Below are 57,671 nucleotides of genomic sequence, written 5' to 3'. Positions count from 1 at the left end.
CAACCCTATAATCATTATCCACGATTGCATATTGATGAGACATTACCCGATGATCCGAATAGATAAACAGCTGCTCGACCAGGTTTCCGAAAAAGCAAAGAAAGCTCCCCGCCGGCGGATGAATCACAACTTTCACCAGAGTCCGGAAGATTTGCTGAACCGCATGCTTAATGCCATGGAACCAGATACCTATGTACGCCCGCATAAACACGAAAACCCAGATAAACGGGAAGCATTCATTCTGCTGAGAGGTTCTTTTCTGATTGTGGAGTTTGATGAGAAGGGTAACGTTACAGATCATGTGATATTAAGTAAGGAGAAAGGGGTATACGGCCTGGAAGTTCCTCCACGGACTTTTCATACCTTGATTTCCCTGGAACCTGGCTCCGTCATCTATGAGCTGAAAGACGGGCCCTATATTGTGCAAACCGATAAGATTTTTGCACCGTGGGCACCGGAAGAAGGTGCTGCTGATTGCCAGGCATATAATCAACGTTTACTACAGCAGCTACAGGTTAACGCATAATTTCCTTATTTCTCAGGAAGTTTTTGTATTTTTTTTTCAAAAAGGTATAACTTGCCTGCTGATTGATACCACCTGAAATTATGAAGCTACACGTAGGCGATCCGGCCCCGCTTTTTGAAGGAAAAGACCAGAATGGCAATACCGTAAAACTGTCGGACCTTAGAGGCAAAAAAGTAGTGCTGTATTTTTATCCCAAAGACGATACTTCAGGCTGTACCGCACAGGCCTGCGATCTGCGCGACAATAAAGAGGCCCTGCAAAAGGCTGGTTATGAAATAATCGGTGTCAGCACTGATGACGAAAAATCCCACCAGAAATTTATCAATAAGCACAACCTGAATTTTACCTTACTTGCTGATACCGATAAACAAATTGTAGAACAATACGATGTGTGGAAAGAAAAATCCATGTATGGCCGCAAGTATATGGGCACTGTCCGCACGACATTCCTGATTGATGAAAAAGGCATTATCACCGACATCATCAGTAAGGTAGATACTAAACAGCATGCAAGCCAGATATTAAAGTAATACCAATACCTATTATTTATACTATTCTTAACCTTAATCTTTAAACGCAAAACTTAAAATATGGCAGATATCGAAAAATTGAAAGGCATTGCTTCACAAGTCCGCCGGGATATTGTGCGTATGGTACACGGAGCAAAATCCGGGCATCCGGGTGCTTCCCTGGGCTGTACAGAATATTTTGTTGCCCTGTATTTTCATCTGATGAAGCACGATCCTAAATTCAATATGGATGGCAAGGGCGAAGATCTGTTCTTCTTGTCTAACGGGCATATTTCCCCGGTTTGGTACAGCACTTTGGCCAGGTCAGGATATTTCGAAGTAGGTGAGCTGCACACTTTCCGTAGGCTGGATTCACGCTTGCAGGGCCACCCGGCAACTGCCGAACATCTGCCAGGAATCAGAGTTGCTTCAGGTTCATTAGGACAAGGCTTGTCAGTAGCTATTGGAGCTGCTCAGGCAAAAAAACTCAATGGCGACGACCGTCTGGTGTTTGTACTGATGGGTGACGGAGAGCAGGAGGAAGGGCAAATCTGGGAAGCAGCCATGTATGCAGCCCATCATAAAGTAGACAATCTGATTGCTACAGTAGACCGCAATGGCCAGCAAATAGATGGCCCGGTCAAAGAAATTATGGATTTGATGGATCTTGGCGCAAAATATAAGGCTTTTGGCTGGCAGGTAATCGAACTGGAAAATGGTAATGATATGGAAGCCGTAGTAAAAGCGTTGGAACAGGCCAAAGGTATGACAGGCAAAGGTTCACCAATTATGATCAACATGCATACCGAGATGGGTTATGGCGTGAAGTTTATGATGGGTAGCCATAAATGGCATGGTGTGGCTCCAAACGATGATCAGTTACAAGAAGCCCTTAATCAACTTCCCTTAGGTGAACTGATAGATTACCTGAGTAAATAAACCGGTTCCCTGCTTAGTTTAACAGCGGTTGAAAGCACTATTGCACCAGAGTAAAATGTGTGTGATAGTGCTTTTTGATTATACATAACACAGTAAAATTTTATTGCTGAAGCTTAAACCTTACATAGGCTAACCAGGCTCTTGAATTTTTATACCACTTTATTTCTGTGAAAGTAATTGGCTTTCAATTCACGTATTTGTTTTGCAAAGATAGTGGCCGTACAACCACTTTACAGATAGTACCTATGTAAGAATTCTATAAATAGTAACGCAAAAAGGGAATGGCGAAGGCTTAATTTTATAAGTCCACAATCTATCCCAATCTGCTATGAAGGCTTGTATTTACCTGGTATTATTTATTATGTACGGCTGTTCCATTACCGAATTGCGTCCGGCTGATTTCAGAGATAAGTTTGTAGGTAGATACACCGCAGAAGAAGAAAGTTCTACGGTCTCTACTACCAGCAAGTTCACCATGCAGATAAGCAAATCACCTGAAAAAGACAGCGTGGTTTACATCAAAAATTTCTGGAATGCAGATCTGACCGTAAAAGCTAAAATCAGTGGCTCTAAACTTTCTATTCCTGAGCAGCAGGTTAATAACTTTCGCATAGTCGGGCTAGGTTCTATAAACGGGCAAGAACTAACCATGAGTTATTGGGTAAATGGCGTAAAAAATAATTTTTTTGATGATTGCCGGGTGAAATCTGTAAAAAATTAAGATTTTTAGAGATAATTTTTCCATCTTTGGAAGTGTAAATTTTGTGGCCTAGCTACACTTCGTGTTATTCTGATGATAATTTTATTAAATTCTTATAGATAATTCTGTTAAATCCTTTCTTTCACAAGAGAAAGGATTTTAATTTTACACGCATATACTGGATTTTCTTATAGGGATAGCCGTTTAAACTTGTGTATGTTATACCAATTTTACCTGCTAATCCGCTGACCTTAGACAAACAATTATTAACAGATGAAAAAATACACCTATACCGACAAGAAAGACACCCGTTCCGGCTTTGGTGCCGGTTTTTTAGAAGTAGGCCGTAAAAATCCGAATGTAGTGGGCCTTTGTGCTGACTTAATAGGCTCCCTGAAGATGGGCGATTTTCAGAAAGAATTTCCTGAGCGTTTTTTTCAGGTGGGTATAGCGGAGGCAAACATGATGGGCTTGGCAGCCGGGTTAACCATTGGCGGTAAAATACCCTATACCGGCACGTTTGCTAACTTTTCTACCGGGCGTGTATACGACCAGATTCGCCAGTCTATTGCCTACTCAAATAAAAATGTAAAAATATGCGCTTCTCATGCTGGCGTTACCCTGGGTGAAGACGGTGCAACTCACCAGATTCTGGAAGACCTGGGCATGATGAAAATGCTGCCTAACATGACTGTAATTAATCCCTGCGATTATAACCAAACCAAAGCGGCTACTATTGCTATTGCAGAGTATGTGGGCCCGGTTTATCTGCGGTTTGGCCGCCCGGTAGTGCCGATTTTTACACCGGCAGATCAGAAATTTGAAATTGGCAAAGCATGGATGGTGAACGAAGGAGCAGATGTGAGTATCTTTGCTACCGGCCACTTAGTATGGGAAGCAATTAAGGCTGGAGAAATACTGGCCGAGCAAGGGATAGATGCAGAAATTATCAACATCCACACGATTAAACCACTAGATACACAGGCCATTTTAAACTCTGTGAAAAAAACTGGTTGTGCTGTTTCTGCTGAAGAGCACCAGATGAACGGCGGTTTAGGAGATAGTGTAGCCCAGCTGCTTTGCCGGAATTATTTAGCTCCCCTGGAAATGGTTGGGGTAAATGATACATTCGGTGAAAGTGGTACGCCGGAAGAACTGATGATCAAATATGGCTTAAGCGCCAGTAATATTGTAGATGCTGTAAAGAAAGTAATCAGCCGCAAACAAGAAATATATAAATAAAAGAAATAAATCAGTTTATACATTCATTTGTTAACACCTCATAGATTTTGAAATCTATGAGGTGTTTTTATTTATAGATGGAAAAAATTATCTTCCATTAAACCCTTTCAATAGAAAACCATCTAATGGTAAATGGTGAGCACCACGCAGACACAGTTGGAAGACAAAGAGCTTCTCGACAGGTTCCGGCAGCCGGATACCCAACAGGCTGCTTTCAATGAACTGGTACGAAAATACCAGCAGAAAATCTATTGGCACATCCGCAAAATGGTTATTGATCATGAGGATGCGGATGATCTTACTCAGGAAACTTTTATAAAAGTCTGGAAAAATCTTCACAGTTTTAAGGGAGATTCGCAGCTATACACCTGGCTATACCGCATTGCTACCAACGAATGCCTGAGTTTTCTGGATAAGAAGAAACGCCGATTTTTCCTGCCGATTGTGGATGTAAAGGCGGAGCTGTTAGACAAACTGCAAAGCGGCAATCTGATTACCGGAGACGAAATTCAACTGAAGTTGCAAAAAGCCTTATTACAACTACCCACTAAACAACGGCTGGTATTTAATATGAAATATTTTGATGAGTTAACCTATGAAGAAATATCAGCCATTGTTGGTACATCGGTAGGGGCTTTAAAGTCATCGTACCACCTGGCCGTAAAAAAAATTGAAGATTTTTTGAATAAAAATTAAACGCTGGAAGAAAAAAACCATCTAACATATAAGCTACGGGAGATTAGTTATTATGCCGAAGAAAGAGAAAATATCAATTGATAGACTGGAAAAGAAGCAGGTATATATTGTGCCAGATGCTTATTTTGAAGATTTACCTGCCAACATCCGGCGCCGGTTGAATGGAGTTCAAAACGCTGATAAACCTGCTATCTCCTGGGTTAGGTACAGTGTTGGCTTGGCAAGCCTATTTCTGATACTTTTAGCCAGCTACTTCTGGGTTGCCGGTTCTCAAACGCAGAATACGCAGCAGCTTATTTCAGAAATAGCCTATACCGAAATTATTGATTATCTGGAAACACAGGAATTATCACAATACGATATTATAGAAGCAGCTTCGGATGCCGAGGTTACTTTCGACAGTCAGTTCTTTCAACAGACAGATATTAACCCTGAACTCTTGATGGAAGAAGCCGATACAGAATTATTGCAAGAGTACATGTAACGAAGACGAAACAAACGATTACCAACATGAAAAATATATTCTTCTTAATGGTTTTTGTATGCATAAGCCTGACAAGCCTTGCACAAAGGCCATCTTCCGGAGCCAGAGAACGGATCAGTACGGCAAAAATAGGATTGATTACAGACCGCCTGAATCTTTCTACCGAGCAAGCTCCCCAATTCTGGGCTGTATACAATGAATATACAGATAAAAAAAGAGACATCCGCAGACAGATACGTGGCATGAGAAACGAAACTTCTACCATTACCTCAACCGATGAACAGGTGCAAAAGTCGTTGCAGGATATGATTGCCCTTCGCCAAAAAGAAGTAGATCTGGAGAAAGAATACATGAATAAATTTTTAAAAACTATTTCGGCCAGGCAATTAGCAGAACTCTACAAAACAGAGCAGGATTTTACAAAATTGTTGTTGGAACGGCTGGAAGATGGGCATACCCGGCACCGGCCTAATGATTAAGCTACGACACTCATTTTATCTAGTAATTAAATACACACAAGTCTGAAAACTTCCGGAGTACTGCTTCGGAAGTTTTTTATTTTGTCTACGACATCTAAGGCAGCCAACAGGATTATAAAAAGGGATTATTGTATATTTAATAGGACTAAAAGTTCTTTTACCCCCTATTTAGTTGTTTTTGTTTATCTTACTACGATAGAGCAATAACCTTCTACCTATATGCAGTATATCAATCTCCGGCAAGTAACTCTTATGGTTACTTCAGTACTATTGCTTGCTACGGCTTGTACTACGCAAACTAGAATACCACAAGCCGAACCAGTAACGGCTACCAATGGCATGGTAGTTTCCGCCCATCCGGAAGCTTCCAGAGTGGGCGTGGAAATATTGAAAAGAGGAGGAAATGCGGTAGATGCCGCCATTGCTGTGCAGTTTGCTCTAGCCGTAACTCATCCGGCTGCTGGCAACATCGGAGGGGGTGGATTTATGGTGTACCGTAGTGCCACTGGTGATATCAGTACCCTGGATTTCCGGGAAAAAGCTCCGGCGCTTGCTACTGAAACCATGTACCAGGACTCTGCCGGAAATGTAATTGCTAACCTAAGTATTGATGGGCATTTAGCCGCAGGTGTGCCAGGGACAGTAGACGGCATGATAGAAGCACACAAAAAATACGGTTCATTACCCTGGCAAGAACTCATTCAGCCATCCGTAGAACTAGCCCTTACAGGTGTAAGGCTAACCAGGAACGAAGCAGATGGCCTGAACCGGAGTAAAGAAGGTTTTATTACACACAATACCCATCTGCCGTATCTGGTTAGAGAGGAAGCCTGGAAAGAAGGCGATACTTTAAAGCATCCAGCGTTAGGACAAACCCTGGAACGCATACGCAACTTAGGCAGAGCAGGCTTTTATGAAGGTACTACAGCCGAAATGATCGTACGGGAAATGCAAACCAATAAGGGGATTATCTCATTAGAAGATTTAGCCAATTATCATGCTGTGTGGCGTGAGGCTATTGTGGGCACCTACAAAGGCTATAAAATTATTTCCATGCCGCCACCCTCCAGTGGAGGAATAGCCTTAGTGCAATTGCTGAAAATGGTAGAAGATTTTGATCTGAGTAAAAAAGGATGGCAAGCCCCGGAAACAGTACATCTGATGACAGAAGCCGAAAGACGCGTATATGCTGACAGGGCAACCCACCTGGGTGATCCGGACTTTTATACTGTCCCGGTAAGTAGCCTGCTGGATGAAAAATACCTGTCAGAACGACGGGCTAATATTTCAGCAGCTAAGAAAACACCTTCTTCTGAGATAAAGGCAGGTATGTTTGCCTTGAATGAAAGCAATGAAACAACCCATTTTTCTGTTGTAGACAAAGCTGGCAATGCGGTAGCCATTACGACTACCTTAAATGGCGGATATGGCTCTAAAGTAGTTGTGAAAGAAGCAGGTTTTCTCTTGAATAATGAGATGGATGATTTCAGTATTAAACCGGGTGTACCAAATATGTTTGGCCTGGTAGGGGGTAAAGCCAATGCTATTGTGCCAGGGAAACGCATGCTTTCTTCTATGACACCCACCATCATTGAAAAAGAAGGAAAATTATTTATGGTAGTAGGTACGCCAGGTGGCTCTACTATTATTACTTCTGTGTTTCAAACGATTCTGAATGTACTTGAGCATGACATGAATATGCAAGAAGCAGTTAATGCCAAACGTTTTCACCACCAATGGTTACCAGATGAGATTATGGTAGAAACTGGCGGTTTTACACCAGAAACCAAGCAGGCATTGGAAGCTAAAGGGCATGTAATCCGGGAAATTTCTTCTATCGGCCGGGTAGATGCCATACTGGTAAAAAAAGGAGGTAAACTGGAGGGCGGTGCCGATCCAAGGGGCGATGATACGGCCATGGGTTATTAACAGTATGCCTGTTTAGTATTCCATTTAAAACAGAACACCCGGACCTATACCTACGTCCGGGTGCTGAACAAAGTGGCTGATTGAAATGTTTTTGACTTACTAAAAAGGATCGAGACTTACAGCATAATCAGAAAACCTAACCCTACATAATCTCCTTTTTCAAAAGTTACTCCATCCGTATAGCCATTTTTTCCGTGACCTTCCTGCCATACATAGTGTAAGCCGAGTTTGCAGTTTTTCTTATTCATATACCAGTTTACCCCGGCATCATAAATACGGTCTTGGCCATTAAATTGGCCACCTTCCTGCCCATCATAAAAAGTCATAAGAAAGGTAGGTTCAATAAATAGCTTCTTGTTGATGATCAGGTTGTATCCTCCCCGGATGTGGCCTGTTCGAGCATGTACCTGTTTTACTTCCGTAGATCTGTCTAAAGCCATCCATTCCCCATCCATATTAAAGTTTAAGTAATTCACTAGTACATCTACTCCTTTGGTCATATTTAAATTGTATATATCTGTGTGACCTTGTCTGGATGCATTTACGCCAATAGTTACGCCTTTCCGTTTATTGAAATAATTGATATCATAGCTTATGCCATATTTATCCATTTCCGGATCTCCAAAGCTGAAAGCCAGCCTTCCGGTAAGCAGCGGACTATAAAGTACACCAGCTGTTTCTGTCTGGCTGGAAGTAGTGTTGTTGTTAAATAAACCTACGTTGTAGTTCATACTAACGAACCCTTCTTTTTTAAGCCCTCCAATATTGATACCCATGGTGCGGCCATGATTTTTACCCATCATATGCTGGCGGATGTAGGTCTGGGAAAGGGATTTTTCAAAAGAGTTGACTGCAGTATACGCTGTAATACATTCCCGGCTCAACTGTGGACGAAAATAGCCAAAAGTTAACGTAGCCAGATCATGTTTAGAGCTCATTTTCCAGCTCATAAACGCATCCCAAACGCCAATTTGTCCATCGTTTATGCCGGCCCTGGTGCCGCTGTAACGGTCTCTGCCCAGGTTATCATAAAATAAAGACAAGTAGTAGGAAAAGTTTTTGTAGGGAGTACCCTTAAATCCAAGACGGGCTCTGCGGGCTGTTATATTCAGCCGGTTAACGACAGGCTCCAGAGACTCATCCGGGGATAACCTGGCTTTTTCGCCCATCGTATAGGTAGCCCAGGATTGCACCACAGCAAAGGGTTGAATGAATTTATATAAGCTATCTTGCTTAAGGAAAGTTGATTGCTGGCAGAAGGCTAAACCTGGTAATACGAAAGCCGACAGCAGCAGTATATATTTTTTCATGATAGATGTATAGTCAGTGAACAGATGAGAAAAGCACAGCTTAAGTAAGCGGCGTAAGCTTTCCTTTTATAGGAGATTTTGCTTCGGCATTCATCTTGAATATAGCTACAGACTCAATCAAGCCATAGGCTTGCCCGGTTAACTCTTCTGAGCTGGAAGCCAATTCTTCAGCCAGGGCTGAGTTTTCCTGAATAACTTTTGTTAGTTTTTGAACGGCTACATTAATCTGCTCGGCAGAGGTATTTTGCTCGCCACTAGCCATAGAAATCTTCTGTACTAGCTGGGCAGTGGTGTGAATTTGTGGAATAATATCGGCTAGCAGCTTGCCGGAATGTTCGGCGGTTTTTACACTGGCGAAAGAAATGCTGTTAATGTCTTTGGCTGCTTTTTGAGAATGTTCGGCTAGTTTTTTTACTTCATTGGCTACTACCGCAAATCCTTTACCTGCCTGGCCGGCATGAGCTGCTTCAATGGCTGCATTTACGGCCAGCAAGTTGGTTTTTCCGGCTATCTCATTAATGACGGATACTTTTTCCAGAATGGTTTTCATAGCCTCAATCGTCTGTGTTACAGATTCATTAGCCACTTTAATATTTTCTGATACTTCTTTGGCAATCTTCTCGGTGTGCTGGGCATGCATAGAGTTATCATTGATACTGGCGGCAATCTGTTGAATAGAAGCAGAAATTTCTTCAGCTGCAGACGCCTGCTCGTTTACTCCGCTGGATATTTGCTGCGCAGATGAAGATAACTGATTACTGCTGGCTAAAAAGTTCTCGGCACTGGTTTTAATGCCGCTTACGATCTGAGCAATTTTCTCAATCATTAGTTTTAAGCCTGCCAGTACAGAGCTTGTTTCATCTTTGCCCAATACCTCAATTTGTTTAGTCAGGTCTCCGGTAGAGATGTTTTTGGTTATTTCTACTGACTGAGACAGGGGGTTGGCTATACTTCTGGTTAAAATTAAGCCGCTCAAAAGAAATACTACCACGATGGCAGAAAATATAGAAACCGAATTGTTCCGTATGTTTTCACTGATAGCCATGTTTTCGTCAAAGGAGTCGGCAGAATCTTTTAAGTGCAGATCGGTAAATTTATTCAACGACTCCCGCATGGGTTCAAAAATGCTCTGGTATTCAGTAAAGTACAGGTGAGAAGCTTTTTGATAGTCGCCACTTTTCAGGCTTCTGGTAATATTCTGGCTAACAGAGGCAAGATTTTTATAATTCTTCCAGAATTCTTCATTTATACGGGCATACATTTCTTTCTCTTCGATATAGGAGATCTCTGAGAACTTTGTATACCGTTCCTCAACTTGCTTCATATTAACATCAATATCGTTGACCAGTTTATTAAACAGATCCGGATTTTCGTATACTTCTTTTTGCAGACATTGACTAATGGCAATGCTAGCCTGGTAGGCATCTCTATCGGCTTCAATCAGGTAGTCGATACTGAGAAGAGAAGCGTTAATCTCTACTACGGATAGTTTAGAGGAATCGAGGCTTTTTAGGTTATACCATAGATTTACCACGCTTAGCAGAATAATTAAACCGAAAACGAAGTATAATCTTTTCCAGATTTGAAATTTGTATAGAATTTCCATAGTAAGTAACGAAGTATATTGAAAGTGTTAGATTGTGTTATTTGCGTTAATAAAGAGCCGTTTCTCAAATCTTCCTTCTGTTTCCAACTCCCTTAATAAAAAAGTTTAGTGCATGTACTTGTATAAAAATCTAAGCCCAGGTATATAACTGAAGTCCTGAGGAATACAGTTTTGCCGGTATTAGCTCCATATCTTTTGCCGCTTACCTAAAAAATAATGTACATGTACTCTTTCGAATTGCAAATAAGTAGCTTATGGCCAGAATAATTCTGATTAAAAGGCTATTCATCCTTTTTATGTAATGTTTTGCTGCTTGTTGTTTAGGCAACTTGCACAAGTCCAACGCCTAGCCGGTTTTCAGGAATGTATATTAAAGGCGGTAGTGTTGAATTGCTGAGACAGGAGGTATTATTTTATAAAAAGTTGAAGGCACCCGCATGAAAAGCAAGGTATCTGCAGAAACAACAAGAGAAGATACAAAAAATAGATTAACACCTACTGAAAGTGCGGCATATCAGTAACTCCATTCCCTTTTCCAGGCGTCTATCACATCAAAAGAGATTTTGAAACCGGTGCGGGGCGGTAAATGGTTTGTTTGTGATAGTACTCCAAATACACCTAACCGTAAACGCCGTCTGGGCCCCATCTTAAATACCCGTTCAACTCCGCCAAACACCTCCTGGTACCGGTAGTTACTTTGTTTGATCCACATGGCACCGGCGCCGGCTACTGTGCGTATTTTGGTTTTTTTAATAAGGGGTATATTATTAATCATAGCCCCGTTGAAATGATGAATGTAATGTGCCTCCAGAAATAAGTCAGTGGCCGACATAGAGGTATCCAGCAGTTGGAAGGAGTGCAAAGGGTCAGAGTACAAATACGGGTCAGACTGCCGGAACCGTTTCAGGTCTACATATCTTAGATCGGCAGTATTGACAAATTTGCCAGCTGACAAAGTATACCTAGAGTTACCCAGTGTGCCCAGCAGCAGGTTTTGTTCAATAGATGCCTCCAGATAATCAAAATTAATATCACTGGTTAATACCTGGTTCCATCCCTTTCTATGCGCCAGGCTAAACGTAGGATACTTGCTGCCAAGTACTACTTTTTGAGTTGGTTCCGTCATAAAACGCTGCCCAGGGGTATAGGAAAGTTTAACCTGGCTGATAAGCGCCTGGTAACTGGTAAACTCCAAAGGTTCATCTTCATCTATTACCCGGTTAATAATGGAAGTGCGGTCATAGCCGGTTACCGGTAGTCTGTTGTGAAAGCCAAGTTCCGCACTTACATAAAATCCATTAAACAGTTCTATTCTATGAAATACGCTGGCATGCTCATGTAAAATATAATTGGAAATACGCAATTGATTCAGGTAGGCATCAAAGCTATTTACCGAATAAAAGTCGCGGCCAACCCGTACAGAAATATCACCCAAGCGGAGAGGATTATATCTGGTCCAGAAGCCAACATTGCCGGTCCAGTCCCTGTTTTTGAGTCCCATGCTAAACGAACCAGAGGTATGCAAAGCTCTGCCATTGTCGAATCTTCGAAAATAGGAAACATACGGACCTATGCGGAAACCGCCAATCACTTCAAACCCAATCAGGCTCAGTAGGGGAGAAATATATATATTGCGCTTGGTGGCTTCTTTGCGGAACCCAATTCCATGATACAAAACTTCGCCAAATGTAATCTTATTGAATTTTGCTTCTATAGAGTCAATGTATGCCTGTGTGCTGTGTGCTGCCGTTATACTATCTCTGTAAGAAATTACTTTTTGCTGCTCTTGGGTTAGGGGTTCTGTACGGGCTTTGTTCCAGTAGGTGGAATCTCTGGTATAGGCTTCTTTGGTAGTAACGGCTACTTCATTGCCAAAAAACTTTGCCGTAAACACATAATCTTTCTCATAGGCCGCATATACCCACACCGTATTCCCCTTAAAAACCTTTGAACCGCCTTTTGTCTGGTAGTCAAACTCCTGCCGGTAAGGTATCCATACATCTTTAGCTATTTCTTTATACGTCTGCCGGATAGTAAAAACATCGTAAAACTTCAGGCCGCCTTTATCCATCGTCAATTCCAGCCGGTTAATTTGCCAGGTGCTGTCGTTGATATACAGGTAGCCGCGGCAGGTGGCATCGCCTGTTTTGCGTGGGGTAACTTTAATTTTGTAAACAAAGCCACTGTCTTCCTTCACCATTTCTTCCAGTTTGTACTTATAGGAAAGAAAGGCAAATTTGCTTACCGGAGAAATCAGCGGCACTTCTGCAATCCCTTTCAAATGGACCAGGTTGTGGTAAAAGTTGAAATCCGACTCTCCAAACAACGGAATAAATAACCCTTCCTTTTTGCCATATATTTTGTATCCGGTGCGTTCTTCCTTGTACTGGTCGGGGTACTGATAGTTTAAGGTGAGTTGCATCTCTACCATATTAATCTTATCCATTTCTGCCTCCTCTTTTTTCTTGGCCTCTGCCAGGCCATCAGCGGGTGTAATTCCTTTGGATAAGTCCAGATTCTCTTCAGCTTCCCGTGCTTTCTTTCTCTTATCATCTACCGTTTCCATAGCCCGGACATACACATTAGCCCTGGCACTTTTGATCTGGGAAAGAAATTTCTCTTTGTTATCTATCACATGCTTAATAATTTCATAGGCAGGGTCTCTTTTCGTAGCTTTTACCACAATCTCATTCAACTGTGTACCCTCCGAACTAAGGCGGATATTCAGCTTCAACGGCTTGTCACCAATAATTACTTGTTCGGTTTTAGCCTGATAGCCTACCGATGAGTAAATAAATTGGTAGACTCCTACATCAATAGTCATGAAATAATAGCCTTTTTCATCGGCTGAAGTGCCAGTATTTAGTTCCCTGACAAATACATTGGCAAAAGGAACCGGTTCGTTGTTTTCATCGGTAATATACCCACTGATACTTTGAGCAAAGCTGGTTGGAGAAACAAGCACGAAAAGCAGCAAACCCGATACGATGCGGATGAAACAGGCCGGGTGCCGGAAACAGCAGGGTGGTGTGGGTGTCATAAAGTTGAACATGCAAACTGTACAGGAAAGCCCTGCACAGGAACTCTTCTCAGGTAAGATGACTTAATTTACACAGGCGTTGCATCCGGCAAGTAAACTTGCACTTCTTAGGTAAATATATAAAAGGATTGAATGGGTAGGTAGATTTTAACTTATTTTAACTAAAATCCCTCTCTCTTATCCTTATTTATATAGATCTATGCAATTGAACACCCTGTAAAGCAACCTACTCACTTGCTTTCTATGAAAGCTATCAGTCTGTTTCAGCATCCGGAATTAGTACAAGAAAAGTTATGCCAGCAATAGGGTGTTGATAGGAGGTACACCTATTTATCGTTCTTTCAGCAAACAGTTACCTGAAATTTACGCGTAAACCTGGTAGGTTTTAAAAACCTGCCAGGTTTCTACTTGGGTAAGCATTCATTGGTAAAGCTATAAGAAACGATATAGCTATACAATTCTTGGACATACCCTCCAGTATTATGAACGTAGGAGAGTAAAATTCATTATAGGGGAGTGCCTGATAATTAGCCTATTCTTCGTATGGATTAATCGTTTCAATGGTGCCGTCGGGCTGGTGGGTAAGTGGGGTTACTTTGATGTTCCGTAAATGCGTTTGTCCGCCAGAAAGCTCCGTATCATGGTAGAACAGATACCATTTTCCGTTAACTTCTACAATAGAATGATGGTTAGTCCAGCCAAGTACAGGGTTTAGAATTACACCTTTGTAAGTAAACGGCCCATACGGACTATCGCCAGTGGCATAGGCAATAAAATGCGTATCTCCGGTAGAGTAGGAGAAGTAATATTTGCCATTATATTTATGTAGCCAGGCTGCTTCAAAAAAACGGCGGTTGTTATCTCCGGCCAGTAACGGTTTTCCGGTAGAATCCACAATCTGTACGTTTTTGGGCTGCTCGGCAAACTGGAGCATATCCTGGCTAAGCCTGGCCACTTTGGCAGTTAATGCCGGCTGTTCTGCTGTAGGTTCGGTTCCGGTTGAATCATACTTGCCTGTACGCCAGCGTTGCAACTGGCCTCCCCAGATGCCGCCAAAGTACATATAAAATTTTCCATCGGTATCCTTAAATACAGCCGGGTCAATGCTAAAACTTCCTTTGATGGGAGCCGCTTCTGCTTTGAATGGACCAGTAGGAGAGGAACTAGTGGCAACACCGATACGGAACACATTATCTTTATCTTTGGCCGGGAAGTATAAATAGTATTTACCATTCTGAAAAGCAGCATCCGGAGCCCATAATTGCCTTTTTGCCCAGGGAACATCCTTAATATCCAATGCCACGCCATGGTCAGTTATATTTCCTTCCGGACTATCCATAGAAAAAACATGATAATCCTTCATATCAAAATGAGATCCTTCGTCATCCTGGGGTATACCTGATTCAATGTCATGCGAAGGATAGATATAGATTTTTCCATTAAACACATGCGCTGAAGGGTCCGCTGTATACACATCCCGGACCAAAGGTTTGGATAGGAAAGTCCGGGTAGGAGTTGCTTCTGCTTGTGTAGTTGTATCGGCTTGCTGAGATTCCGTGGTGCTTTCTTGTTCGCTGTTACTTTGGCAGGCAGCTACAATGGCTGTAAAACAAAGAAAATGGACTATTTTTCTAAGAGTGGTAACGAATGACATAGATATACTAAGTAAAAGAATTGAGTCAGCTTATTTTGAACAACCTACTTGAGCAAAATAGCAGGTTATAAGTTAAATAGGAAAATAAAAGTATGTAATAATAGTATTTAATGCAACCGATTGCGTAAAATTTTTTATATTTGTTTATGAGCAAATTACTTGTTCTAACAACAAATGAACTTGCTATAATTTGTACTAGCAAACTTGACCGGATTACTCCTCCAACACATTGCTACTAGCAATGAAAGTATAAGTGTCGTTCGCATCAGAGTATATAAATAAATGCGCCTATAATACCTATGAGTATTTCCAGAGAAGTTACAATTTATGACATTGCTAAAGAGTTGAATATCTCTGCTGCTACAGTTAGTAGAAGCCTGAAAAACCACCCGGCTATCAGTGATAAAACCAAACAGAAAATACTGGCTACGGCAAAAGAGATGGGTTACCGGTCTAACACATTTGCCCGTAACCTCCGCCGGCAGAAAACCAATACCCTTGGTGTAATCGTACCTAGGCTCAATAGTACCTTTATGTCAGAAGTAATAGCCGGTATGGAGAAAGTAGCTAATGAAGCTGGCTATAACCTTATTATTAGCCAGTCGCTGGAGATGATGAAAAAAGAAGCCATTAATGCAGCCACCATGTTTAATAACAGGGTAGATGGCTTACTGGTTTCGCTGGCTTACGACACCGACAGCATAGCTCATTTTGAGCCTTTTATTCAGAAGAATATCCCTTTACTTTTCTTCGACCGCATTTGTGACCAGCAACAGTATGCTGGCATTGTTATCAACAATTATCAGGCAGCCTATGAGATTACCGCTCACCTGATAGAGCAGGGATGCCAGAACCTTTTTCATATAACTGGTAACTTGTCCCGGAACGTATATGCCGACCGCTTCAACGGTTTCCGGCAAGCCTTAGCTGATCATCAGATAAACCATAGCCCGGAATATCTGCTGATAAACAATTTAAGTGCACAGGAAGGAAAAGCAACCGCCCATTTACTCCTACAAAAGAAGACATTGCCCGATGGTGTGTTTGTGGCCAACGATACCTGTGCAGTAGCCTGTATGCTAGAGTTAATGGAAAAGGGGATACGTATTCCGGAAGACATTGCCTTTACGGGATTCAATAATGACCCTATTTCCTGGGTAGTTAAACCCCAGCTGACTACAGTGCATTACAAAGGCTTTGATATGGGTGAAACAGCTGCGCAGACGTTAATTAACCGGTTGAATCATGGGCAAGAAGCCAGCAACCAGACCATTGTTTTACCCCATGAACTGATTAGCCGGCAATCTTCTCTTAAACACGCCACTTCCTGATCTATGAAGAATATACATAAAACTATCCATTTCACCATTCCAGGTTTCCTTTGTTTTATTGTCTGTATAATAATGGCTGTAAATGGCCAGGCAGAAGACGGATACCGGCTGTGGTTACGCTACGACAAAATTACCAATGCACAAGTATTAACCAGCTACAAAACATCTATAACTGAACTTGTACTTTTGGGTAATTCTCCTACCGTGACTGCCTCCAGAAAGGAGCTTCAAACAGGACTCAGCGGGCTGTTGGGGATTCAGTTGCCAGAAGCTACAACTGTAACCCGGGAGGGAGCTTTACTGATCGGAACACCTGAAAATTCACCGGTCATTGCTTCATTAAATTTAACTACATCACTACAAGCAATAGGGAAGGAAGGTTTTCTGATTCAGACGCTAAAGGTGCAGGGGAAAAATAGCACCGTTATTACGGCCAACAGCGAAGTAGGTGTATTATACGGAGTTTTTCATTTTCTAAAATTGCTCCAGACTCATCAGAATATACAAAAGCTGGCTATACAAAGCTCACCCAAGCTAACTCACCGGATTCTCAATCACTGGGATAACCTGGACCGCACCGTGGAAAGAGGCTATGCCGGCTTTTCTTTGTGGGAATGGCATAAACTACCAGGCTATATTGACCCCAGATATACCGATTATGCCCGGGCCAATGCTTCTATCGGGATCAATGGCACGGTGCTGACTAATGTAAATGCCAATGCGCTGGTAATTACGCCGGCATATTTAGAAAAAGTAAAAGCTCTAGCCGATGTTTTCCGGCCGTATGGCATAAAAGTATACCTCACGGCCCGCTTCAGTGCTCCTGTAGAAATTGGCGGATTAAAAACGGCCGATCCGCTGGACCCAGGGGTAAAAGCCTGGTGGAATGCAAAAGCAGATGAAATATACAAGTATGTGCCTGACTTCGGCGGATTTCTGGTAAAAGCCAATTCTGAAGGGCAGCCCGGACCGCAGAATTATGGCCGCAACCATGCCGACGGAGCCAATATGTTGGCAGATGCCCTGGCTCCATATGGCGGCATTGTGATGTGGCGGGCTTTTGTGTATGATAACAAAGTTCCCGACGACCGGGCTAAGCAGGCATATACTGAATTTGTCCCCTTAGATGGCAAGTTCCGGGATAATGTACTGGTGCAGGTAAAAAATGGCCCGGTAGACTTTCAGCCCCGTGAGCCCTTTCATCCGCTGTTTGGTGCCATGCCTAAGACACCGCTGATGGTGGAATTTCAGATTACGCAGGAATATCTTGGATTTTCTACCCACTTGGCTTACTTATCTACCCTCTTCGAAGAGTGCCTGGATTCCGATACCTATGCCAAAGGCCCAGGGTCTACAGTAGCTAAGGTAATTGATGGGAGTTTGCATGCTCATAAAATATCTGGTATGGCCGGCGTGGCTAACATCGGCACCGACCGCAACTGGACTGGCCATCCGTTCGGGCAAGCTAACTGGTACAGCTATGGCCGCCTGGCCTGGGACCCGTACGTATCTTCTGAAGCAATAGCCGATGAATGGATTAAAATGACCTTTAGCAACGAGGCCGCTGTGGTAAATCCTGTAAAGCAACTCATGCTCCATTCCAGAGAAGCCATTGTAAATTATATGATGCCCCTGGGCTTGCATCATCTATTTGGATGGGATCATCACTACGGGCCGGGACCCTGGATCAAAAATAAACCACGCGCCGACTGGACATCTGTGTATTACCATCAGGCGGATTCCCTGGGTATAGGCTTCAACCGTACAGTCAGCGGCAGTAATGCCTTGAGCCAGTATTTTCCTGTGGTAAGAGAAAAGTTTTCCAACCCCAAAACCTGTCCGGAAGAATACTTGCTCTGGTTTCATCACCTGCCCTGGGATTATACACTCAAGTCTGGTAAAAATTTATGGGAAGGGCTGGTACAGCATTATTATATGGGTGTAGATTCGGTACGGGGGATGCAGAAAACCTGGAACAGCCTGGAAGGTAAGATAGATGCAGACCGCTTTGCGCAGGTACAGCAGCTATTAAAAGTGCAGGAAAAGGAGGCAATTCTCTGGCGGAACTCCTGTGTGCTCTACTTCCAGACATTTTCCAGAAGACCTATTCCGGCTGGCTACGAAAAACCCGATAAGCCTTTAGAATATTATGAGAAGCTGGAGTATAAATTTGTTCCAGGTATCTGATCTGTCTTACACCTTCCGGACTATCAAAGTAAATGCTTTTGCCGGATTAATTACCGTCAGTTGCCTGATTTGTGCTTCCGTAAAACCGGCTGCTTTCATCATTGGGATAAAGGTGGTAAACAAGGTATCAAATGGCCGCTTGGAGTCAGCACCGCCAACCGGGAAAGAAGAACCATCGTGAGAGAGCAGCACCTGCTCCAGAAAACCTGCTTTTGTAAGTGCCTGCAAATACGATAAATGCTTCTCCAGGGTCTGGCTGCCTTGTTTTTTGCCGTTGCTATAGTGAAATGTTTTGATTCCATCCAGGGAAATCCAGGCGCCTTGAGAGGCAGCAGTAAGCAATTCTTTTATATCAGCCACATCATGGGCATGCACCCAGATCCAGGCTTGCGGACTTATGCCTGCGGTTTTGAGAATAGCCAGCTGCTCTTTTGCCGCTGTGGCGTTATTGGCTGTATGCACGGCAATAGTAAGGCCGGTAGCTGCATGGGTGAGGGCAGCAGCCTGTATGAGTTTACGGTCGGTAGAGGAAAGTGGGCCGGAATCTACCCCTGATTTGATGAATCCTGGTTTTATGCCTGTACCGGCTATCCCTTTTTCAAATTCCGTGATCCATCTTCGGGCAATCTGGTCAGCACTTTCTTTCTGGACAAAGTCCGGAACATACCGGTCGTTGGCAGCTCCGTAATAGCCGGTGTTGGTAATAATATGCACGCCGCTCGCCTGCGAAAGTTGCTTGAGCAAAGCCGCATCCCTGCCAAAATAGGCAGCTGTACAATCAACAATTGTCTGGCCGCCGAGTTCTTTAATATACTGCAAATAGGGAGTTACTTCTTGTATGGCTTCCTCACCTGAATATGCACCTGGTTCCAACGGATCAACTCCAAACCGGGAGAGGATATGTTCGTGTACCAGACAAATACCCATAGCCTGCGGTGAGATAGGACCCTGAACGGTCATTATTTTTTCATTAGCCTGGGTAAGTGAATTCCATGAGTTGGAGTAAAGCAGCGTAGGGGTGAGTAAATTGGCTGTTGCCAGCATTCCACAGTGTTGCAGAAATGTTCGGCGGCTCGTTTGGTTAAGAGGCATAAAGATAGAATAGGTGTTTCAAAGTACTACCTTTTACTTGAAAAGCCAATGAATCATTCATACAGCAATTTCTATTGTGGAATATTCCGCAGTTCTTTCTTATAGCTTAGCCATTCTATTACGGTTATACCCATAATCATCCAGGTAGCACCGAGTAAATAGCCACCTAACACATCGCTTAAAAAGTGTACGCCCAGGTAAATCCGGCTGAAGCCCACCAGCAATACTAATAATAGGCCCATTAAAAAGTATAGCAAACGTTGTTTCCGGCTATGGCTGTTCCGCATGAGAAAATAAGTAAGCATACCAAACAGCACCATAGCTGTAGTAGAGTGCCCACTTGGAAAAGAGAAGTTGGTTTCCTCGTAGAATCCCACATCTGCCGGGCGTACTCTGTGAAAAATAAGTTTTCCGTAGCGTACTGACAAACCAACGCCCAGTAATACCAGCCATAAAGCGACAAAATAGGTTTTACGTCCCTGTTTAAGCAGAATAATGGATACTAGTACGCCAATGATAATAGACCCTTTCTGAGAACCCAAATAAGAAATTAGGTAAAATACTTGGCCTACCATCTGATTCCGGGCTTTGTAAAGGAAATGAGTAACTTCCTGATCAATCACCACGATTGCTTCTGAATCAATTACATTTTCGGCTATTTCAGAAAAAGTAAGGATGTTGATAATAAACACACTCACCAGAATGGTTAGCGGAAAACCAGTAAATACATTTAAAGCAAAACGGTTGCGAATGAAGGTGTATGCTTGAGGATAATGACTTCTGAATTTTCTGAACCAGGTACTTTGAGCAACCCATTGATGGGCATTACTGAAAAATCGGGCCAGTATGTTTTTCTGTTGTGCTAAAGCCATGTGGCAGAAGTATAGGAAATAGAATAAATAGGATAAACGGAATTAAGAGATTCAGGTTAAACTGGCTTCAGTATCAATCTTCTCAACCTCCAATAAAAAAAGCCACTCATGTGAGTGGCTTTTAAATACATATAAAAGTTAGTAAGTTACAGGGCTGCTGCTTCTACCTGGCTTACGGCATACTCTTCTATGGGCAAACAACTACATACCAGATTCCGGTCGCCATAGGCATTATCTACCCGGCTAACAGATGGCCAGAATTTATTGGCTTTCACCCATTCCAGCGGGTAAACCGCTTTTTCGCGGCTATATGGCCGGTTCCAGCTATCAGATAAAGCTATTTTAGCTGTATGTGGGGCATGCTTTAAAACGTTATTTTGCTTGTCGAATTTGCCTTGTTCAATTTCCCGTATCTCTTCCCGTATGGCAATCATAGCTTCGCAGAAACGGTCCAGTTCTTCCTTTGGTTCGCTTTCAGTAGGTTCAATCATCAGCGTGCCGGCCACCGGGAAAGACACCGTAGGAGCATGGAATCCATAGTCCATTAGGCGTTTGGCGATGTCTTCTACTTCTACGCCATATTGTTTAAATGAACGGCAATCTACAATCATCTCATGCGCACAGCGGCCCTGGCTGCCTACATACAATACCGGATAATGTCCTTCCAGGCGGGCTTTAATATAGTTGGCATTCAGAATAGCCATTTCAGTAGCCCGCTTTAGCCCTTCTCCGCCCATCATAGAAATGTAGGCATAAGAAATAGGCAAAATACTGGCACTTCCCCAGGGAGCCGCAGATATAGCATGGATTGCTTTATCCCCTCCGGTTTTAATAACGGCATGGCCAGGTAAGAAAGGAGCCAGGTGCTTGGCTACACCTATTGGTCCCATGCCAGGGCCACCACCACCATGCGGTATACAAAAGGTTTTATGTAAATTCAGGTGGCACACATCTGCCCCGATCGTAGCGGGACTGGTTAAGCCTACTTGTGCATTCATATTAGCCCCATCCATATACACCTGTCCGCCATTTTCATGGATTAACCCGCAGATTTCCTGGATGCTTTCCTCAAATACGCCATGTGTAGAAGGATAGGTAACCATCAGGCACGACAGGTTATCTTTATATTTAGCAGCCTTCTCGCGTAGATCAGCCACATCAATATTACCTGTTGAATCTGTTTTAGTCACGACTACTTTCATGCCGGCCATTACCGCACTAGCAGGATTAGTACCATGTGCAGATGCAGGAATCAGGGCTACATCCCGGTGATGATCTCCTCTGCTCAGATGATATGCCCGGATTACCATTAACCCGGCATATTCTCCTTGTGCACCAGAGTTGGGTTGCAGGGAAACGGCTGCAAACCCGGTAACTTCACATAGCCATTTACTTAAATCAGCAAATATCTGCTGGTAGCCTTCTGTTTGCTCAACTGGTGCAAACGGATGGATATTCCCTATCTCTGGCCAAGTTACCGGAATCATTTCAGCTGTGGCATTCAACTTCATAGTACAACTGCCTAAGGGGATCATGGAATGAACCAATGACAAATCCTTATTTTCCAGTGACTTCAGGTAGCGCAGCATTTCATGTTCGGAATGGTGCTTGTTGAATACCGGATGTTGTAGATAAGCAGTTTTCCGAAGCAGGTTTTGCGGATAGTCTAGTGAAATATCCTCGGCTAATTCTTGAGTATCAAAGGGTAGTTGCTTACCTAATGCTTCAGCGATAACAAAAAACAGCTGTTCTACATCATCTATTCTGGTTACTTCATTCAATGAAATACCGATGTGAGCTGTATCGAAGTAGCGGAAGTTAATGTCATTATCTTCGGCCATTTTTTTTATGGCCTGTTGCTGCGGAATATCTTTTACGGCTACTTTAAGCGTATCAAAATATTGTTCATTTTCTATGGTAAACCCTAACTTTTGTAAACCTGTTGCCAGAAGTTTAGTTAAGCCATGTACCCGTTCGCCAATTCTACGTAAGCCTACCGGTCCGTGATATACGGCATAGCTGCTGGCCATAACTGATAACAAAACCTGGGCAGTACAAATATTGGAAGTAGCTTTTTCGCGGCGGATGTGTTGCTCGCGGGTTTGTAAAGCCATACGTAAAGCCCGGTTGCCCTGCGCATCTACCGAAACACCAATGATTCTACCTGGAATCAGGCGCTTATTCGCCTCGCGGGTAGCAAAAAAGGCGGCGTGTGGGCCCCCATAGCCCATAGGCACACCAAAGCGCTGGGCAGAGCCGATCACAACGTCTGCACCCATTTCTCCTGGAGGTGTTAATAAAGTCAGGCTTAGCAGGTCGGCCGCTACAGCCACCGTTATTTCCTGTTCGTGAGCGGCAGCAATCAACGCAGAGTAATCGTATACAGCCCCATCACTTCCGGGATATTGGAGCAGCAAACCAAATAAAGTAGTATCGGTGACATCTACTTTTGTATGGTTGCCCACTTTAATTTCTATACCTAATGGAATGGCGCGGGTACGCAAAATGTCTAATGTCTGGGGAAGTACCAGTTCCGAAACAAAGTAGACAGACGCTTCCTTGCGGTTGCCTTTTCTCAGAGCATGTTGCAGCGTCATGGCTTCGGCAGCCGCTGTACCTTCGTCTAGCAAAGAGGCGTTGGCTATCTCCATACCAGTCAGGTCTATGACCATGGTCTGATAATTAAGTAATGCTTCCAGGCGGCCCTGGGCTATTTCAGCTTGGTAAGGCGTGTAGGCTGTGTACCAGCCTGGATTTTCCATAATATTCCGCAGAATTACCGGCGGTACAAAACAATCATGATAGCCTAAGCCAATATAGGATTTGAAAACTTTGTTTTGACGGGCAATTTGCTTGAAGTCTTTCAGAAACTGAGCTTCTGTTTTTGCAGCCGGTATATTTAGTTTGTTTTTCAGGCGGATAGCTGGAGGAATAGTCTGTGAAATCAGCGAATCTACAGAATCTACGCCTATTTTCTGCAGCATTTCCGTTACTTGGGTTGTATCAGGCCCATTATGCCTGCTTTCGAAAGACTCCGAATAAGTTAAGTTAATCTTCATGTGAAAATAATGAGAGAAATAGCAATGTTAAAGGTAAAACAAGATGTGGGTGCTTAGTGTTCAATGAACAAGTAAGTAAGTGTACGAGGATATGGTTAATTGTACAAATATAGATAATTTGAAAATCTGCCGATTGGAAAAAATAAAATATACTTACAAGCCGCCAGATAATTCTGCCTGGGTTTGCACGTCTTTGGTGGCATAAATTATCCTGCTAAACTTGAATGAAATTTATTTCTTTCGTTGTTATTCCAGAGCTTTGCACATTAATTGTTAGATTGCTCTTCATACAAATAATAACCAATTAATTCTAGGAAATATATGAAATGGCCATCAGTTACCATATATGCGATGGGTTTAACTAAATAAGGACGCTTTATGTATCCATTAAAAATTAAATTTATATACACATGAAACATTTGCTTTGTGCGTTTTTGGTTTCCGGAATAGTCGTTCAGGGATTAGGGCAGCAACAGGCCTCCACAACCATTACAGATAAGTCTGCCGAGTATGCTGCTACCATTACTGCAGACGACCTATCCAGACATTTACATATTATCGCCTCTGATAGCCTGGAAGGAAGAGATACCGGAGAGAGAGGACAGAAAATGGCAGCAAACTATATTGCTACGCATTTTTTTAATTCGGGCCTGCAAGCCGTTGTAAATTCAGAGGAGAACTCTAAAAGTTTTTACCAGCCTTTTGAATTAGTTAGAAGAAGTTGGGGCCAAGTATATGTGGAAACAGGTACGAAGCGGCGTGAATTTTTGAAAGACTTTTATATTATTGGAAGCTTGAATTATCCGGGCCAGAAAGACATGGATGTGGTATTTGGCGGATACGGAATAGATGCACCCAATTATTCGGATTACAGCAAGATTGATGTAAAAGGCAAAGGCGTACTTGTATGGAGCGGCGAACCTGCCGGCAGAAAAGGCAAGTACCTTGTAACCGGAACCAGCGAAGCATCGGAATGGGCAACCAACTGGCGCAAAAAAGTAGCCACAGCTAAAGAAAAAGGAGCCGAACTGGTATTTGTTGTAACCGAAGATCAGAAAACGCTTGATAATACCATTAACCAGTATAAAGGCTATTTCTCTCATCCGACCTTAGGTTTCCGCGAGAATGGTGCAACCAACGATGGTACCGTGTTTATTTCTCCGGCAATGGCCGCTGAAATGCTGGGTGTAAGTGAACGACAACTCGAAAGGCAGCGCCGGCGGATTAGCCGCCGTGGTAAAAGCACAACCGACAGAGTAGATGCCGGGGCTATTTCTATACAAGCTCAGCGGAAAGAGGAAGCTGTCATCACTGAAAATGTACTGGGCTATATAGAAGGAACCGATAAAAAAGATGAACTCCTTGTAATTACAGCACACTACGACCATGAAGGAATAAAAGACGGCCAGATCTACAATGGAGCTGACGATGATGGTTCAGGCACAGTAGCTGTCCTGGAGATGGCAGAAGCATTTGCACAAGCAAAAAACGATGGATTTGCTCCCCGCAGAAGCATCTTGTTTATGACGGTAACCGCTGAGGAAAAAGGTCTTTTAGGCTCCGAGTATTACACAAAAAATCCAATATTCCCTTTACAAAACACGGTTGTGAACCTGAATATTGATATGATTGGAAGGGTAGATAAATCCCATGAAAACAATCCGGATTATATTTATGTCATTGGGGCTGACAAGCTTTCCAGCGAGCTGCACAAGATCAATGAAGAGGCAAATGCGAAATATACCAAACTAGATCTGGATTATACGTATAACGACCCAAATGACCCGAACCGCTTCTACTACCGCTCAGACCATTATAATTTTGCCAAAAACCGTATCCCGGTAGCTTTCTTCTTCAATGGGGTACATGACGATTACCATAGACCTACCGATGATGTGGAAAAGATCAATTTTCAGAAAATGGAAAAAATTACCCGGCTGGTATTTCATACTGCCTGGGAACTGGCAAACCGCGAACAGCGCATTGTAGTAGACAGCAATAAACAATAAAAGAGCATAGTAAATCAGTTTATAAAACCACGATATGAAAACCGCCGAAATTTTTCAGACCGCTGCCGAGAACAAAGCCTTTGATTTGAAACACCGCACGACCATTAATTTTAATATTGGTAAATACAATGCAGCTGTTAAATTAGGTTTAGGCCAGTACACCGATCATGAACTGGCCCGCAGCCGGGCATCGTATATTAAAACACAGAGTGTTGAAAATCTGGACAAATACCTGTTGCAGTTCGAAGAAAATTTCACGAAAAGAGGAGGGAAGGTAATCTGGGCCGAAACAAAAGAGGAAGCTATCAAAGAAATACTAGCCATTTTCGAAAAGAAAAAAGCCCGTATGGTAGTCAAATCCAAATCCATGACAACCGAAGAAATTCATTTAAATGAACATTTGGAGCAGAATGGGATTGAAGCGGTGGAAACGGATTTAGGCGAATATATTGTTCAGCTGGCAGGGCAGCGGCCATATCATATTGTAACGCCTGCCATGCACCTATCCAAAAAAGATATTTCTGAAATATTTTTTACAAAGCTCAAAACTGCCCGCACCGACGATGCCCAGGAACTTACCATGATTGCCCGCCGTTTGCTGAGGGAGAAATATACAGAAGCCGGAATCGGTATCACCGGGGGTAATTTTATTGTAGCAGATGTAGGGGGGATAGCCCTTACTGAAAATGAGGGCAATGCCAGGTTGACTGTTTCTTTCCCTAAAACTCATATTGCCATTATCGGCATTGAGAAGGTAATTCCCAGCATTCATGATTTAGATTTGTTCTGGCCCTTGCTGGCGACTAGTGGTACTGGGCAGCAGGTAACTAACTACAGTTCTGTGGTTACCGGACCCAGGCAAAAAGATGAAACGGATGGCCCTGAGGAAATGTATGTAATACTATTGGACAACGGCCGGACTAACCTGCTGAATGAGCCAGATAAACGCCAGGCACTGAATTGTATCCGTTGTGGGGCTTGCCTCAATGCTTGTCCAGTATATAAAAATATTGGAGGGCATACCTATGATACTACTTACAGTGGCCCTATCGGATCGGTTATTACACCGCATCTAGCAGGCATGAAAGAATATAAGCATTTGAGCTATGCTAGTTCTTTATGTGGTAATTGCAGTGCTGTATGTCCGGTACGCATAGACATACATAATTTATTATTATTGAACAGACGCCAAAGTGTAGAAGAAGGCTTACATGATAAATCAGAAGCTGTTGGCTTTAAAATGTGGGCAAAAGCAATGAAAAGCAGGAGATTGATGAATTTGGCGGGTGCTGGCTTTAAGAATTTAGCGTTGAAGGTTCTCTTTAAAGATACCTGGGGAAGACGGCGGGTTACGCCAGTCTTACCCCCAAGATCCTTCAACCAGCTATGGAAAGAAAAACGTAATAAATAATCTTTGTTCAACCAGCTCTAAAGATTACTATCGTTATTCTTACGATGTAAAAATAGTACATTAAAATGGTTGCTTTCAGATTTATTAGATGAAAATAGGTATTCTTTAGATAAAAACAAATAATTCTAGGATAAAATACATTCCAGTACAAAATAGCTAGCTACTTAATCTACCGTTCAACCTTTCAGAGGCTTATTCATCAAAGTTTAATTGATAAAACTCAATGATTTTACTATTTTCATCAAACAAAAAGTAGCTACTATAGCGGCTTCTGGTAGCCGCTGTGTCTGGTGAATTTTGCAAGAACCAGGTAAGTTTTGCCTTCTTGCTTAGCCGGTAAAAAATAGCAACTGCCATCATCTGATCATGATCTATATACAGTTAATTTTTGAAAGTTTCCGATTTGCTTTGCAGGCCTTAAAAAGTAATTTGCTGCGCACAATATTGTCTTTGCTAGGGGTAACGGTTGGGATATTTGCCATTATTGCTGTATTTACCATTATTGATTCATTAGAGAGGAATATCCGGCAGAGCATGGCCTTCCTGGGCGATAAAGTAATTTACGTGCAGAAGTTTCCCTGGTCTTTTGGGCCTAATTACCCCTGGTGGAAATACGTGAACCGGCCGGTACCTGGTATCCGCGATTACCGGTTTTTGCAACGGAATCTGGAAATGCAGCGGGGGGTTGCCATATTTGATGGAAAAGGAGGGGTCACACTGAAAAATCAAAACAACAGCCTGGAAGGAGGGAATGTATGGGGAGTTTCCTACGATTACAACATCATCACTGAAATGAAAATTGTAAATGGCCGGTATTTTACCGGGCAGGAAGCCGATGCCGCAAGAGATGTAACCATTATTGGCAATAATATAGCTGAGTCTTTATTCCCTAACCAGGACCCTATCGGTAAAACGTTAAAAATTAAAGGGCTGCGTTTTTCGGTAGTTGGTGTAATAGAAAAACAAGGCAACAGCATCCTGGGTGGCCCGGATATGGACAATACATGTTTTGTACCGTATGGGGTATTCAGCAAGATGTATACGACGAAATGGTCACAGCCGGTGATCGCTATAAAAGGTCTGGAAAATGATGAAGGTTTAATTGAGTTGGAATCTGAAATTACCGGATTAATGCGCTCAATCCGGGGATTGAAACCTGCTCAGGAAGATAATTTTGCCTTAAACAGGCCTGAAATGGCCGGAAATGCCATAACTTCTGTATTTGGGGTATTAACCGTGGCAGGTGGCGTAATTAGTATTTTCTCAATTTTAGTTGGCGGCTTTGGTATTGCCAATATTATGTTTGTGTCTGTAAAAGAAAGAACCAATATTATTGGTATTCAAAAATCGCTGGGAGCCAAAAATTACTTTATTCTTTTTCAATTTTTATTCGAAGCTGTTTTTCTGTGCCTATTTGGCGGAGGTGTTGGCATTCTGATTGTTTACTTGTTAACATTTATCCCACTAGGCAGTCTGGAAATAATATTGTCTTTCAAAAATATATTGATAGGCCTCATTTTAGCCAGTATTATCGGAATCATTTCTGGTATTGTGCCTGCCTTTGTAGCTTCCCGCCTAGACCCGGTTATTGCCATCCGTTCTAAGTAATGGTAGGTAATATGTTAGGTATAGCAAGTCTATCAGGTATTGTATTTATCCGGTAGTCTTTCTTTTAGTATGTCTTCCGGATGCTGGTAGCGGCTTTCCTGATAGATATTCTGATGAAACAGATGTAGTTTGTTGAGTAGATAAACCAGTTGCATTTTTTCTTCCGTTGTCAGATTTCCTGAAATCAGAGAAGCTACATACCCCATGCTGGGAAAAATTCCCATCAATACTTGTTGCCCTTTTTGCGTTACTACCAATCTTTTGCTGCGCTTATCTGTTTCGTCATCGTATTGCTCTATTAAGCCATTTTTCAGTAAACGCTTGAGTATTTCCATACCAGTTGTTTTCTCCTGCATATGAGATTCAATCACTTCCATTTTAGTCATACTACCCCGGCTAAATACGATAGCCAAGTAAGTAAAATCATCAGGCGTTATCAGAGGGGTATTTTCCAGGCTTTTTTTGCTGTAGATACGGGCATAGCGGTAGAGGAAAGTAATAAGTTTTCCCAGAACAGACTCTACGGTTTCATAAGGTGTAATAAGTCGTCCAGCCATTTTAGTATCGCCTGGCTTTTTTTGCATCAGTTGACCATTTAACCAGGCAGTGAAATCCACCAGATTTTGCGATGAGTTTTCAGGGTTTTCGGATTCGTATTGCTCAGCGAGTTCTATTAATTGTTTCACTAATGTATATTTCATTGTATGCTTTTCCTCGTATGTTTTTAAACTGTAAAGTAAGGCAGGTAAGTTTTGCCCTACACCACAAAAAAATTCTATATATAAATCGTATTTTATTGTTATATTTTATATATATTAGTATAATATAGTATTATATATAAAAATTGATTTATAAAATATATACCTAATTCGCAGATTGCTTGTATTATAGAAAACCTATTTTAAGCATATATCCGCTTATTCTTTGTAGATAAGCTAAAAAAACGTCAATTGTTTACAGTTTACCAAACTATTTATGCCTATCCAGCACAATGAATCTGAAATATTTAGTTCAAAGACACCTGTTACAGCAAATCATCCTTCTTATTTGCAAAGAGTAGATTTATTTAGTTTAGCTCTTTTTGGATGCTGTACTACAGTTGAAAAAGAATACATGATAGAAATAATTAAACGTGCCTTGGATAGGCAAAAAAACGACAAGTAAAAACCCTGCGCCTAAAGATATTTTTTATAAACAATTGAGACGATTAGCTGTTATTAGATAATATTTGAAAAAAATATTACGATAACATACTATATGAGACAATTTTTTACAATTATCCTCCTTCTATGTAGCGGATTAGTACTCGCACAAAATAAAGGCAGGTTAACAGGTATCGTCAGAGATAGAAATACGCAAGAACTACTCATTGGCGTATCGCTTCAACTGGAAGGCACCAATCCACCCATTGGCTCGGCCACCGATGCTGAGGGAAGATTCCGTATAGATAACATTCCCACTGGAAGCTACAATATAAAAGCCTCATATATCGGATATGCCCCTTTAACAAAATTCAATATCGTCATTACGTCGGGTAATGCCACCACTCTCAATTTTGAATTAGAACCAGAAGAAACTCAGCTGGATGAAGTTACTGTTACTTTTAATAAATCTGTTCGGGTAGCAACACCGGAAACTCCCTTGTCTATTCAGAACTTATCTAGTGAAGAGATTAAGAGTAATCCCGGAGGAAACTTTGATATTTCCAGAGTGGTACAGGCATTGCCGGGCGTAGGTGGAAGCGGAGGAACCGGCTCGGGTTTCCGGAATGATATTATTATCCGGGGAGGTGCGCCTAATGAAAATGTGTATTACCTGGATGGCATAGAAATACCAGTTATTAATCATTTCTCTACGCAGGGCAGTGCCGGGGGGCCGCAAGGTATCCTGAATGTATCGTTTATTGAAGATGTTACCCTCAGTTCCAGTGCTTTTGATGCCAGGTTTGACAATGCCCTGGCTTCTGTTTTTCAGTTTAAACAACGCGAAGGGAATCCAGACCGCTACCAGGGTAATTTACGCTTAAGTGCTACAGAACTGGCTGCTACGGTAGAAGGTCCGGCCGGGCCAAAAACTACGTTTCTGGCCTCTGCCCGCCGCTCATACCTGCAATTGCTTTTTCAGGTTATTGATTTGCCTATACGTCCCAATTACTGGGATTTTCAATATAAGGTAACTCACAAGTTTAGCAATAAAACTACCTTGACAGCCATCGGAATTGGCGCTATTGATGAATTTAAATTTGCGGTACCCAAAGAAAGCACTCCTGAAAAAGAATACGCCATCCGGTCTAATCCGTTGATTAATCAATGGAACTATACAGTGGGTTTTGGCCTGAAACACCTGATCAGGAATGGGTTTATTAATGTAGCGCTGAGCCGGAATATGTTCGATAATAGCCTGGACAGGTTTGAAGATGCCCAAGAGGAAGATGAGAGCCGCCGCTTACTAAAAAGCCGGTCGCAGGAGATTGAAAATAAGCTTCGGGTAGATGTAAACAAATTTACCGGCGGATGGAAATATTCATTCGGAGGGGTAGGGCAATATGTAAAATATTCTAATGACCTGTTCAGCAAAATCCGCAGAGAAATAACCGATGAAAATGGGCAAGTGATCCAGCCAGGTATAGCTATAAACTTTAATACAGGTATTGATTTTTTCCGGTTTGGCGTTTTTGGCCAGGTATCCAGAAGTTTTTTGCAAGACCGGCTGAACCTCTCGTTTGGCATTCGGTCTGATATGAACTCTTTTACATCCACTGGCCTGAATCCAGTTGAGACACTATCACCCAGGGTATCGGCTTCTTATGCCGTGTCTGACCGCTGGAAACTGAATGCATCCATTGGGCGGTACTATAAAACGCCTATTTATACGATTCTCGGCTATCAGGACGCGGCCGGAAATTATGTAAATAAAGACAGTAAATACATTCTCTCAGACCATTATGTAGCCGGGCTTGAGTATTTACCTACCACTTCTACCCGCTTTACGCTGGAAGGCTTTTATAAACAATATGGAAATTATCCGGTATCTGTACGGGATGGTATTTCCCTGGCAAACCAGGGTACAGAATTCGGAGCTATTGGAAATGAGGAAGTGGCAAGCCTGGGCAAAGGACGGGCTTATGGACTGGAGTTTTTCTTTCAGCAAAAGCTTACGAAAAATTTATTTGCTGTGTTTTCTTACACCTTCGTCCGCAGTGAATTTACCGGATTAGATGCTTCCAAGTATATTCCTTCTGCCTGGGATAACCGCCACCTGGTATCTGCTATTTTGGGCTATAAATTGGGCCGGGGATGGGAAGTAGGCGCCAAGTACCGCTTTGCCGGCGGAGCCCCCTATACTCCGTTTGACTTACAAGCTTCCCAGCTAAACTATGCTTCTTTAGGAAGTGGTATTCTGGACTATAGCCGCCTGAATACGGAACGGCTCAAAGCCTTTAACCAGTTCGACTTCCGTATAGATAAGAAATGGAATTTTAAAAGACTTACTTTAGACCTATACCTGGATGTACAGAATGCATTTCTGGTAGTTGGACCGGCGTTGCCTCAATATACATTCACACGTACCGAAGATAATACTGGTTTTGCCACTACGGATGGCTTGCCCTTGCAGAGCAACGGCTCTAATGCTATTCCGTTAATTTTAGATAATGAAGATGCTACCGTGCTGCCTACGCTAGGCTTCATTCTGGAATTTTAACGACCATTTCTGTTGATTTTTCAACCAATTATAAAACCATCTATGAAGAAAGAAAAAGTAAACCACCTATTGACAAACCATGCAAAAAGAATTTTAGGTATGTTGGCATTTTTCCTGGTGTGCCATCAGGGCATGGCTCAAACTACATTCGTACTGGACGTAGAAACCGGAGCCGCATTTAAAGGTCCTTATAATGAAATACGCGTTCCGGGCAATGGGGGCACAACCTTCGATGTGTTTGGTCCTGGATTTACTACCAACCCGAAATGGTTTTACCGGCTCAGAGCAGGTATTACCCTGAATGAACGGCATACCATTACCGGACTTTTTGCACCACTCACCATCGAGTCAGTATCTAATGGAAATCCAGGCCAACCAATTAGCTTCCAGGGTACAACATTCGAAAATACCAGAGATCTGAAGGTGCAGTATACATTCAATTCATACCGCTTGACTTACCGGTATAATTTTATCAGAAAAGAAAAACTTCTGATAGGAGCCGGTATTACAGCCAAGATACGCGATGCCAGCATTATCCTGGATAATGGACAAGCAAAAGCAGAAAGAGCTAATGTAGGTCCGGTGCCTTTGATTAATTTATATGTGAACTGGCTCCCAACTAAGCGGTTTGGACTGCTGCTGGAAGGAGATGGGTTGGCCTTGCCGCCTTTTACGGAAGGCCGTGCCTTTGATATTTTTGGAGGCATTCATCTTCCTTTTACAGATCAATTGTCGCTTAAAGCAGGCTACCGTGTTTTGGAAGGGGGCGTAAATATAGAAAGTAACTACAATTTCAACTGGATTAACTTTGCTTCTGTTGGCGTTACCTGGGGACTCTAATTACCTGGATAGTTAGTAAACATTGAACAATTTTGCAGCTATATATAGTAGCCAAACAACAAGGCCAACTGGCTTTGTTGTTTGGCTAAGCAGGGGTATAAAAATGCCGTAGAAAGCATAACCCTTTGAGATAATTAATTTTAATGATTAAAGCCCTAGGTATCTTAAATAGTATCGCTTACCTTTTTCTGTAGGTAATTTAGGCAATGTCGAGCACCTGGTGTACTTTGTCTATTTCCTGTTCATCAGCAGACATTATCAGCATAGTATCGCCTTGCTTAATCTCTGTAGCCCCATTAGGCGTAATATAGCTACCTCCCCGTTTGATCATCACAATCAACGAAGTTTTCGGAAAGTTTAGCCCCACAATAGTTTTGCCTACGGCTTTGCTATGCGAAGGAATTTGCACTTCGGTTAATGCATTTTTTTCGTTATCCGCTAATTCCAGCTCCAGAGCCGATTTTTTTCGAAGTTTTTCCGGTACACTCAAATGCAGCCAGTTGGCTACGATGCCTAATGTGGTACCTTGTAAAATAACGGAGGTAAGCACAATCAGGAAAACAATGTGAAACATGACATCGGCTTTTTCTACGCCTGCCAGCAAAGGATAGGTTGCAAATACTATGGGCACAGCCCCGCGTAAACCTACCCAGGAGATATACACTTTCTCCCGCACCGACATTCTGAAGAAAACAAGGCTGAGAAACACACTTAATGGCCTTGCCACAAAAATAAGGAACATAGAAATTAACAACCCTATGCCAAGGACTGGCACAATCTGCCTGGGAAATACCAGCAGGCCCAGCGTAATAAACAACAGAATTTGCATAAGCCAGGCAATACCATCGTAAAACCGGATCAAGCTTTTCTTATGAATAAAACTGTTATTTCCCATCACAATGCCTGCAATGTAAATAGCTAAAAATCCATTCCCATTCAGGAAATTTGTTCCGGCAAACGTTAGAACCGCCAGTGCTAGTGTTAGTACAGGATAAAGTCCATCATTTTCCAGTTTAATATGGTTGATAATCCATAAAGAAACTCTTCCCATCAAAAAACCGCCTACGCTGCCTACAATCATTTGTATAAAAAAAGAAGGAATCAGGGTTGCAATCGAACTGTCCTGGCTAATAAGTAATCCGGTCATTCCTACGGTAAGAAAATAGGCCATGGGGTCGTTACTGCCAGACTCAAATTCTAGTGTAGGCCGGAGATTACGTTTTAACCCAATATTTTTTGTGCGGAGGATAGAGAACACTGCTGCCGCATCGGTAGAGGAAACGATAGATCCTAATAATAAACCTTCCAGCAGCGTAAAATCTGATACCAGACTGACAAAAATACCAACGGCCAGGGCTGTTAATAATACACTCAAAGTTGATAAAGAGATGCCACGCCATAAAATAGGTTTTATACTTTCCCATTTGGTATCCAGACCACCTGAAAAAATAATTAAGGCTAGTGAAATAGCTCCCAACGATTCGGCTGCCTTATAATTATCAAAGTAGATTCCTCCAATGCCATCTGAACCGGCAAGCATACCCACACTAAGGAATAGCAACAACACCGGTAAGCCTGTTTTTCCCGAGGCTTTACTTGCCAGTATCCCGATAAACAGCAAAATGGAGCAGCCCAGTAATATTTCTTGAAAGGTAAAATTCATGAGTAAAGGTTGGTGGTTGAAAGTACAAGTAGTCTAATAAAATAACCAAAATTCTGATGAAATACACATAAAACCAGCTCAATTGCGTAACTGACCTACATACCTGTATAATTCTACACCAGCTTTGTTAACAAAGTAGCATCAATTACCGCTCAGTATTACTGGAATTACCGGCAAGTAGCAGACTAACTCCCTTAAACAAGTAAGCTGGCAAAGGTTAATAATAGTGCCCTTATAAGCACCGTTCATGCGTCCTGGAGAATTATCTTCTGCAGGCTGGCAACTCAAGGAGCATTTATGAGAATAAGGGTATAAAAAAGATTACGGACATGAACTGAATGAACCGGAAAAATAAGCTGAGCTGTTTTTAGCAACCGGCAGAATAGAAGGAAAATAAGCAGCAACAAACCAGTAGACTCCGGATTGCTGAAATGAAAAATACCAGCCTGAAACACGACTGCTTCCGGTTGAAGTAAATAGAGCAACGAGGAAAAATGGCTTTTTGCTTCTGACCTAGCAGATAAGGTACCAGAGATAACTGTGGCCGTTTTAACAGCATCAGCCGTAGCTGGTAATGCCTCTTTTTCTGCGGGGAAAATGAGCAGAATAAATGCCGGAAGAAATAACAGGCTAACTAGTCTTCTTAGCATATGGGTGCAAATATAGCTAATTTCCAGGTTTTCGTAGTATCTCTGTACAACTCTTCAGGCAGCAGCCGGTCTTTCAGGCTTGTGCCTGACTAATTCGTAGATTTCTGCTATGCATTCTATCCCTGGCTTACACAGTTGCAAACATACTTTCCTGCAACAAACAGTAAATTAGTTAGTGTTTTAAAAAATTTCCAGAAGGCGGTTGTAAATCTCAATAAATTAGACCTATCTTATGAAGTTCTAAGCAACGTCTGCCTGTAAAATTCGTTGTATTGAGTAGTGTGTTCAGATTCTCTCTCCTTCAAATGTGAGAATATCCCTGCAACTTTTCTCTATTGTTAGATTGCTGTATTAAATTCCTGGCAAGGAAAGTATTAAATCACTTGTAACCCTAAAGTAACCTGATGAAATTATTAGCTCAGATAAATGACCCCGTTTATCAAAAAAAAGAAAAGTATTCAGCCATGGATACGTTTTTTCTCCAGTTTATCCGCGATGAACGAGACCTTCCTTTCATGTATCTGATTGTTGAAATTAGTTGTACCCTGGTGCCCCTGGCAATTTTGTTGTACTTACCTGTGGCACATGGCTGGGTGTGGGGGTTACTGGCTGTAGGCTATTTTGTGTTGAATAATTTTTATTTTAAAGGACCTTTTGGCTTAATGCTGCATTGTACCTGCCACCGGAAGTTATTCAAGAACCAGTATGCCAAAGCCAATCATTTTCTTCCCTGGGTACTAAGCCCCTTTTTCGGGCAAACACCAGAAACCTATTTCAGCCACCATATAGGGATGCACCACCCGGAAAACAACCTGCCGGAAGATAAGAGCTGTACCATGTTTTATCAGAGAGACAGTTTTCGCAGTTTTCTCAAATACTTTACCAGTTTTCTCTTTACCGGAATTTTTCATCTGTCAGCCTATTTTCTGAGAAAGAACCGGAAAAAATTATTGATGAGCACCATTATGGGTGAGATGGCTTTTTTTATTTTATGTATTGCCCTTAGTTTTGTTAATTGGCAAGCTACCCTGGTGGTTTTTGTGTTGCCCTTTCTTATTTCCCGTTTTATCAGCATGCTTGGCAACTGGACACAACATGCCTTCATTGATGCTTCTGATCCGGGTAACCCCTACAAGAACAGCATTACTTGCATTAATGTAAAGTACAACAAAAAATGCTGGAACGATGGTTACCACATCAGCCATCATATAAAACCTAACATGCACTGGACGGAACACCCCGTGTATTTTCAACGCACCACAAATGAGTATGCAAAGAATCAGGCTATCGTTTTTGACGGAATAGACTTTCTGGGCATTTTCTACAACTTAATGTTAAAGCGCTACGATGTACTGGCAAGGAATGTGGTGAATATAAATAATAGCTATCCTTCCCAGGAGCAGGTAGTTCATTTGCTGAAAGAACGTACTAGGCGGATTTCTGGCTGATTTGTAGTAACCCGGTAGGGCTGCTTTACTCGTTTATCTAAAGTATTTAACTACCAGGGCGAATATTCGTTTGCTTGGGCATCCGTACGATAGGCTGCTCGCTGAAACAGATCGTAGCAAGTAGAGTTGCTGGTTCCCTCAAGCTAACTACCAGTAACCTGATTAAAGCGACAGATTACTTTGGGTTGTTAAGGAGGCGGCTCTTTCTTTATTCTGAGAAATACTAGCGCTTTTAATTGATTTCATACTATTGGTGGTAAAGTAAATAGCCCAGCTAACGATTCCCAAAAATTTAGATCCATCCTCAATTAAAAAGTGAAAAGGCAATGCATTCAAGATATCGGCTATAACAGAAATTCCAAACAAACCAAAAGCAAGCAACAGAAATAAGAAACGGGTTTTGAGGATGATTTTTCCAAAGTTGACCAGATAAGCAGCAATGAGTATAAAATAACTGGCTAGAATAGCTTTTTCAGGGATTTGCAGCACGTTAGGAAATAACTCCTCATGGAGCATAAACAGGTCATCCAGCAACAACATAGAAGTAATTAACCCGGAAACCAACCAGAAATTAGTTGTGATTTTTGAAGAACCCCAATTGCTTTTAATGGTATACGTAAGAAAACAGCAGGTTGCCGAAGCACACCAGATCAGGATTCCAATATTTGATAACAGCCCATACAGGGGATTGGAGTTTGTGATAGCTGCCGGATCCCGGGTAAAGTGGTTGAAAGGTATCTCAAGATGCATACTGAGCAAGGCCACAAATAGCAACAGTACAATGGCTGGTAAAAGCACTAAGCGTACCCATTTTTTCTGTCCCTTGCATTGATTAAGTAGAAGTTGATACATTAAAATACAAAATGCGTGATAAACGGTGAAACAAAGAAACAACTAGAGAGATATACCTTTGCAGACAAGCGTATGCAAAGCTGAATGTGATATGTAAATTATAAAGACCTGAAAATGAGGTAAATGCCACTAGGGTTTCTGCCTGTACTACTCAGTTGGCCAGTGGAGCATATAGTCAATAACGCAGTAAGTAACAATTTGTTAACATAAAATTCATTTATTGACCAATACCGGAAGATACATAGAAGTTACTACTGGATCGGATGCACTCGGAATGGGTGCTATTTTTTGTTCAAATCTAGCTTTAGGTATGCTTTGATTGGGGATAACATAACCTGTGTTTTGGAAAGATTATCGGGTACTTTACACCTTATAAGGCTCCAATACCTGCTTACTCTGTAACCTTTGGTAGTAACGTTCCGGCGAACTACTTAAGCTACCTGAAACAAATAGTGTAGGTATACCGATTTATTACTGAATAAGTTAATGTTACTTTCCTCCCTGCCTATGAACTACTTCTATCTGATCTCCGGCATACTACTGTATACTGGCACACTATGCGATTTGGCATTTACTACGTTTTCTTCCAGTGGAGCAGGGTACTTAACAGAAGGAATTACCAAAGGCATGTGGCGTGCTTCTTTACGATTATGTGGAGGAGATGGCTCTAAGAAAATGTTAGAGTATGTAGGCATATTCACCATCGGAACAATTGTATTCGTCTGGTTTCTCTGTATATGGGTAGGCAGTACACTTATTATTCTATCCGACCCCGCCTCCGTGATAGATTCAAGCACGTATGCCAAAGCAGGACCTATTGAAAAACTTTACTTCATAGGGTATACCCTAACTACCATGGGAAACGGCGATTTTAAGGCTTCCGGACACATATGGCAACTATTCAGTGTTTTCTTATCCTTCTCCGGATTTATGCTTATTACTACTGCCGTTACCTATATGTTACCTGTGCTCTCTGCCGACATACTTAAGAAAAAGATTAGCAAAAAAATATTCATCTTAGGCAGTACGCCCCAGGAATTACTCCTGAATACGTATGATAAAGGCAATTTCAACCAGCTGGAAAAATACCTGCCTGATTTAACAGATATTATTATTACCCACAGCCAGCAACTATTAGCTTATCCGGTTTTATATAGTTTTCATAGTGCCAACGTATATAAATCCGCGGCTATCAGCATTGCTGTGCTGGATGAAGCGTTAACTATATTACTCTTGCACATTCCGGAAGAAAACAGGCCCGGTAATCTGGCAATAATGCCCTTACGGAAGGCCATTATGGATTATCTAAAAATACTGGACCATAATTTTACAAAAAGTTCTGACACAGCTAAGGTATTGCCCACGCTTGGCATGCTGCAAGAAGCAGGTATTGGGCTTATAAAGGAAGAAGCGGATAGAAAGAAATTATATGACCAGTTCGCCAGAAGGAGAGAACTGATAAGTAAACTGTTACAAAATGAAGGATGGAAGTTTAAGCATATATACCTACCAAAATTCGATTCTGGGGAAAATGCCTGACTTTCCAGCATGGGTAATTCCCTATTTCTGCACCGAAAGCAATTGTTTCTGCAGAAGGAAATAAACCAAATATTAGCAAACTTATTGCAGGGTAGTTTTTCTTCTGCCATCCACACTCCAAATACCCGAACCAACTGAGGCAATATAAAGAAAAAGGAAGCAGTAAAGTACAGCCAGTTCTCCACCATTCAGGTTTGGAATAATTCCCTGCGGAACGTGTGCTATAAAAAACGCAGCGGCCATCTGGCCGCTGGCAATAAATGCGGCATAACTTGTCAGCAAACCTATAGCTATCAGCAAACCACCCACTAATTCTACAACGCCGGCAAAACCCATCATGGAGAACAGTTCTACCGGATCTTTTCCGCCTGGCTCCCCAAATAACTTCTGGCTGCCATGAATGGCAAACATGATCCCTGACACAATACGCAGAATAGCATAGAAATAAGCGGAGTATTTTCCTAGATAACGTTCCATAAAATATAAGTTATAGGGTTAGCGAAAAATGAACAGTAATAGTCAGACTGGTTAATGTTGAAAGAAAAGCTATAACCAATACTTACATTACGCAAGGATTGCTATAAAGTTTATCGAAGCATTACCTGTATACTACCCGGAACCAGAGAGTTTGTCAGAACCTTTCGTATGTAGGCTCCGGTAAGGTAAGTAGGTGGCGTATCCCTGGCTAATTCACCGCTACTTTTCTGGTAGCCCGGCCAATTCCAAATTGGTCACCTGCTTTTACAGCTTTGTGGTCAGCAAGGTGCACTTCTACCATCTTTTCGCTGGCTACATTGTTGTAAAACTCATCCTGCAAGACCAGTAAAGTTTTCCGGGTTTTTACCTCAATCACCTCTCCACTGGAAGGATATGCATACTGGCCATCCATACTAAACGTGATCCAGCCGGGCATATCCTGTAGCGGAAGGGTAGTCAGTTGTTGATAGGGTTTAACTGCACTGAATACATGCATACGCATGTTGTGGCCATCGGCTAGCCATATTTCTTTTTCATCGGGTGTAAGGCCAATGCCATGACTAGGATTACCGTGCCGCCTCACTGGGCCCATGTTCCAGCCTTCCACTACAATACGGGTTAGTACCTGGCCAGTCTTTAAATCTCCCACCTCAAATCCCAGTAAGCTATCCACGGTGGCAAAAACCAGCGTCTCGGCAATATTAATGGTGAACGGACGGATACCATTTCCGAAAGGTCCTACTTTTCTAACGATGCTATGTGTTTTAGGATCAGCTATGTGCAGGAGGGGAGAGGCTATGTCAGCTAAATATACTTCTTTTCCTGAAGGAGCATAAATGGTATTGTGGGCCCGTTTATACACGTCAATCTTTTTTATAATTTCGCCAGTTTCGCAGTCCACTACATTCCAGAAGTTTTTCTCCAGAGAAGGCAAGTACATAATTTTTCCATCCGGTGAAATAGACATGCGGTCGGCACCACCCTCATAGTGTTTCTCCCAGATTACTTTTTCAGTAGTAATATCTATTCGCTGAAGAGCTTCCAAAGTGCTTATATATATACTGTTGAGCGGCACACTGACAGCAACGCCTTTAACATTAGAGGGTTTGCCATTTTTACTGAGCCCTTGCGTTGGTATGCGCTTTACGAATTTATGTCCATTCGCTATATCAAAAACGAGGATGCCATGGCCGCCATAGCCCAGGTAGTTGCGAATACCGGGAACAGCCACATATAAATACCTGCCAGCTGCCGGAGCTTTTTTTTCAGCGGAAGAATTTTGTCCAAAAGAAGCAGGAGGGATGCTGATGGTGAGTAATACTTCCAGCCATAGGAATAGCAAAATAGCGGGTGTCGGTCTCATAGGTTAGGCAGAATAGGCTAGTCCTAAATATATAACATACGCAGGAATAGTAAAACGAACGAAGCCATTTTATCTGCCTTCGCTGCCGCTTTCCGAATATAGAGCTAAGATTAATTCAACCAGAATTTCTGTTTTTGAGGATGCAAACTGCTACCCACTCTCACCAGTAATAAAAAAATAATCATCTCAATAATGGCAAAAAGGATAATTACAAAGGCTATTTCTAAAAAAGATAGCTCTTGAATAAGACGGATACTTTGCTGGGAATCTTGTAGCAGGGCTTTGCCTACCCTTGGTTGCACCATAGAGAGTTGACGCAGGATATGCAGTACAGACTGGAACGAGCTCTCTTCCTGCTGGCTATACAAAACCAGTTGGGAGGCTTGCCTTGTTGAAGGAGAGAGCCCGAAAATCTGTTGCTGAAAAGTCCGGTGAGCTTTGTTTTTTAATTCATATGCCTGCAGAGCTTCTTTCTCCTCGGCTACCAAAACTGTTTTTCTAAACTCATGCATAATACTATCCATCTGCTGATAGTTGTAAACTACTTGCTCTTCTAGGGTGGCTTGCTTGAGTAAGGTATCTGCGTGAATATATTTATCCAGCAAAAAATGATTTTGATAATGCAGATCCATCATTTGGGTAATGGACCTGCCTGCTACCAGCCGGTCGTGGTAAATAGAATGTACCGACTTATCCACCTGACTTATCTGGCTTTTAGACGCCACAATCAGCGTAAGGATTAAAATAACCATTACTGGAAGTAAAAATACCAGCTTGTTTTTTTCTTTAAAAAATAATAGCCATTTCATAGGCAGTAAGGGATGAATAAGTTATTAACATAAACTCCGGCAAGCCGGAGTTTACAAATATGTCAGAGTTGATAATTTCCTGCTGCTTCCGGCTGGTAGAGCAAACTATCTACTTTAATAGATACAATGCCTTTGGGCAACTTTAAATGAATAACGTCTCCCTTCTTGCTGCCCAGCAAGGCCATAGCCAAAGGCGCCAGAATAGAAATCCTGTTCTGCTTGATATCTGCTTGTTCCGGATACACCAGGCGAAGTACCATAATGCGGTCAGTGCTCAGATATACAATACGGACCAAAGAGTTCATCGTAACCACATCCGGCGGAATCTCTGTGGACTCTACCACTGTAGCCTGATGCACATTTCGCAGCAACGCATTCGCCTGAGTAATATGCTCCTGGTTAGAAGTCTTTACCCGCTGTAAACTTTCTTTAAGCCGGATATAATCGAGTTTGGTTATAAGTACGTTTGTCATAGCAGTATAAAATTGATCGGTATATGGATATTTGTAACTGTTTGAAACATTAAAAGGCCAAAGCAGCCAGGTGATGCAAAGCTTTCTTATCTAGCTCATACCGGTCGCCAATGGTAAGTGAGCTGCGGCTGTTCAGCAGCGAATAGTTAATGGCGTTGTACACCAGCCACAACGTAGGCTCTGTTTTCAGTATCTTTTCTTCTTTCCGGAGCCTTTCCATCGCAATTTTAGCGAGTTGCTTAGGAATGCCGGTTTCTACAATCAGTTCCTGCACTTGCTTCGGCGGACTAACCTGCGTAAGCCGGCTATGCACCTGGGCAGTAACGGATGTATGCTGCGACAAAAAACTACTGATCACTTCTTTTAAGTATTGCTCAAACCAGGATAGGTCCAGTTTTTTGTGAGAAATCTTTTTATGCACTACGGATGTAGGATCTACCAGAGAATTATTGATTTTTGGCATTTGTCCTGATCCGAGCCATGACTGGTACTGTTCCAGGCTGCTAAAGTCGTCTGCCCAGCCCATTAAGCTGTTGGAACAGAGTTGCCTGTAAAAGCTTATTCTAGCTTTATTGGTCCGTTCATCTTTCAGCGTAGTGCCCTGAATGGTAAAGGGTGTTTTTCCTGTGTATGAGTTATTTAATATCAGCGTTTTATACACTTGTTCTTCTCCGATACGGACTGGTTGGGGCAAAATAATAGCAATACTGAACTCTCCCCGGTCCGAAAAGTGGATATCCAGTTTATAGTCAGAAATGCAGCTATCTACTACCTCGCGTAATAATGTATTGGGGATCAGGCTGTAGTCTTTTCCTTGTAAAGCAAATACCTGAAAACTGCCGGGCTCACCCTCACCCACCACAGCTGTTTGCCGGTCGGTAGCTAAAAGTTCATAGGAAGCAGGCAGTAATTGGGCCAGAGGTAAGGTATGCACCGGAAAGCAAATCTGGTCCCATTGACTGGCCCGTTCTAAAGAAGTACTTACAATTGTCATAGGTAAAAATGGTTTATTAAATATACAATTGTAAATTTGCAATTGCAAATTTTGAGTGAGTTTCTTTATCTTTAGACTAGTGCACGTCCTTCAGAAAGTCTATTGTAGTTATGCAATCCGTATGTTTAAAAGAGTTTGTTCAGTATTTTCCCTCTGTGCCCCAGGAGTATGCACAGAAACTTTATATGCAGCCATTTTATCCACAAAATATTCCAGCATTGTTCGAAGGGTGGGAGTACTATGCTTATTGTGGCTGCTACATCGATAGTTCTGAGGACCGGAATATTATCCGGTTCGGCGAATCAAGCTACACGATTAATGCAGAAAGCCTCCATCTTCCGGATGACCTGAATGATTTTATTAATGATTGCCGGCGGGCAGGCGTTAAATTGATTTGGAGTGAAGAAATGGCAGATGAACTTTGGTTCAGGTCTACGGCAACACATAAAAATTAGCCGTAGCTATACTTCGTTTTTTCGCCTTCTGAAATGAAAAATACCAACAATTAGGTATTTTTCTTGGCTGAGAAACTATGTAATTTACAACCTGTATCCAGGCCATTAAGCTGATAAGGGTTGACATGTATTTTCACTTCAGATATTGTATATGGAGTATTTGGCTGATCATTGGCCTTACACAAGCTTCAGCAGCCAAAAGTTTTTCTCGGCAAAATGTAGTATCTGTTGGAAATAATTTTATCAGCCGGGATCTTCTTCAAAACGTATGGGTCTATCAAACTGGGGATGCCTCGTTAACAGTACAGCAGTTGCTTGCACAGGCGGAACAGTATTCATTTCAAAAACCTGAATCCAGGGAAATACCCTATGAGTGGAGTGCCCGCAAACTTAATTGGGTGTATTTCACCATCCATAATGAATCTGATAAACTACAGCACCTGTTCATTGAGCAAGCGTATGTAAACTTTAATGAAATCCTGTTTTATGAGGTTAGCCAGGGGAAGATAATTCGGGAGAACAAAAGCGGCGACGATTACCCATTCCATACCAGGTTTGTAAACCACCGAAGTTTTTTGTATCCGGTAGAATTGCAGCCGCAGGAAACCCGCAGCTATTATTTCCGGCTAGATAACCGGGGCAGAGCCTCTGCCTTGTATTTTACCTTAGCTACGGAGCGGCATTTCTGGGAAAAAGATTATACAAAGCAACTGGCCCTGGGTATTTTTTTTGGCTTGCTCTTATTGCTTCTACTGCACAATGTATACTTGTATGCTATTTTCCGGGATAAAGCATTTCTCTGGTTTGCCTGTTACCTTTTCTCCTTGCTGATGCTGCTTTTTTCGCTAAGTGGTTTGGCCTTCCAGCTTTTATGGCCAGGGCTACCTTATGTAGGAGACAGAGCTCCCCATTTCTTTGTGTACCTGGTCATCTTTCTTACCTTCATTCTGACGGAAGGCATGATAAATAAAGATACTGTCCATCCTATCTATCTGCGGCTTATTACGGCATGTAAATATACTTCTCTGATACTCATTTTTGCTTGTTTTACAAATGGGCTGGTGAACCAGTTAACCGTGCGTATGATGTATCCGATGCTGCTGATCGGACATGGAAGTTTATTGGGGATGAACATTATTTATCTCTACAAACGCTACAGCTATGCCAGATTCTATACTGTTTCCTTATTATTGATGGTACTGGTGCTCGCCGTCTCCAGAGAACTCTACACCCCGGATTTTAAATATGCCAGCTACGTGCTCTTGCTATTTCTGACTTTTTATGTTTCAATTATTGATGTATCGCTGCTGGAGCGATTGAAGATCATTAAAGAAGAAAAAGAGAGAACGCAGCAGTTAGCTATTGAACGGCTCGAAAACTTGAATGAGCTTAAAGAAAATCTAAATATGGAACTTCAGCAACGGGTACAAGAGAAAACGCAGCAAATCATGCAGAAACAGCAGGAAGTGAACCAATACATTCTGATCGGGGAGGAGAGGGAACGGAAAAGAGTAGCCGAAGAACTGCATGATGGCCTGGGTGGGTTGCTGTCGGCCCTGAAGCTAAACGTAGAGCGGATAGATCACCAGGGTAAAAATTTTTCCAAACAGGAAAAAATGGCTTATCAGGACATGCTTGACCTGATAGACAAAGCCTGCCAGGAGGTTAGAAATATTTCGCATAATATGCTTCCGGTAGCCCTGGAGCATTTTGGGTTGGGGATTGTCCTGCAAAACATGGCCCGACAAATCAACCACAATGGCAAACTTTGGGTAGATGTAGAAGTGTATGGTTTTGAAGAAAGAATAGACCGTCATATAGAGTTACACCTCTACCGCATTGTGCTGGAACTGTTCAATAATATACTCAAGCATGCCGGGGCACATAAAGCAGTCATTCAATTGGTAAAAGAAAATGAGTACATCTCGCTGCTGGTAGAAGACGATGGAAAAGGATTTAGCCAGCCTGCGGGTAAAGAAAAAGGGATTGGGTTGATCAATGTAGAGTCCAGGGTAAAAATAGTAGGTGGTAACTTATCTATAGACACTTCGCCACAAAGCGGCACAACAATCATTATTACTATTCCATTTCATACGATGCCCAATGAGAACAACAATACATATATTCATAGCCGATGACCACCAGATGTTCGTGGACGGCCTTAAAAGATTGCTGCAAACCCGCAGGGAATTTCACATTGTTGGCGAAGCCTATGATGGGGCAAGCGCCTTACATTTTTTGCAGAATAACCAGGTAGACGTACTCATTCTGGATATTAATATGCCTGGCATGGACGGTATGGAAGTCACTAAGCAGGTGCATAGCCATTTCCCCGAGGTAAAAGTCCTGATCTTATCTATGTATACAGATGCTACCTTTGCTAAAACGCTGATGGAGCAGGGGGCAGCCGGCTATTTGATTAAGAATACCGGGAAGGAAGAATTATTTGAAGCAATCCATTGTGTGGTGAAGAATGGCCAGTACATCAGTAAAGAAGTAGCTATAAAATCTTCGTTGATAGCTGAAAACAAACCCGCCAGGGAAGACTTTGGGAAAACGTATAACCTGACCAGGCGGGAAGGCGAAATTTTAAAATTATTGGTTCAGGGAAAAACTTCCCCTGAAATTGCTGAATCTCTGTATTTAGCGACCTATACAGTAGATACACACCGCAAAAATCTGCTTAGAAAACTTAATGTAAAAAATACCGCCGGTCTGGTCAGGTTTGCTATTGTACATGACCTAATGAATGTTTAACCAACCTATATTTCAATGACTACGCTTGTTGCCAATATAATTTTAGATATGAAAAATTGCTTTAAAACGCCTCCCCGATAAATATATAAAAGCCGTTGCTCTCTTTACTGAATGCAAAATCCAGGCGGGTGAATACATCTTTTTTAGGGAACAGCAAAAAACGCAGACCACCCCCACCAGATACTTTTACACTCTGAAAACGGAATTCACCCAGGCCTGGTGCCACATTACCAGCGCCAACAAATAAGGTACCGCCAAAACGTTTGCTGAATGGAAAAGGTAGCCAGCGGTATTCTACCTGAGAAGCTATAAGGTTTTTGTCCCGGTAACGGCCCAGGTAGTAGCCCCGCATTACACTTTCGCCACCCAGCAAAGCCAGTTGATTAAAGGGAACATTTCCGTTATTGAACAAAGCAAATACCTGGGTAGCCAGCACTTGTTTACGGGCTATGGGATGAAAATACCGGGTGTCGAAGAAGAAATTAGTAAAGGTATAGTTACTGCCCAGAGCCCGGGTATAGCGTAAAAAGCCAGTTTCCGCAAAGAAGCCATGCCGTACATTCAACACGTTGTGCCGGTTATCGTACACCAGGCCCAGACCTATGCCCAAGTTCCTGGAACCTTCACTGCCTACCGGGTTTGGTTGATCCACAAACTCGGGATTTCTCTCAAACGAAACATTGGTTAGTTGCTGATAATCTACCTCCAGCCCAGCATAAAATGATCCTTTTACTTTTCGCAAAAAACGTTCGCGCAGCAAGATAGCATTAGCATCTACCACCGCCTGGTATTGGGAAGGCGTTTGCGGGCCAATGCCATAGTATAATAAAGGAAAACGTTGAAAGCGCAAGCGCCCCAATACAAACCATTTATTCTGGTGAGTGTACAAGGCATGGTCCAGCCATAAGCCATACTGCCGTTCTAAGGTAATGAATGTAAAAGCTGCAACTTCACTCAAGCGGTTGGTTGTATCTTTGCGGGCATAATATAAATACAGGGAGCTAACACCAATCTCTAAGCCTGTTTCAGGGGAATAAGCCAATGTAGGATAAGCAATAAACTGAGGCTGCCCTGGTTCGGTAGAGTCAGCCAGAAACCGGATAACCCGTTCTTTCGCCCACCGGAAGACTTGTGCCTGACCGGAAGTACTTATCAGGCAGCACAATAACGTAAGTGTACCCAGGAAGTTAGTCATTTAAAAGCAGGAGAGAAAGAAGCATAGGTATATAATCAAAATAGGGGTAGTATTTGTTTAAGCTGTTTGTGAATTTCCTGCCAAATAATTTCTGACATAACCAGTTTTTGCATGCAAACCCATTAGATAAACCTCTTTAGTGCCTGGTAGTACTTTTCATAACTGCCTGGGTAGGTGAACAAAAACAAAAACGGCTCTATTAATTCCAGTTCCATCAGCACGAAATGATTGTTGATGATCAACCCGTCTACTCTGGCATACAAACAGTTTTTGGTAAATGCCTCTACATAGGCTGATGCTTCTGAAAGGATGTGGGCTGGTGCCGGGTCTGGGTGAATGGTGCCTCCCAAATAATGCTGTACGCGGAAATCGCCGGTGCGGGCTTTTTTGAGCAGACTATGGCTAAACTGCCCGTTAAAGTAAATAAAAGACCATTCCCCTTCCTGCTGTATCTGCTCTAAAAAGGGTTGTACCATAAAGGCTTCCTGCTGAAGCAGGGAGGTTAGCTGGGGAGTAAGTTGGTCAATGTCTTCTCTGCCGATGGCAAAGGTGTGTTTAGATCCTCCACTCACACAGGGTTTTATTACAATTTTTGAGCTTTGAAAGGTTTCAAAATAATCGTTTAACGATGGTGACTGCCCTTTTTCCAGAAACAAGGTTGGGGTTACGCGCAAACCGCTGGCTTCGATAGTTGCCAGGTAGTGTTTATCAGCATTCCAGCGGACAACAGTGGCTGGGTTGAGTAAAGGAATATTTAAGTTTTCCATCTTATCCAGCCAGCTATAAAACTGCTCTATTTTATCAAAATAATCCCAGGGAGATTTTAAGATGGCCAAATCATACGCCTGCCAGTTAACGTGTGGGTCTGTCCATATTTCTGGCTGGATGTTTAGGCCTTTTTGTAATAAAAACTGGCGCAGCTGGTTGTCTTCATTTTCTACAGAAGAAGCATATCTTCCCTGATCATCGTAGGTTACTAAGGCTATTTGCATAAGGGCAAATTTATATTAAAATCCATATACTGTAAATCCCCCATCTACGGCAATACACTGGCCGGTAATGTAGGCTGCTGCAGGCATACACAAAAAGGCAACCGTGCCAGCTACATCTTCTGGTTGTCCGATTTTACGCATGGGTGTCCGTTGGAGGATATTTTCCAGATACGCTTTGTCTTGCAATACGGCTTGCGCCAGTGGGGTTTCAATATACCAGGGAGCCACCGCATTTACCCGGATTCCATCTGCTGCCCACTCACAGGCTAAGTTTCTGGTCAGCTGGTTCATGGCACCTTTCGTCATTCCATAAATAGAGCCGCTCCGCACATGCACAAGTCCGGAAACAGATGAAATATTAACAATACTACTTTGACCGGCGGCTTTCAGCAAGGGATAAAAAAGCTGGCATAAATGGAAGGCAGAAGTCAGGTTGGTTTGCATAAGCAAATGGTACTCGGCAGAGGAATATTCCGGAGTTTTTTTGCGGATATTGGTTCCTACATTATTTACCAGCACATCCAGTTTACCCCATTTGCTCTCAATAAAAGCCTTCAGTTTTTCCCGTTCATCAGCAGTACTTAAGTCAGCAGCAAAGCCTAGGGCTGGCAAGTTGTTTTGTTGCCATTCGGCTACCTGGTTATTTACCTCCGTTTCTTTTCTGGAAACGATACATACCTGGGCACCTAAAGCCAGTAACTCTTCTGCAATGGCTTTGCCTATGCCCCGGGTTCCTCCGGTTATGAGGGTATATTTGCCTTGCAAACTCCATCTTGTTGTATGGTTCATCGTGTATACTAATTTAGCTATGGTTGGAATAATTGCTTGTTTACGGGTTTGTCTGTGTAAAGATATAGCAGGCACTGGCACAACAGTGACAAAGCGTTCAATTTACCATTGTCAGTTGATTAGTTGAATAATTGAGGTAACTGCTGAATAAGCGTATAACTACCCATCCAGGCCATTAGCAGTACCACCAGAATTCCAAAAACGGTAAGCCAGACCGGATGCTTGTAGCTGCCCATAATACGTTTAGTATTGGCAGCAAGTAATATGCTCCCCAAGGTAACAGGTAATATAAGCCCATTCAAGGCGCCGGCTAAAATCAGCAGTTGTACCGGCCTGCCCACCCACACATAAATAATGGTGGATAAAGCAATAAAGCCAATAATAACCCAGTTTTCATATAGTTGAACAGGTTTGCTGAAGGATTTAATAAAGGAAACAGACGTATACGCCGAACCGATAACCGATGTAATAGCTGCAGAGAGCATAACCACTCCAAAAAGTTTATAACCTACCGTGCCGGCAGCCTGAGAGAAAACGGAAGCGGGCGGATTGGCCGCATCCAGAGGCAACCCTTTGCTTACTACACCCAGGGCCGCCAGAAACAAAAAAATCCGGATCAGCGAGGCAACGCTTATTCCGGAAATAGCACTTTGGGTTACTTGCGGCAGTACCGCTTTGCCCGTTAGCCCGGCATCCAGCAAACGGTGTCCGCCAGAAAAGGTAATATACCCGCCAACCGTACCACCCACCAGCGTTACAATAGATATGGCATCTATTCTGTCCGGAACGAATGTTTTTGTAAGCGCTTCGCTAAAAGGTGGCTCAGATGCAAAGGCTACATATATAATCAGGCAGATAATTAGCAGGCCCATGAACTGTACAAAACGGTCCATTAATTTGCCGGCTTCCTTCACTAGAAAGATGGCAATAGATATTCCGGCGGCTATCAATGCACCCCAGTGGGCCGGAATTCCCAGGAGTACGTCAAACCCAAGCCCGGCTCCTCCAATGTTGCCAATATTGAAAGCCAGTCCACCCAATACAATCAGCAGAGAAATGCCCGTACCTAATCCTGGAAATACCTGATTGGCAATATCCTGTGCCCGTTGGCCGGATACAACCATAATTCGCCAGACGTTTAATTGCACCCCAATATCCAGAAGCACTGAGGTAAGAATAACAAAGCCAAAACTAGCTCCCAGCGATTGTGTAAAAACAACGGTCTGCGTTAAGAATCCAGGGCCTACCGCGGAAGTGGCCATCAAAAAAGCAGCGCCTAAGAATGTACGCCGGTTGCTATGGTTCATAAAGTATTCTATAGTATTTTTAGCAGGAAGTAGTTTCTGTTTCAATATGAGAAAAATTATCTTAGACTTAGCCGTTTCGCTCGACGGATTTATTGAAGGAGCCAATGGAGAGATTGACTGGTGTGTTTTTGATGACGAAGTAGCAGCAGAGCTGAATACATTTATTCAAGGAATAGATGCTGTATTGTATGGCCGGGTCAGCTATGAACTATTTGGCCATTATCAACCCGGAGCCGACAGGCCGGAGGCAGAAAGGGACTTTTATGGCAAAGTAAATACACTTACTAAGTATGTGTTTTCCAGCACACTTGAAAAGGTAGCGGGCTCAGCTATCTTAATTAAAGATTCTATTTCTGAAAGAGTGCAGGAAATAAAGCAACAGGCAGGCAAGGATATCTGGCTTTTTGGGGGCGGCGGATTGATTACTACCTTTGTTAACCTGAATCTGATTGATGAGTACCGGATTGGGGTACATCCGGTGGTGTTAGGTGCGGGTATTCCTTTATTTAAAAATATACAGCAACGGGTTAATCTGCGGTTAATCCGGACAAAACACTTTAGATCCGGACTGGCCGGATTGTATTATCAACCCGTACGGAATCAGATTTAAGTAAGTATCACTCATCCCTCTTTTGTTTAATAAATTATCAGGTAATAGTAACACATGAAGAAAATACTAGGAATACTGCTTTGGCTAGGGTTTGCTCAAGCAGGATTTGCTCAAAGTAAAACCATTGAGTATTATATTCATTTAACCGCCTGGGCCCCTAATAGTGGCTATTTACTGGGAAGGCCTGATCTGGAAATGCCTGCCCTGCGTAGTCCGTTAGATAGTTTAGTTAATCCAGCCCGCATAAAAGAAGTGCTTAAAGGAGGCAATATTTTAGATGCCTTGAACTACTTTACCCAGCAGGGGTGGCAATTAGTAAGTACTACCACGCTGCCATATGGCTCAAAGGGAGATATTGAAACGAAAGTGTACTATTTATATTAAAGAAACAGATTGTGGTAGGGGAGAAATAACAATGGCTTCTTAAAGAAGAAATCTGCACCTCAAACTGGTATAGGAGCAATATCCCTGCATCAGGCATAACTTCATGAAACAGCAGCGGTTTGCAAGTATGTTTGAAGCAGTGTTGCAAGTAATCAATACGTAACCATTAACAGAATTCATTTTATGTTAATGGTTAGTTTGCATGTTTCAGAAAATACATTTATTCCTGGTATAGAGTAAATTCTACCCGCCGGTTCAGTGCCCGTTGCTGGTCATTTATGTTGGGTACTAGAGGCTGTGATTCACCTTTTCCGTTAATGGTAAAACGGCTGCGGTTTATGCCTTTTTCTGCCAGATAATCTGCCACCCGTTGTGCCCGTCGTAAGGACAAAGATTGATTGTACGAAGCACTGCCCGTATCATCGGTATGTCCTATAATTAATAGCCGGTAATCCGGGCTTTGCTGCAAGGATATTGCCAGCTGATCCAGGTAAGGATAACTGCTTTCGTCCAGGTCTTCACTATTGAATTTAAACTGAATTGCGTTGTCTTCTTTTAGAAAACTCAGGTATCCATTCAGTTCCGGACCTTTTTGCTGAGTTGTATCTTTCTTAGCCGTTACCGGAGGATCTGTAGCCGGATTGGTACTAAGTGTATCAGCAGGTGTAGGTACTTTGGGCGGTGCCTGACTCTCTATCGGTTGTTTGGTTTTAGGCAGCTGGCTAGCAGGTGTTGTTTTCTTAGCCGCTACCGGCGATTTTGTAATTTTCTTTTTGGGTGTTTTTTTAGACTTCCGCTTTTTCTTTTTCTTCCTTTTATCCCCAGCTTTCACAGGCATTTTCAGAGCAAGCAGAATTTCAGTAGCACTCCGGTAAGTATTGGTGGTAGATTGGTTTAATGGCAGATCATAACTGAATCCCAGAATATAGCTGGGTTGTACAAATTGCACGCCTAGGTTTGCGGCTTGTCCGATTACATAATGCGCGGAAACATCCAGGTGGCTGGTGCGGTCGTCGGCCAGGTAATAACTTGCCAATGCACCCAGGTTGAGGTAAGTAGTGCCTGCACTAAGGGAATAAAGTAATTCTGGCGTAAGGCTAAGCGAGTTTTGATCCAGGATGCGGTACCCGGCATGGGCAAGTAACGAAGCTGGCACCTTGCTCTGTAAAATAAACGATTCCTGTGGCCGATTGGCATCATATAAAGTTAGTCCTGCGTAGGCTTTCCGTTGATCATATGCATCAGATGCATACCAATATAAACCAGTACTCAGAGAAAAATAATGACTCCGGTAGGCATCAAAATTTTCACCTAAATCGGCATCCGGGGCATACCCTCGGCCCGATACATACTGGCTGCCTGTAGTAAACCCTTCTGTTGAAATTCCTTTTAAAGCATAATTTGCCTGTACGCCCAGCACCAATCTCTGGTTGGCCTGTAAGGCTACATTATAAGCCCCGTTAAGCCCAATACTTTGAAACGTAAATAAGCCACCTGCCCCTGTCCGGTCATCTAATACGGAAAGGCCAACTCCGCCGTATTGCCTGCCGCTTCCCCGTTGCAAGAGCGGATAGGACGCGGTAAGCATAGAGGTTCTGAATTGCACGTCGGTGCTGGTAGACTGCTGCCGGTAATGAAAAAGAGCCTGTGCTTCTTTTTGTGCACCCACCAGTGCCGGATTTAGCCGTAAAGGGGTATAATGGTATTGTGTAAAATGAAAGTACTGTGCAAAGGAAGGAAGGGTAATCAGGCAGAGAAGTATACTTAAACTACCTACCCGGAGTAACCTGAAAAAACTAACTGAAGGCGGGCTCTTTTGTATAGTCATAAAGGCAATAAGAGTAGCTTGAAAAAATAGGACATATGCGGCTTACCGGATCAGGTTGATAGCCCCGCTTTGCTTGCTGTTGAATTGTACCTGCGTACCATCGGCATAGCTGCCACTCAACGACCAGAAATAGGTGCCATTAGGAACAGGGCGGCCATTGTTAGTACCATCCCACCCATTATTTGTTGCCGTACGTATGTCGCGTGTCTCAAAAAGCAGGGCGCCAGATCTGTCATAAATTCTCAGATGCAATTCTGCAAATCCTTCACCATATACTTTAAATTCATCGTTTTTTCCGTCACTGTTGGGCGAAAACAGCGTTGGTATAAAAACCTCTTTTCGGGCAACAGGTTCAGGATCAGGCTCTGTTACAACACCATCTGGCTTTACTGTAAACTTGCCTCCCCGGCAAATGCCTTTCTTTCCTCTGGTTTCGAATGCATTGTCTATAGATTGAATTCCCCACTCATAGGTGCCTTCTGGTAAATCATACACTGTGAAGGTGGTCAACTGGCCCTGGCTGCCGTGGGTTACCACATTCCGCCGTTTATCTGTGCCACTTATCTCCAAGGTTTTTGTGTACAATCTGGAATCTTCACTCCAGATGTATACTTCATAGGTTAGTACAGGAGCAGCAGTAAAATCATCTGCTGAGGCCGACCAGGTAAAAATTGTCTGGTTTTCTACTTTATTCACCTGCGGGTTGGTGGGAGCCATCGGGCCAAGATTTTTCTTGGCTGCCAGATTAAACAGGTAATGAATTTGCGGGTTGGTTCCTGCATTTCCTGTTTGCAATATTTCTAAATTACCATCACTGGTTAAATCTACGAGACTAAAATGAGGCGTAGTTAGATTACCGAGAGCTGCTGGTAGTTCATAAGCCTTACCATCTCCTCCATTGCGGAGCAATTGGGCTACCGGGTTTCCATTAGCTTCTATTCCGGCAAGCAGAATATCAGTTAGCCCATCGTTGGTTAGTTCAGCCAGGTGTACAGAGCTTTGATAAATCCCTGGCATAGGAAAACCTGCCGGTGTGAAAGTCTCCCCATCTTGCAGATACAGTTGAGTAACTGGGGTGTCAGAGGCATTCAGTCCGCTTAGGAGTAAGTCTGTTTTTCCATCTGCATTAAAATCACCGGCAGCGGCACTGCCCTTATATAAGGCTTCTATCGACTGAGAGAGTAATTCAAATTGAAAATTGCCTGAATTTCTGTATAAAGCACTAAACGGGTTTCCCGAAGCTGATAATCCACTGATGAACAAGTCGGGGCGGGAATCATTATCTAGCTGTAAATCCAGTAGAACTCCATCAGACATGCCAGGTAAATTGTGGGTCTGTAACACAAAACCACTTGGCGTATACCGGAAAATCTGAGTTAGCGGTTGGTCTTGTGCTGTTAAACCATTCAGTATAATATCTTTCCATCCATCATTATCTAAGTCAACCCACCTGACTTGTCCCTTGCGTAATCCTGGCAGCGGGGTGGAAACTTCCTCAAAAACCCCTCTGCTTTTATTAGCGAAAAGTTTAGTTACCGGAGTTCCATTGTCGGTGATGCCGGAAATAAGCAGGTCTATCAGATTGTCGTGGTTGTAATCATGTACAGCTGTAGTAACTTCGGTAAGGGAAACCAATTCATTGCCAAAAGGAATGAAGCGCCGGGTAGCACTATCGGCTAGTTGATAAGCCTGAACGAAGCCTTTTCCATCAACCGTTTTTCCGGTCAGCAAAACCTCCAGTTTACTGCTGGTTGTATCAAAATTTGCCCAAACTGATTTTGCCTGGCTAAGGGCAGGTAAGCCAGTAGTAGAAAGCCTGGAAAATGCCTGTCCGGATACATGAACAGAAAATACTAAACCAGCCAGGAGCACGATTAAGCAAGCAAGCAAAAGTCTTGAACGGTACATAGGCTTCTTATTTTTGGGAAGTGATCAGTTGAAAAGTTAAGGGAACTGTTTGTCGGGTAGTAATAGGTTTCCCGTTAAGCAACGCAGGTATCCAGCCTGGCATCTCTGTGACAAGCCGGAGTGCTTCTTCGTCTAATGCCGGATGAACGCTTTTTATAACTTGTAAATCTTGTGGTTTCCCTTCTGCATTAATAGCAAATCCGATAATAACTGTTCCGGTTATACTATCTTCTCTGGCTTGCCGGGGATACCGGAGCGATTGCTGAAAATAATCAAACAGCTGGTAATAGCCACCGGTAGGGGAGGCAGCTACAAAAGAACCTTCAGCCTCTTTCTGCTGTAAGGTTGCCTCTTTTTTTTCTGCAATCTTCTTGGTGGCTGTTGGGTTTACTACATCTTTCTTTATAGGTGCTGTTGTAACCGGCGTTCGGGCAGGTCCGGGAGAAAGTGTATCCGTTGACGGGGTGCTGGTAGCGGCAGCCGTTTTTTGCCCGGGCAATTGAGGTTTAGAGCTAGGCTGCACGGCGGCTGGAGACAAGCTACTAACTGGCTTCTGCTGTGGCGTGTCAGGCAGATAATACACCAGGCTGGCAATTATGATACTTACCGTTGCTGTGCCATACGCAAGTTTCCGGTAAAGCATCTTCTTCCACAAAACTTGTTTGTGCTGGCGTAGCAGTTTATCAAACGATTGATAGCTGCGTATCTCATCATCTGGCACCGGATCCTGGTTTTGCATAATTTTGTATCTCATACTTGTGGCGTTCTTTATCCATTTATTTTCCGCGCATTACGGAGCTTTAGCCTCTGGCAGGCTTAGTTGTTTAGCTTACGCATGGCCTCCCGTATTTTCTCCAGCAGGCGGAAAGCACGTACTTTGGCCGTGTTTTCGCTTATCTCCAGTATATAGGCTATCTCTTTGAAAGATTTGTTTTCATAGAAGCGCAGTTCTATCAGTTGTACTTCTGCCAGAGAAAGCTGCTCTATTACCTGAGATAGCTGCTTTTGTAAGTTTTCCAGCGTGGCTTCTTCTGTTTCTTCCCGCAGCCTGCTGAGCATATAGTCATCAATAACCACCTGGCGGATGCGTTGATTTTTTCTGAAAAACTGCATTACTTCATTAATCGCAATCCGGTAAAGCCAGGCAGAAAAGGGCAACCCCTGGTGCTGATAGCCCGGCAAATGAAGCAGAGCTTTTAGAAATACTTGTGAAGCCAAATCGGCGGAGGTGTTTTTGTCATCTACTTTCCGGTGGATAAACAGAAACATCATTTTAAAGTAGCGTTCATATAGCACGCGGAAGCGTTCAGGGTCACGTTTGGCCTCTTCAATTTCCTGATATTCGTTATCAGAAACTGTATCGGAAACCTTCGGCTGATATGTCGGAAATTTTAACACGTATGGCTGTTAGTGAATTGCAGAACCATAATGCAGCAAGCAAGAGAAAGTTACAAGCAATCAATAAAAATATTTTCAGGAAAGCCTAGAAAAAGTAATAGCAACCGCGGAGTACCACCTGTATAATGGGTTAGCTAATTTTTTATCGGGGAATAGTTTGCAAAACGGTTATTTTATATCTTGTATCTAGTATTTCTTTACCACTAAAAAGGTGAATATCTGTTCAAACAAACTGCTGCCATGCGAAACTTCTTTAACTTACTCATGCCTTTTCTTTTTATCCTGCTGTTGCCGTACCGTATATGGGAAAATGTTCATCAGTCTTACCCGGATCAGGGTAAAATTTTTGTGCAGTCCATTCTGTTTGTAACAGCAGTGATTGTTTTTGTTTACCGGATAAAAAATCAGAAAACAACGGCTGAATAATTATACAGATATAGAAACAACCTGACTTATTTTCAAAATAGGTTGTTTCTATGAGGCTGTTTAAACTTATTAACTTAACGTGAACTATGGATTAGCCGGTGCAACATTAGGCAGCCATAGGGTAGTGCT

Annotated in this window: 51 protein-coding genes (1 of these 51 running past the window's edge); 26 read left to right on the top strand and 25 right to left on the bottom strand. The window is 42.6% G+C overall.

Features of this window, described 5'->3' with window-relative positions; translation table 11 throughout:
- The 10 genes from Q0590_RS17725 to ggt form a co-directional block, all read left to right on the top strand.
- Window positions 1-11, top strand: partial view of a M23 family metallopeptidase gene (locus Q0590_RS17725; protein WP_302038919.1) — the 3' portion only. 1,948 nt of this gene lie to the left of the window's left edge; 11 of the gene's 1,959 nt are visible here — the last part of the coding sequence; the start codon falls outside the window, past its left edge; the stop codon is at window positions 9-11.
- Window positions 12-49: 38 nt separating this feature from the next.
- On the top strand, window positions 50-526 hold the full coding sequence (locus Q0590_RS17720) for a WbuC family cupin fold metalloprotein (protein ID WP_302038918.1): 477 nt from the start codon (window positions 50-52) through the stop codon (window positions 524-526).
- 80 nt (window positions 527-606) lie between these two features.
- Complete coding sequence (gene bcp / locus Q0590_RS17715; protein ID WP_302038917.1) at window positions 607-1,056, top strand: thioredoxin-dependent thiol peroxidase; 450 nt, start codon at window positions 607-609, stop codon at window positions 1,054-1,056.
- A gap of 60 nt (window positions 1,057-1,116) precedes the next feature.
- Entirely contained in the window at window positions 1,117-1,974 is an 858-nt protein-coding gene (locus tag Q0590_RS17710) for a transketolase (RefSeq protein ID WP_302038916.1), read from the top strand.
- Between the two features lie 328 nt (window positions 1,975-2,302).
- On the top strand, window positions 2,303-2,695 hold the full coding sequence (locus Q0590_RS17705; RefSeq protein ID WP_302038915.1) for a hypothetical protein: 393 nt from the start codon (window positions 2,303-2,305) through the stop codon (window positions 2,693-2,695).
- A gap of 252 nt (window positions 2,696-2,947) precedes the next feature.
- The gene (locus Q0590_RS17700) at window positions 2,948-3,916 is read left to right on the top strand and encodes a transketolase family protein (RefSeq protein ID WP_302038914.1); all 969 of its coding nucleotides are present in this window, start codon (window positions 2,948-2,950) and stop codon (window positions 3,914-3,916) included.
- A gap of 156 nt (window positions 3,917-4,072) precedes the next feature.
- A complete protein-coding gene (locus Q0590_RS17695; RefSeq protein WP_302039065.1) occupies window positions 4,073-4,612 on the top strand; it encodes an RNA polymerase sigma factor in 540 nt (179 codons plus the stop codon).
- Window positions 4,613-4,664: 52 nt separating this feature from the next.
- The gene (locus Q0590_RS17690) at window positions 4,665-5,096 is read left to right on the top strand and encodes a hypothetical protein (protein WP_302038913.1); all 432 of its coding nucleotides are present in this window, start codon (window positions 4,665-4,667) and stop codon (window positions 5,094-5,096) included.
- 26 nt (window positions 5,097-5,122) lie between these two features.
- On the top strand, window positions 5,123-5,575 hold the full coding sequence (locus tag Q0590_RS17685; RefSeq protein ID WP_302038912.1) for a Spy/CpxP family protein refolding chaperone: 453 nt from the start codon (window positions 5,123-5,125) through the stop codon (window positions 5,573-5,575).
- Between the two features lie 219 nt (window positions 5,576-5,794).
- A complete protein-coding gene (gene ggt / locus Q0590_RS17680) occupies window positions 5,795-7,504 on the top strand; it encodes a gamma-glutamyltransferase (RefSeq protein ID WP_378410457.1) in 1,710 nt (569 codons plus the stop codon).
- Between the two features lie 116 nt (window positions 7,505-7,620).
- Here the strand turns inward: ggt and Q0590_RS17675 are convergent, their stop codons facing one another.
- The 4 genes from Q0590_RS17675 to Q0590_RS17660 form a co-directional block, all read right to left on the bottom strand.
- Window positions 7,621-8,814 (bottom strand): porin, encoded by a 1,194-nt coding sequence (locus Q0590_RS17675; RefSeq protein WP_302038911.1) that lies wholly within the window; start codon window positions 8,812-8,814, stop codon window positions 7,621-7,623.
- A 40-nt stretch (window positions 8,815-8,854) separates the two neighbouring features.
- Window positions 8,855-10,420, bottom strand: a complete 1,566-nt coding sequence (locus Q0590_RS17670; protein WP_302038910.1) for a HAMP domain-containing methyl-accepting chemotaxis protein — start codon at window positions 10,418-10,420, stop codon at window positions 8,855-8,857.
- Window positions 10,421-10,934: 514 nt separating this feature from the next.
- Window positions 10,935-13,460, bottom strand: a complete 2,526-nt coding sequence (locus Q0590_RS17665) for a DUF5686 and carboxypeptidase regulatory-like domain-containing protein (protein ID WP_302038909.1) — start codon at window positions 13,458-13,460, stop codon at window positions 10,935-10,937.
- Window positions 13,461-13,992: 532 nt separating this feature from the next.
- Window positions 13,993-15,114 carry a glycoside hydrolase family 43 protein gene (locus Q0590_RS17660; protein WP_302038908.1) on the bottom strand — a complete coding sequence of 374 codons (1,122 nt, stop codon included), beginning with the start codon at window positions 15,112-15,114 and terminating at the stop codon, window positions 13,993-13,995.
- 299 nt (window positions 15,115-15,413) lie between these two features.
- Between Q0590_RS17660 and Q0590_RS17655 the strand changes: the two genes are divergently transcribed.
- Together Q0590_RS17655 and Q0590_RS17650 are read left to right on the top strand one after the other, a co-directional pair.
- A complete protein-coding gene (locus tag Q0590_RS17655; protein WP_366970449.1) occupies window positions 15,414-16,445 on the top strand; it encodes a LacI family DNA-binding transcriptional regulator in 1,032 nt (343 codons plus the stop codon).
- A 3-nt stretch (window positions 16,446-16,448) separates the two neighbouring features.
- On the top strand, window positions 16,449-18,632 hold the full coding sequence (locus tag Q0590_RS17650) for an alpha-glucuronidase family glycosyl hydrolase (protein ID WP_302038907.1): 2,184 nt from the start codon (window positions 16,449-16,451) through the stop codon (window positions 18,630-18,632).
- Window positions 18,633-18,638: 6 nt separating this feature from the next.
- Here Q0590_RS17650 and Q0590_RS17645 read toward each other — a convergent pair whose 3' ends face one another.
- From Q0590_RS17645 to gcvP, 3 genes are all read right to left on the bottom strand, one after another.
- Window positions 18,639-19,724 (bottom strand): phosphotriesterase family protein, encoded by a 1,086-nt coding sequence (locus tag Q0590_RS17645; protein ID WP_302038906.1) that lies wholly within the window; start codon window positions 19,722-19,724, stop codon window positions 18,639-18,641.
- A gap of 71 nt (window positions 19,725-19,795) precedes the next feature.
- The gene (locus tag Q0590_RS17640) at window positions 19,796-20,596 is read right to left on the bottom strand and encodes a phosphatase PAP2 family protein (protein WP_302038905.1); all 801 of its coding nucleotides are present in this window, start codon (window positions 20,594-20,596) and stop codon (window positions 19,796-19,798) included.
- A gap of 146 nt (window positions 20,597-20,742) precedes the next feature.
- Window positions 20,743-23,655, bottom strand: coding sequence for an aminomethyl-transferring glycine dehydrogenase (gene gcvP / locus Q0590_RS17635; RefSeq protein WP_302038904.1), 2,913 nt, complete (start codon window positions 23,653-23,655; stop codon window positions 20,743-20,745).
- 410 nt (window positions 23,656-24,065) lie between these two features.
- Between gcvP and Q0590_RS17630 the strand changes: the two genes are divergently transcribed.
- Both Q0590_RS17630 and Q0590_RS17625 read left to right on the top strand, forming a co-directional pair.
- The gene (locus tag Q0590_RS17630; protein WP_302038903.1) at window positions 24,066-25,664 is read left to right on the top strand and encodes a M28 family peptidase; all 1,599 of its coding nucleotides are present in this window, start codon (window positions 24,066-24,068) and stop codon (window positions 25,662-25,664) included.
- Between the two features lie 34 nt (window positions 25,665-25,698).
- Window positions 25,699-27,075, top strand: a complete 1,377-nt coding sequence (locus Q0590_RS17625) for a LutB/LldF family L-lactate oxidation iron-sulfur protein (RefSeq protein ID WP_302038902.1) — start codon at window positions 25,699-25,701, stop codon at window positions 27,073-27,075.
- 192 nt (window positions 27,076-27,267) lie between these two features.
- Here the strand turns inward: Q0590_RS17625 and Q0590_RS17620 are convergent, their stop codons facing one another.
- On the bottom strand, window positions 27,268-27,435 hold the full coding sequence (locus Q0590_RS17620) for a hypothetical protein (RefSeq protein ID WP_302038901.1): 168 nt from the start codon (window positions 27,433-27,435) through the stop codon (window positions 27,268-27,270).
- Window positions 27,436-27,441: 6 nt separating this feature from the next.
- Between Q0590_RS17620 and Q0590_RS17615 the strand changes: the two genes are divergently transcribed.
- Entirely contained in the window at window positions 27,442-28,683 is a 1,242-nt protein-coding gene (locus Q0590_RS17615) for an ABC transporter permease (RefSeq protein ID WP_302038900.1), read from the top strand.
- Window positions 28,684-28,715: 32 nt separating this feature from the next.
- On the opposite strand, the gene Q0590_RS17610 is transcribed toward Q0590_RS17615, so the two are convergent.
- Complete coding sequence (locus Q0590_RS17610) at window positions 28,716-29,384, bottom strand: MarR family winged helix-turn-helix transcriptional regulator (protein ID WP_302038899.1); 669 nt, start codon at window positions 29,382-29,384, stop codon at window positions 28,716-28,718.
- Window positions 29,385-29,658: 274 nt separating this feature from the next.
- On the opposite strand from Q0590_RS17610, the gene Q0590_RS17605 reads away from it, so the two are divergent.
- The 3 genes from Q0590_RS17605 to Q0590_RS17595 all read left to right on the top strand — a co-directional run bounded on the left by Q0590_RS17605 (window position 29,659) and on the right by Q0590_RS17595 (window position 33,225).
- Window positions 29,659-29,847 carry a hypothetical protein gene (locus Q0590_RS17605; protein ID WP_302038898.1) on the top strand — a complete coding sequence of 63 codons (189 nt, stop codon included), beginning with the start codon at window positions 29,659-29,661 and terminating at the stop codon, window positions 29,845-29,847.
- A gap of 93 nt (window positions 29,848-29,940) precedes the next feature.
- Window positions 29,941-32,385 (top strand): TonB-dependent receptor, encoded by a 2,445-nt coding sequence (locus Q0590_RS17600; protein WP_302038897.1) that lies wholly within the window; start codon window positions 29,941-29,943, stop codon window positions 32,383-32,385.
- A 42-nt stretch (window positions 32,386-32,427) separates the two neighbouring features.
- On the top strand, window positions 32,428-33,225 hold the full coding sequence (locus Q0590_RS17595) for a porin family protein (RefSeq protein WP_302038896.1): 798 nt from the start codon (window positions 32,428-32,430) through the stop codon (window positions 33,223-33,225).
- A gap of 199 nt (window positions 33,226-33,424) precedes the next feature.
- Here the strand turns inward: Q0590_RS17595 and Q0590_RS17590 are convergent, their stop codons facing one another.
- Together Q0590_RS17590 and Q0590_RS17585 are read right to left on the bottom strand one after the other, a co-directional pair.
- Window positions 33,425-34,888 (bottom strand): potassium/proton antiporter, encoded by a 1,464-nt coding sequence (locus Q0590_RS17590; RefSeq protein ID WP_302038895.1) that lies wholly within the window; start codon window positions 34,886-34,888, stop codon window positions 33,425-33,427.
- A 284-nt stretch (window positions 34,889-35,172) separates the two neighbouring features.
- The gene (locus Q0590_RS17585) at window positions 35,173-35,538 is read right to left on the bottom strand and encodes a hypothetical protein (protein WP_302038894.1); all 366 of its coding nucleotides are present in this window, start codon (window positions 35,536-35,538) and stop codon (window positions 35,173-35,175) included.
- Window positions 35,539-35,942: 404 nt separating this feature from the next.
- Between Q0590_RS17585 and Q0590_RS17580 the strand changes: the two genes are divergently transcribed.
- Entirely contained in the window at window positions 35,943-36,986 is a 1,044-nt protein-coding gene (locus tag Q0590_RS17580) for a fatty acid desaturase family protein (protein WP_302038893.1), read from the top strand.
- A 162-nt stretch (window positions 36,987-37,148) separates the two neighbouring features.
- On the opposite strand, the gene Q0590_RS17575 is transcribed toward Q0590_RS17580, so the two are convergent.
- On the bottom strand, window positions 37,149-37,838 hold the full coding sequence (locus Q0590_RS17575) for a DUF8692 domain-containing protein (protein WP_378410456.1): 690 nt from the start codon (window positions 37,836-37,838) through the stop codon (window positions 37,149-37,151).
- A 507-nt stretch (window positions 37,839-38,345) separates the two neighbouring features.
- Between Q0590_RS17575 and Q0590_RS17570 the strand changes: the two genes are divergently transcribed.
- Window positions 38,346-39,377, top strand: coding sequence for a potassium channel family protein (locus tag Q0590_RS17570; RefSeq protein WP_302038891.1), 1,032 nt, complete (start codon window positions 38,346-38,348; stop codon window positions 39,375-39,377).
- An 81-nt stretch (window positions 39,378-39,458) separates the two neighbouring features.
- Here the strand turns inward: Q0590_RS17570 and Q0590_RS17565 are convergent, their stop codons facing one another.
- The 5 genes from Q0590_RS17565 to Q0590_RS17545 all read right to left on the bottom strand — a co-directional run bounded on the left by Q0590_RS17565 (window position 39,459) and on the right by Q0590_RS17545 (window position 43,493).
- On the bottom strand, window positions 39,459-39,854 hold the full coding sequence (locus tag Q0590_RS17565) for a DoxX family protein (protein WP_302038890.1): 396 nt from the start codon (window positions 39,852-39,854) through the stop codon (window positions 39,459-39,461).
- A gap of 208 nt (window positions 39,855-40,062) precedes the next feature.
- Window positions 40,063-41,217 (bottom strand): YncE family protein, encoded by a 1,155-nt coding sequence (locus Q0590_RS17560; protein ID WP_302038889.1) that lies wholly within the window; start codon window positions 41,215-41,217, stop codon window positions 40,063-40,065.
- Window positions 41,218-41,327: 110 nt separating this feature from the next.
- Window positions 41,328-42,026, bottom strand: a complete 699-nt coding sequence (locus Q0590_RS17555) for an MCP four helix bundle domain-containing protein (RefSeq protein ID WP_302038888.1) — start codon at window positions 42,024-42,026, stop codon at window positions 41,328-41,330.
- 62 nt (window positions 42,027-42,088) lie between these two features.
- Complete coding sequence (locus tag Q0590_RS17550; protein WP_302038887.1) at window positions 42,089-42,499, bottom strand: GreA/GreB family elongation factor; 411 nt, start codon at window positions 42,497-42,499, stop codon at window positions 42,089-42,091.
- Window positions 42,500-42,548: 49 nt separating this feature from the next.
- On the bottom strand, window positions 42,549-43,493 hold the full coding sequence (locus Q0590_RS17545) for a hypothetical protein (protein WP_302038886.1): 945 nt from the start codon (window positions 43,491-43,493) through the stop codon (window positions 42,549-42,551).
- A 110-nt stretch (window positions 43,494-43,603) separates the two neighbouring features.
- On the opposite strand from Q0590_RS17545, the gene Q0590_RS17540 reads away from it, so the two are divergent.
- The 3 genes from Q0590_RS17540 (at window position 43,604) to Q0590_RS17530 (ending at window position 46,705) form a co-directional block, all read left to right on the top strand.
- Complete coding sequence (locus Q0590_RS17540; RefSeq protein ID WP_302038885.1) at window positions 43,604-43,948, top strand: hypothetical protein; 345 nt, start codon at window positions 43,604-43,606, stop codon at window positions 43,946-43,948.
- Between the two features lie 125 nt (window positions 43,949-44,073).
- Complete coding sequence (locus Q0590_RS17535) at window positions 44,074-46,086, top strand: sensor histidine kinase (protein WP_302038884.1); 2,013 nt, start codon at window positions 44,074-44,076, stop codon at window positions 46,084-46,086.
- Window positions 46,052-46,705: a response regulator gene (locus tag Q0590_RS17530; RefSeq protein ID WP_302038883.1), complete on the top strand. Its 654-nt coding sequence runs from the start codon at window positions 46,052-46,054 to the stop codon at window positions 46,703-46,705. The genes Q0590_RS17535 and Q0590_RS17530 overlap by 35 nt, the downstream gene beginning before the upstream one ends.
- Before the next feature lie 61 nt (window positions 46,706-46,766).
- On the opposite strand, the gene Q0590_RS17525 is transcribed toward Q0590_RS17530, so the two are convergent.
- The 4 genes from Q0590_RS17525 to Q0590_RS17510 all read right to left on the bottom strand — a co-directional run bounded on the left by Q0590_RS17525 (window position 46,767) and on the right by Q0590_RS17510 (window position 50,988).
- Window positions 46,767-47,900 (bottom strand): BamA/TamA family outer membrane protein, encoded by a 1,134-nt coding sequence (locus Q0590_RS17525; RefSeq protein WP_302038882.1) that lies wholly within the window; start codon window positions 47,898-47,900, stop codon window positions 46,767-46,769.
- A gap of 122 nt (window positions 47,901-48,022) precedes the next feature.
- Window positions 48,023-48,892, bottom strand: coding sequence for an ATP-grasp domain-containing protein (locus Q0590_RS17520; protein ID WP_302038881.1), 870 nt, complete (start codon window positions 48,890-48,892; stop codon window positions 48,023-48,025).
- 15 nt (window positions 48,893-48,907) lie between these two features.
- The gene (locus Q0590_RS17515) at window positions 48,908-49,681 is read right to left on the bottom strand and encodes an SDR family oxidoreductase (protein ID WP_302038880.1); all 774 of its coding nucleotides are present in this window, start codon (window positions 49,679-49,681) and stop codon (window positions 48,908-48,910) included.
- A 119-nt stretch (window positions 49,682-49,800) separates the two neighbouring features.
- A complete protein-coding gene (locus Q0590_RS17510) occupies window positions 49,801-50,988 on the bottom strand; it encodes an NRAMP family divalent metal transporter (protein ID WP_302038879.1) in 1,188 nt (395 codons plus the stop codon).
- 46 nt (window positions 50,989-51,034) lie between these two features.
- Between Q0590_RS17510 and Q0590_RS17505 the strand changes: the two genes are divergently transcribed.
- On the top strand, window positions 51,035-51,598 hold the full coding sequence (locus tag Q0590_RS17505) for a dihydrofolate reductase family protein (protein WP_302038878.1): 564 nt from the start codon (window positions 51,035-51,037) through the stop codon (window positions 51,596-51,598).
- A 54-nt stretch (window positions 51,599-51,652) separates the two neighbouring features.
- Window positions 51,653-51,982, top strand: coding sequence for a hypothetical protein (locus Q0590_RS17500; RefSeq protein ID WP_302038877.1), 330 nt, complete (start codon window positions 51,653-51,655; stop codon window positions 51,980-51,982).
- A gap of 220 nt (window positions 51,983-52,202) precedes the next feature.
- On the opposite strand, the gene Q0590_RS17495 is transcribed toward Q0590_RS17500, so the two are convergent.
- The 4 genes from Q0590_RS17495 to Q0590_RS17480 all read right to left on the bottom strand — a co-directional run bounded on the left by Q0590_RS17495 (window position 52,203) and on the right by Q0590_RS17480 (window position 57,116).
- Window positions 52,203-53,810, bottom strand: coding sequence for a PorP/SprF family type IX secretion system membrane protein (locus tag Q0590_RS17495; protein ID WP_302038876.1), 1,608 nt, complete (start codon window positions 53,808-53,810; stop codon window positions 52,203-52,205).
- A 42-nt stretch (window positions 53,811-53,852) separates the two neighbouring features.
- Window positions 53,853-55,718: an FG-GAP-like repeat-containing protein gene (locus Q0590_RS17490; protein WP_302038875.1), complete on the bottom strand. Its 1,866-nt coding sequence runs from the start codon at window positions 55,716-55,718 to the stop codon at window positions 53,853-53,855.
- Window positions 55,719-55,725: 7 nt separating this feature from the next.
- Window positions 55,726-56,457, bottom strand: a complete 732-nt coding sequence (locus Q0590_RS17485) for an energy transducer TonB (protein ID WP_302038874.1) — start codon at window positions 56,455-56,457, stop codon at window positions 55,726-55,728.
- 77 nt (window positions 56,458-56,534) lie between these two features.
- Complete coding sequence (locus Q0590_RS17480; protein WP_302038873.1) at window positions 56,535-57,116, bottom strand: RNA polymerase sigma factor; 582 nt, start codon at window positions 57,114-57,116, stop codon at window positions 56,535-56,537.
- 240 nt (window positions 57,117-57,356) lie between these two features.
- Between Q0590_RS17480 and Q0590_RS17475 the strand changes: the two genes are divergently transcribed.
- On the top strand, window positions 57,357-57,542 hold the full coding sequence (locus tag Q0590_RS17475) for a hypothetical protein (RefSeq protein ID WP_302038872.1): 186 nt from the start codon (window positions 57,357-57,359) through the stop codon (window positions 57,540-57,542).
- Window positions 57,543-57,671: the final 129 nt, after the last annotated feature.

Origin of the sequence: Rhodocytophaga aerolata (genome assembly GCF_030503435.1) — a bacterium.
Classification (GTDB): Bacteria; Bacteroidota; Bacteroidia; order Cytophagales; family 172606-1; genus Rhodocytophaga; species Rhodocytophaga aerolata.
The sequence above is the reverse complement of the archived record's forward strand: the minus strand, read 5'-3'. Positions and strand labels throughout refer to the sequence as shown.

Coding starts and splice junctions, on each gene's coding strand:
- Q0590_RS17655 (WP_366970449.1), top strand. CDS start 15,414: ATGAGTATTTCCAGAGAAGTTACAATTTATGACATTGCTAAAGAGTTG.
- Q0590_RS17525 (WP_302038882.1), bottom strand. CDS start 47,900: ATGACTAACTTCCTGGGTACACTTACGTTATTGTGCTGCCTGATAAGT.
- Q0590_RS17710 (WP_302038916.1), top strand. CDS start 1,117: ATGGCAGATATCGAAAAATTGAAAGGCATTGCTTCACAAGTCCGCCGG.
- Q0590_RS17685 (WP_302038912.1), top strand. CDS start 5,123: ATGAAAAATATATTCTTCTTAATGGTTTTTGTATGCATAAGCCTGACA.
- Q0590_RS17515 (WP_302038880.1), bottom strand. CDS start 49,681: ATGAACCATACAACAAGATGGAGTTTGCAAGGCAAATATACCCTCATA.
- Q0590_RS17590 (WP_302038895.1), bottom strand. CDS start 34,888: ATGAATTTTACCTTTCAAGAAATATTACTGGGCTGCTCCATTTTGCTG.
- Q0590_RS17610 (WP_302038899.1), bottom strand. CDS start 29,384: ATGAAATATACATTAGTGAAACAATTAATAGAACTCGCTGAGCAATAC.
- Q0590_RS17565 (WP_302038890.1), bottom strand. CDS start 39,854: ATGGAACGTTATCTAGGAAAATACTCCGCTTATTTCTATGCTATTCTG.
- Q0590_RS17530 (WP_302038883.1), top strand. CDS start 46,052: ATGAGAACAACAATACATATATTCATAGCCGATGACCACCAGATGTTC.
- Q0590_RS17675 (WP_302038911.1), bottom strand. CDS start 8,814: ATGAAAAAATATATACTGCTGCTGTCGGCTTTCGTATTACCAGGTTTA.
- Q0590_RS17555 (WP_302038888.1), bottom strand. CDS start 42,026: ATGAAATGGCTATTATTTTTTAAAGAAAAAAACAAGCTGGTATTTTTA.
- Q0590_RS17545 (WP_302038886.1), bottom strand. CDS start 43,493: ATGACAATTGTAAGTACTTCTTTAGAACGGGCCAGTCAATGGGACCAG.
- Q0590_RS17720 (WP_302038918.1), top strand. CDS start 50: ATGATCCGAATAGATAAACAGCTGCTCGACCAGGTTTCCGAAAAAGCA.
- Q0590_RS17595 (WP_302038896.1), top strand. CDS start 32,428: ATGAAGAAAGAAAAAGTAAACCACCTATTGACAAACCATGCAAAAAGA.
- Q0590_RS17600 (WP_302038897.1), top strand. CDS start 29,941: ATGAGACAATTTTTTACAATTATCCTCCTTCTATGTAGCGGATTAGTA.
- Q0590_RS17605 (WP_302038898.1), top strand. CDS start 29,659: ATGCCTATCCAGCACAATGAATCTGAAATATTTAGTTCAAAGACACCT.
- Q0590_RS17540 (WP_302038885.1), top strand. CDS start 43,604: ATGCAATCCGTATGTTTAAAAGAGTTTGTTCAGTATTTTCCCTCTGTG.
- gcvP (WP_302038904.1), bottom strand. CDS start 23,655: ATGAAGATTAACTTAACTTATTCGGAGTCTTTCGAAAGCAGGCATAAT.
- Q0590_RS17580 (WP_302038893.1), top strand. CDS start 35,943: ATGAAATTATTAGCTCAGATAAATGACCCCGTTTATCAAAAAAAAGAA.
- Q0590_RS17650 (WP_302038907.1), top strand. CDS start 16,449: ATGAAGAATATACATAAAACTATCCATTTCACCATTCCAGGTTTCCTT.
- Q0590_RS17505 (WP_302038878.1), top strand. CDS start 51,035: ATGAGAAAAATTATCTTAGACTTAGCCGTTTCGCTCGACGGATTTATT.
- Q0590_RS17575 (WP_378410456.1), bottom strand. CDS start 37,838: ATGTATCAACTTCTACTTAATCAATGCAAGGGACAGAAAAAATGGGTA.
- Q0590_RS17640 (WP_302038905.1), bottom strand. CDS start 20,596: ATGGCTTTAGCACAACAGAAAAACATACTGGCCCGATTTTTCAGTAAT.
- Q0590_RS17560 (WP_302038889.1), bottom strand. CDS start 41,217: ATGAGACCGACACCCGCTATTTTGCTATTCCTATGGCTGGAAGTATTA.
- Q0590_RS17670 (WP_302038910.1), bottom strand. CDS start 10,420: ATGGAAATTCTATACAAATTTCAAATCTGGAAAAGATTATACTTCGTT.
- Q0590_RS17495 (WP_302038876.1), bottom strand. CDS start 53,810: ATGACTATACAAAAGAGCCCGCCTTCAGTTAGTTTTTTCAGGTTACTC.
- ggt (WP_378410457.1), top strand. CDS start 5,795: ATGCAGTATATCAATCTCCGGCAAGTAACTCTTATGGTTACTTCAGTA.
- Q0590_RS17570 (WP_302038891.1), top strand. CDS start 38,346: ATGAACTACTTCTATCTGATCTCCGGCATACTACTGTATACTGGCACA.
- Q0590_RS17630 (WP_302038903.1), top strand. CDS start 24,066: ATGAAACATTTGCTTTGTGCGTTTTTGGTTTCCGGAATAGTCGTTCAG.
- Q0590_RS17520 (WP_302038881.1), bottom strand. CDS start 48,892: ATGCAAATAGCCTTAGTAACCTACGATGATCAGGGAAGATATGCTTCT.
- Q0590_RS17625 (WP_302038902.1), top strand. CDS start 25,699: ATGAAAACCGCCGAAATTTTTCAGACCGCTGCCGAGAACAAAGCCTTT.
- Q0590_RS17645 (WP_302038906.1), bottom strand. CDS start 19,724: ATGCCTCTTAACCAAACGAGCCGCCGAACATTTCTGCAACACTGTGGA.
- Q0590_RS17535 (WP_302038884.1), top strand. CDS start 44,074: ATGTATTTTCACTTCAGATATTGTATATGGAGTATTTGGCTGATCATT.
- Q0590_RS17615 (WP_302038900.1), top strand. CDS start 27,442: ATGATCTATATACAGTTAATTTTTGAAAGTTTCCGATTTGCTTTGCAG.
- Q0590_RS17510 (WP_302038879.1), bottom strand. CDS start 50,988: ATGAACCATAGCAACCGGCGTACATTCTTAGGCGCTGCTTTTTTGATG.
- Q0590_RS17550 (WP_302038887.1), bottom strand. CDS start 42,499: ATGACAAACGTACTTATAACCAAACTCGATTATATCCGGCTTAAAGAA.
- bcp (WP_302038917.1), top strand. CDS start 607: ATGAAGCTACACGTAGGCGATCCGGCCCCGCTTTTTGAAGGAAAAGAC.
- Q0590_RS17500 (WP_302038877.1), top strand. CDS start 51,653: ATGAAGAAAATACTAGGAATACTGCTTTGGCTAGGGTTTGCTCAAGCA.
- Q0590_RS17660 (WP_302038908.1), bottom strand. CDS start 15,114: ATGTCATTCGTTACCACTCTTAGAAAAATAGTCCATTTTCTTTGTTTT.
- Q0590_RS17620 (WP_302038901.1), bottom strand. CDS start 27,435: ATGATGGCAGTTGCTATTTTTTACCGGCTAAGCAAGAAGGCAAAACTT.
- Q0590_RS17585 (WP_302038894.1), bottom strand. CDS start 35,538: ATGCTAAGAAGACTAGTTAGCCTGTTATTTCTTCCGGCATTTATTCTG.
- Q0590_RS17485 (WP_302038874.1), bottom strand. CDS start 56,457: ATGCAAAACCAGGATCCGGTGCCAGATGATGAGATACGCAGCTATCAA.
- Q0590_RS17705 (WP_302038915.1), top strand. CDS start 2,303: ATGAAGGCTTGTATTTACCTGGTATTATTTATTATGTACGGCTGTTCC.
- Q0590_RS17490 (WP_302038875.1), bottom strand. CDS start 55,718: ATGTACCGTTCAAGACTTTTGCTTGCTTGCTTAATCGTGCTCCTGGCT.
- Q0590_RS17700 (WP_302038914.1), top strand. CDS start 2,948: ATGAAAAAATACACCTATACCGACAAGAAAGACACCCGTTCCGGCTTT.
- Q0590_RS17665 (WP_302038909.1), bottom strand. CDS start 13,460: ATGACACCCACACCACCCTGCTGTTTCCGGCACCCGGCCTGTTTCATC.
- Q0590_RS17690 (WP_302038913.1), top strand. CDS start 4,665: ATGCCGAAGAAAGAGAAAATATCAATTGATAGACTGGAAAAGAAGCAG.
- Q0590_RS17475 (WP_302038872.1), top strand. CDS start 57,357: ATGCGAAACTTCTTTAACTTACTCATGCCTTTTCTTTTTATCCTGCTG.